General features: G+C 67.8%; 40 protein-coding genes, 1 tRNA gene and 1 pseudogene (1 of these 42 only partly in view). 26 read left to right on the top strand and 16 right to left on the bottom strand.

Going from position 1 to position 50,607, the window contains the following annotated elements; translation table 11 throughout:
- Nucleotides 1-249: hypothetical protein (locus tag E5S66_RS13745; RefSeq protein WP_246037163.1), on the top strand; the 249-nt coding region annotated here is incomplete at its 5' end.
- Between the two features lie 57 nt (nt 250-306).
- Here E5S66_RS13745 and E5S66_RS06765 read toward each other — a convergent pair.
- From E5S66_RS06765 to E5S66_RS06755, 3 genes are read right to left on the bottom strand one after another with little or no spacing between them, the layout of a single operon-like run.
- Complete coding sequence (locus tag E5S66_RS06765; protein ID WP_138348500.1) at nt 307-1,422, bottom strand: DUF262 domain-containing protein; 1,116 nt, start codon at nt 1,420-1,422, stop codon at nt 307-309.
- Complete coding sequence (locus E5S66_RS06760) at nt 1,419-2,186, bottom strand: FRG domain-containing protein (protein ID WP_171033496.1); 768 nt, start codon at nt 2,184-2,186, stop codon at nt 1,419-1,421. Before E5S66_RS06760 ends, E5S66_RS06765 begins: the two co-directional genes overlap by 4 nt.
- A gap of 37 nt (nt 2,187-2,223) precedes the next feature.
- Nucleotides 2,224-5,751 carry a methylmalonyl-CoA mutase family protein gene (locus E5S66_RS06755; RefSeq protein WP_138348498.1) on the bottom strand — a complete coding sequence of 1,176 codons (3,528 nt, stop codon included), beginning with the start codon at nt 5,749-5,751 and terminating at the stop codon, nt 2,224-2,226.
- A gap of 136 nt (nt 5,752-5,887) precedes the next feature.
- Between E5S66_RS06755 and E5S66_RS06750 the strand changes: the two genes are divergently transcribed.
- The 3 genes from E5S66_RS06750 to E5S66_RS06740 all read left to right on the top strand — a co-directional run bounded on the left by E5S66_RS06750 (nt 5,888) and on the right by E5S66_RS06740 (nt 9,396).
- Nucleotides 5,888-6,694 carry a ChaN family lipoprotein gene (locus tag E5S66_RS06750; protein ID WP_138348497.1) on the top strand — a complete coding sequence of 269 codons (807 nt, stop codon included), beginning with the start codon at nt 5,888-5,890 and terminating at the stop codon, nt 6,692-6,694.
- A 224-nt stretch (nt 6,695-6,918) separates the two neighbouring features.
- Nucleotides 6,919-8,019, top strand: coding sequence for a Glu/Leu/Phe/Val dehydrogenase dimerization domain-containing protein (locus tag E5S66_RS06745; RefSeq protein ID WP_138348496.1), 1,101 nt, complete (start codon nt 6,919-6,921; stop codon nt 8,017-8,019).
- A 219-nt stretch (nt 8,020-8,238) separates the two neighbouring features.
- Nucleotides 8,239-9,396, top strand: coding sequence for an isovaleryl-CoA dehydrogenase (locus tag E5S66_RS06740; protein WP_138348495.1), 1,158 nt, complete (start codon nt 8,239-8,241; stop codon nt 9,394-9,396).
- 45 nt (nt 9,397-9,441) lie between these two features.
- On the opposite strand, the gene E5S66_RS06735 is transcribed toward E5S66_RS06740, so the two are convergent.
- Nucleotides 9,442-10,878, bottom strand: a complete 1,437-nt coding sequence (locus tag E5S66_RS06735; protein ID WP_138348494.1) for a GGDEF domain-containing protein — start codon at nt 10,876-10,878, stop codon at nt 9,442-9,444.
- A 272-nt stretch (nt 10,879-11,150) separates the two neighbouring features.
- On the opposite strand from E5S66_RS06735, the gene E5S66_RS06730 reads away from it, so the two are divergent.
- The 4 genes from E5S66_RS06730 to E5S66_RS13825 all read left to right on the top strand — a co-directional run bounded on the left by E5S66_RS06730 (nt 11,151) and on the right by E5S66_RS13825 (nt 17,370).
- Nucleotides 11,151-11,666, top strand: coding sequence for a chemotaxis protein CheW (locus E5S66_RS06730; protein WP_138348493.1), 516 nt, complete (start codon nt 11,151-11,153; stop codon nt 11,664-11,666).
- An 88-nt stretch (nt 11,667-11,754) separates the two neighbouring features.
- Nucleotides 11,755-13,950 (top strand): methyl-accepting chemotaxis protein, encoded by a 2,196-nt coding sequence (locus E5S66_RS13830; protein ID WP_138348492.1) that lies wholly within the window; start codon nt 11,755-11,757, stop codon nt 13,948-13,950.
- A gap of 236 nt (nt 13,951-14,186) precedes the next feature.
- Nucleotides 14,187-15,281, top strand: a complete 1,095-nt coding sequence (locus tag E5S66_RS06720; RefSeq protein WP_171033495.1) for an OprO/OprP family phosphate-selective porin — start codon at nt 14,187-14,189, stop codon at nt 15,279-15,281.
- A 13-nt stretch (nt 15,282-15,294) separates the two neighbouring features.
- Nucleotides 15,295-17,370: a methyl-accepting chemotaxis protein gene (locus tag E5S66_RS13825; protein WP_138348490.1), complete on the top strand. Its 2,076-nt coding sequence runs from the start codon at nt 15,295-15,297 to the stop codon at nt 17,368-17,370.
- 134 nt (nt 17,371-17,504) lie between these two features.
- Here E5S66_RS13825 and E5S66_RS06710 read toward each other — a convergent pair whose 3' ends face one another.
- Complete coding sequence (locus E5S66_RS06710; RefSeq protein ID WP_171033494.1) at nt 17,505-17,819, bottom strand: energy transducer TonB; 315 nt, start codon at nt 17,817-17,819, stop codon at nt 17,505-17,507.
- A gap of 227 nt (nt 17,820-18,046) precedes the next feature.
- Between E5S66_RS06710 and E5S66_RS13560 the strand changes: the two genes are divergently transcribed.
- The 6 genes from E5S66_RS13560 to E5S66_RS06680 all read left to right on the top strand — a co-directional run bounded on the left by E5S66_RS13560 (nt 18,047) and on the right by E5S66_RS06680 (nt 26,707).
- A complete protein-coding gene (locus tag E5S66_RS13560; protein ID WP_171033493.1) occupies nt 18,047-20,752 on the top strand; it encodes a methyl-accepting chemotaxis protein in 2,706 nt (901 codons plus the stop codon).
- Nucleotides 20,753-20,831: 79 nt separating this feature from the next.
- On the top strand, nt 20,832-22,943 hold the full coding sequence (locus E5S66_RS06700; RefSeq protein ID WP_138348488.1) for a putative bifunctional diguanylate cyclase/phosphodiesterase: 2,112 nt from the start codon (nt 20,832-20,834) through the stop codon (nt 22,941-22,943).
- Complete coding sequence (locus E5S66_RS06695) at nt 22,936-23,790, top strand: CheR family methyltransferase (RefSeq protein WP_138348487.1); 855 nt, start codon at nt 22,936-22,938, stop codon at nt 23,788-23,790. Before E5S66_RS06700 ends, E5S66_RS06695 begins: the two co-directional genes overlap by 8 nt.
- Nucleotides 23,787-24,389, top strand: coding sequence for a chemoreceptor glutamine deamidase CheD (gene cheD, locus E5S66_RS06690; RefSeq protein ID WP_138348486.1), 603 nt, complete (start codon nt 23,787-23,789; stop codon nt 24,387-24,389). Before E5S66_RS06695 ends, cheD begins: the two co-directional genes overlap by 4 nt.
- Nucleotides 24,389-25,459, top strand: a complete 1,071-nt coding sequence (locus tag E5S66_RS06685) for a protein-glutamate methylesterase/protein-glutamine glutaminase (RefSeq protein WP_138348485.1) — start codon at nt 24,389-24,391, stop codon at nt 25,457-25,459. Before cheD ends, E5S66_RS06685 begins: the two co-directional genes overlap by 1 nt.
- A gap of 75 nt (nt 25,460-25,534) precedes the next feature.
- Nucleotides 25,535-26,707: a methyl-accepting chemotaxis protein gene (locus tag E5S66_RS06680; protein WP_028840047.1), complete on the top strand. Its 1,173-nt coding sequence runs from the start codon at nt 25,535-25,537 to the stop codon at nt 26,705-26,707.
- Between the two features lie 303 nt (nt 26,708-27,010).
- Here E5S66_RS06680 and E5S66_RS06675 read toward each other — a convergent pair whose 3' ends face one another.
- From E5S66_RS06675 to E5S66_RS06655, 5 genes are all read right to left on the bottom strand, one after another.
- On the bottom strand, nt 27,011-27,466 hold the full coding sequence (locus E5S66_RS06675) for a hypothetical protein (protein ID WP_138348484.1): 456 nt from the start codon (nt 27,464-27,466) through the stop codon (nt 27,011-27,013).
- A gap of 2 nt (nt 27,467-27,468) precedes the next feature.
- Complete coding sequence (locus E5S66_RS06670) at nt 27,469-28,539, bottom strand: class III poly(R)-hydroxyalkanoic acid synthase subunit PhaC (protein WP_138348483.1); 1,071 nt, start codon at nt 28,537-28,539, stop codon at nt 27,469-27,471.
- A gap of 1 nt (nt 28,540) precedes the next feature.
- Nucleotides 28,541-29,647: a poly(R)-hydroxyalkanoic acid synthase subunit PhaE gene (locus tag E5S66_RS06665; protein WP_171033492.1), complete on the bottom strand. Its 1,107-nt coding sequence runs from the start codon at nt 29,645-29,647 to the stop codon at nt 28,541-28,543.
- A 61-nt stretch (nt 29,648-29,708) separates the two neighbouring features.
- The gene (locus E5S66_RS06660) at nt 29,709-30,326 is read right to left on the bottom strand and encodes a CDP-alcohol phosphatidyltransferase family protein (protein ID WP_138348481.1); all 618 of its coding nucleotides are present in this window, start codon (nt 30,324-30,326) and stop codon (nt 29,709-29,711) included.
- Nucleotides 30,327-30,398: 72 nt separating this feature from the next.
- Nucleotides 30,399-32,186, bottom strand: coding sequence for a 3-hydroxybutyrate oligomer hydrolase family protein (locus E5S66_RS06655; protein ID WP_171033491.1), 1,788 nt, complete (start codon nt 32,184-32,186; stop codon nt 30,399-30,401).
- 108 nt (nt 32,187-32,294) lie between these two features.
- On the opposite strand from E5S66_RS06655, the gene E5S66_RS06650 reads away from it, so the two are divergent.
- Entirely contained in the window at nt 32,295-33,104 is an 810-nt protein-coding gene (locus E5S66_RS06650; protein ID WP_138348479.1) for a 3-hydroxybutyrate dehydrogenase, read from the top strand.
- 49 nt (nt 33,105-33,153) lie between these two features.
- Nucleotides 33,154-33,819 carry a response regulator transcription factor gene (locus E5S66_RS06645; RefSeq protein ID WP_028840041.1) on the top strand — a complete coding sequence of 222 codons (666 nt, stop codon included), beginning with the start codon at nt 33,154-33,156 and terminating at the stop codon, nt 33,817-33,819.
- Nucleotides 33,820-34,084: 265 nt separating this feature from the next.
- Here E5S66_RS06645 and E5S66_RS06640 read toward each other — a convergent pair whose 3' ends face one another.
- From E5S66_RS06640 to dmeF, 3 genes are all read right to left on the bottom strand, one after another.
- On the bottom strand, nt 34,085-35,131 hold the full coding sequence (locus E5S66_RS06640) for an NAD(P)-dependent alcohol dehydrogenase (protein ID WP_138348478.1): 1,047 nt from the start codon (nt 35,129-35,131) through the stop codon (nt 34,085-34,087).
- Nucleotides 35,132-35,204: 73 nt separating this feature from the next.
- Nucleotides 35,205-35,693 carry an NUDIX hydrolase gene (locus tag E5S66_RS06635; protein ID WP_138348477.1) on the bottom strand — a complete coding sequence of 163 codons (489 nt, stop codon included), beginning with the start codon at nt 35,691-35,693 and terminating at the stop codon, nt 35,205-35,207.
- 48 nt (nt 35,694-35,741) lie between these two features.
- Nucleotides 35,742-36,707: a CDF family Co(II)/Ni(II) efflux transporter DmeF gene (dmeF, locus tag E5S66_RS06630; protein WP_138348476.1), complete on the bottom strand. Its 966-nt coding sequence runs from the start codon at nt 36,705-36,707 to the stop codon at nt 35,742-35,744.
- A 51-nt stretch (nt 36,708-36,758) separates the two neighbouring features.
- Between dmeF and E5S66_RS06625 the strand changes: the two genes are divergently transcribed.
- Nucleotides 36,759-37,031: a metal-sensing transcriptional repressor gene (locus tag E5S66_RS06625; RefSeq protein WP_138348475.1), complete on the top strand. Its 273-nt coding sequence runs from the start codon at nt 36,759-36,761 to the stop codon at nt 37,029-37,031.
- Nucleotides 37,032-37,260: 229 nt separating this feature from the next.
- Nucleotides 37,261-37,350, top strand: a tRNA-Ser gene (locus E5S66_RS06620).
- Nucleotides 37,351-37,353: 3 nt separating this feature from the next.
- Here the strand turns inward: E5S66_RS06620 and E5S66_RS06615 are convergent.
- Nucleotides 37,354-38,337: a LysR family transcriptional regulator gene (locus tag E5S66_RS06615; RefSeq protein WP_138348474.1), complete on the bottom strand. Its 984-nt coding sequence runs from the start codon at nt 38,335-38,337 to the stop codon at nt 37,354-37,356.
- A gap of 114 nt (nt 38,338-38,451) precedes the next feature.
- Between E5S66_RS06615 and E5S66_RS06610 the strand changes: the two genes are divergently transcribed.
- Nucleotides 38,452-39,036, top strand: a complete 585-nt coding sequence (locus tag E5S66_RS06610) for an FMN-dependent NADH-azoreductase (RefSeq protein WP_138348473.1) — start codon at nt 38,452-38,454, stop codon at nt 39,034-39,036.
- A gap of 223 nt (nt 39,037-39,259) precedes the next feature.
- Here E5S66_RS06610 and serS read toward each other — a convergent pair whose 3' ends face one another.
- Nucleotides 39,260-40,540, bottom strand: a complete 1,281-nt coding sequence (gene serS, locus E5S66_RS06605) for a serine--tRNA ligase (RefSeq protein WP_138348472.1) — start codon at nt 40,538-40,540, stop codon at nt 39,260-39,262.
- 89 nt (nt 40,541-40,629) lie between these two features.
- Between serS and E5S66_RS06600 the strand changes: the two genes are divergently transcribed.
- Nucleotides 40,630-41,286 carry an energy transducer TonB gene (locus E5S66_RS06600; RefSeq protein WP_138348471.1) on the top strand — a complete coding sequence of 219 codons (657 nt, stop codon included), beginning with the start codon at nt 40,630-40,632 and terminating at the stop codon, nt 41,284-41,286.
- Between the two features lie 43 nt (nt 41,287-41,329).
- Here the strand turns inward: E5S66_RS06600 and E5S66_RS06595 are convergent, their stop codons facing one another.
- A complete protein-coding gene (locus E5S66_RS06595; RefSeq protein ID WP_138348470.1) occupies nt 41,330-42,724 on the bottom strand; it encodes a class II fumarate hydratase in 1,395 nt (464 codons plus the stop codon).
- 118 nt (nt 42,725-42,842) lie between these two features.
- On the opposite strand from E5S66_RS06595, the gene purB reads away from it, so the two are divergent.
- The 6 genes and pseudogenes from purB to lpdA form a co-directional block, all read left to right on the top strand.
- Nucleotides 42,843-44,207, top strand: coding sequence for an adenylosuccinate lyase (gene purB / locus E5S66_RS06590; protein ID WP_138348469.1), 1,365 nt, complete (start codon nt 42,843-42,845; stop codon nt 44,205-44,207).
- Nucleotide 44,208: 1 nt separating this feature from the next.
- Nucleotides 44,209-45,420, top strand: a pseudogene (locus tag E5S66_RS06585) (JmjC domain-containing protein); the annotation flags it as partial.
- Nucleotides 45,421-45,422: 2 nt separating this feature from the next.
- Nucleotides 45,423-45,920 carry a DUF7931 domain-containing protein gene (locus tag E5S66_RS06580; RefSeq protein WP_138348468.1) on the top strand — a complete coding sequence of 166 codons (498 nt, stop codon included), beginning with the start codon at nt 45,423-45,425 and terminating at the stop codon, nt 45,918-45,920.
- 160 nt (nt 45,921-46,080) lie between these two features.
- The gene (locus E5S66_RS06575; protein WP_138348467.1) at nt 46,081-48,915 is read left to right on the top strand and encodes a 2-oxoglutarate dehydrogenase E1 component; all 2,835 of its coding nucleotides are present in this window, start codon (nt 46,081-46,083) and stop codon (nt 48,913-48,915) included.
- 30 nt (nt 48,916-48,945) lie between these two features.
- Entirely contained in the window at nt 48,946-50,163 is a 1,218-nt protein-coding gene (gene sucB / locus E5S66_RS06570; protein ID WP_138348466.1) for a dihydrolipoyllysine-residue succinyltransferase, read from the top strand.
- A gap of 92 nt (nt 50,164-50,255) precedes the next feature.
- Nucleotides 50,256-50,607, top strand: partial view of a dihydrolipoyl dehydrogenase gene (gene lpdA / locus E5S66_RS06565; protein ID WP_138348465.1) — the 5' portion only. The gene runs 1,079 nt beyond the window's last position; the window shows 352 of its 1,431 coding nt (coding positions 1-352); its start codon is at nt 50,256-50,258; its stop codon lies off the right edge, out of view.

The following is a 50,607-nucleotide window of genomic DNA, read 5'->3' as shown; positions in this document are numbered from 1 at the left end:
GTCCATCAGCACGTAGGCATGCAACCGGCAATCGAAGCGGGCAAGCGCAACCAGCAGGCACTGCAGGTAGCGCTGGCGGTCATCGTCATCGAGGAAACAGGGCAACCGATTGTTACCCCGCTGCACTACGTGCTGGGGAATACCGGCGAGATCGGGGCGAGGCAGGCGGGCCATGACCACAGCCTCCCCGCCCGCGAGGCGTCAGTCGATCAGCCTCTTGCGCAAACGCACATCGGAAATTGTCCCTGACACCTTTTTTTCCCTCGCCCGCACACCCCAATTGGCGAGGAATTGTCCCTGACACCTTTATTGCCTGAAATCAGACGCCATAAACGCCATTCGGCCCGCATTCTTCAACACTTCTTCCTTCCATTTAAGCGGAAGGACCTGGTCAACTAATACCGCAACCCGAAATTCAATTGCGTAAGTATCATTGGGAGTCTGAGATAAGCGATTGAACTGCGAGATTGCGCTCATGTCGAAGTCGAGTTCTCCCGCCCACCCTTGTTTGGCTGAGTGCCTCTTTTCTTCAAACGCTTGAAACTTCCGACGAGTCAGCTCGCCTTCGGCCCCAATCTCCAAACACGCGCGGAAAAGCCAGTAATAGACAGGAATCAAGCCAACCTGCTTCAACAACGGGTCACTGGCTTCGAACACCGATGTCATGGTGTCCAGAACGACCCGAGCCCGATCGATTGCATCCTCGAGCTGTGCTCGCGCTTTCTCCTCATTTTTGGCACGACGCACGAATCCATCCAGAAATTCCCGCTTCGTGTCAGCAACGGCACCGACCGCTTCAAGATACGCAATCTTACTTGCCACATCGAAGTAGCGAGCCCGATGGTCACGAAAGCTGATGCTTCTGATAAAGAACTCGTGGCTCGCCAGTTCGGAAATCATACGAGAGGCCGCGCCACCGCCAGTCCTCCGCTTCTCTGCAGAACTCAATGGAACGGCTTCATTGAGCCTACTGAACATTTCCTCGATGAACTCAAGATCCGCTGCTTCCACGCGAAAGACAGATAAACTCGTTGCGTCAAGTCGAATCTTTAGACTAGGAAGCTTCTTTGATATCTCGGAATACTTGAGTCCAGCGATTGACACATCACTGTTACCATACAAAATGAAGTCATCCGAAAGCGGGAAATCATCATCCAAGAAGCCCCATATGGCTTGCAGCCGCTGCTTCCCGTCGATGACAGCATAACGTTTAGAACCCGCTGGACCGGTATCGTGAAAATATATCTTCGGAATATCAAACCCGTTCAGCAGAGAGTCGATCAAGAGCTGCTTTTTAAACAGCGACCAAATCTCTCCTTCTCGTTGATAAGCAGGATCTAGATCGATCTTATCCCTAATAGAGTACAAATAAAGCACACTCGACTGAGGCATCTGTGTAACTTCGAATGGCGCAGCCTTCATGCGACCCCTCCAGCAGAGACCATGCCGCCCAGCTTATCAAGTTCAGGAAAAAGAGCGAACTCATTCATTTGCAGCACTGCAAGTTCCTCTCTTATTCTCTGTTTTGATGCGGAGGGAATCACATAGCGCCATATATGACTTTCATCGCCGATCAATTCCAACGGCGAAAAATCCGCATGAAAAACCGTAAAAACACCTAGCTGCGCTGCGATTCGCGCGGAGGTTCGAGGAGCCACCGCCGCGATCGGGCCTGAACCGGATCCCGCCGGCGTATTAACTACATTAGAGGTCAAATACGCTTCCAGTTGTTTGTCCATCCCGAAGAACGGGATACCCGCCTTGGACTGAAGCTCTTCCCATCCCGTAAGTTTGTTTAGTGCGGCGGGCAATATTACCCACAAGGCAGCATCACTGTTGTCTTCAGCACCTTTTAAGACCGCAAAATAGAGTGCAACCAGCGGACTTTCCGTCCAGTCAAGCAGTCGCGTTTTCACGGCGTAGTGCTGCATCAGGAAGAGCCACTCCCACTCATCTCTCGGTTGCAGGTCGATGAAGCGAGGAGCCATCTGGCGGAACCTTTTTAGGTTCTCGTACTCACGCTTTAGCGGATCACCCTCATTGCGCGAAATGCTAGGCGTCAACTGCCACGTGGAGTTTTCCTGCCCGCGAAACCACCGAGCCTCGCCACTAGTTTCCGCCGCATGAGTCTTTAACGTGGTAATAAGCTCAGCAACAGAATTAATTTGGACATCATTGAACTTCACCCTTCCCCCTTGCAGCAGCAGTCAAAATGACTAACCTTTACATATTCCGCCGATATTCCCCACCCACGTCATACAACGCATGGCTTATCTGCCCAAGGCTATGCGTCTTCACCGCCTCCATCAGCGCGGCGAACACGTTCTGGCGGTCGCGGGCGGTTTTTTGGAGGTAGGCGAGGCCGGCGTCGCGATCGGTGTTCGCGATCGGGGCTGAAGCCCCTCCTACAAGGGCGTTGCGGAGCTGCTGGTAGTTGCGGACATTGTCGATCTGCTGCCCCTTCTCCTCTTCGGTGGAGCGGATCAGCTCGATCTCGGTGACGATGTCGCCGCCGTGTTCCTTGGGCAGGAAGGTGTTGACGCCCACCAGCGGCAGGCTGCCGTCATGCTTCTTGTGCTCGTAGTACAGGCTTTCTTCCTGGATCTTGCCGCGCTGGTACATGGTGTCCATGGCGCCCAGCACGCCGCCGCGCTCGCTGATGGCCTCGAACTCCTTGTAGACGGCCTCTTCCACGATGTCGGTGAGCTTGTCCACGATGAAGCTGCCCTGCCACGGGTTCTCGCAGAAGTTCAGCCCCAACTCCTTGTTGATGATCATCTGGATGGCCACGGCGCGGCGCACGCTTTCTTCCGTCGGCGTGGTGATGGCTTCGTCGTAGGCGTTGGTGTGCAGGCTGTTGCAGTTGTCGAACAGCGCGTACAGGGCCTGCAGCGTGGTGCGGATGTCGTTGAACTGGATTTCCTGCGCGTGCAGGGAGCGGCCGCTGGTCTGGATGTGGTACTTCATCATCTGGCTGCGCGGGCTGGCGCCGTAGCGCTCGCGCATGGCGCGGGCCCAGATGCGGCGGGCCACGCGGCCGATGACGGTGTATTCCGGGTCCATGCCGTTGCTGAAGAAGAACGACAGGTTGGGCGCGAAGTCGTCGATGCGCATTCCTCGCGCAAGGTAGTACTCCACGATGGTGAAGCCGTTGGACAGGGTGAAGGCCAGCTGGCTGATCGGGTTCGCCCCGGCTTCGGCGATGTGGTAGCCGGAGATGGACACCGAGTAGAAGTTGCGGACGGCGTTGTCCACGAAGTACTGCTGGATGTCGCCCATCATGCGCAGGGCGAACTCGGTGCTGAAGATGCAGGTGTTCTGCGCCTGGTCTTCCTTCAGGATGTCGGCCTGCACGGTGCCGCGCACGGTCTTGAGCGTTTCCGCCTTGATGCGCGCGTAGGTCTCGGCGTCCACCAGCTGATCGCCGGTGACGCCCAGCAGGGCCAGGCCCAGGCCGTCGTTGCCCTGCGGCAGTTCGCCGGAATACGCCGGGCGCTGGCGGCCTTCGAACAGCTGCGCGATCTTCTGCTGCGCCGCCTGCCAGCGGGCGTCGTCGGCCTTCAGGTATTTCTCCACCTGCTGGTCGATGGCGGTGTTCATGAACATCGCCAGGATGATCGGCGCCGGGCCGTTGATGGTCATCGACACGCTGGTGGTGGGCGCGCACAGGTCGAAGCCGGAATACAGCTTCTTCATGTCGTCCAGCGTGGGCACGTTGACGCCGGAGTTGCCGATCTTGCCGTAGATGTCCGGGCGCGGCGCCGGGTCTTCGCCGTACAGGGTGACGCTGTCGAAGGCGGTGGACAGGCGCGCGGCGGGTTGGCCGACGCTGAGGTAGTGGAAGCGGCGGTTGGTGCGCTCCGGCGTGCCCTCTCCCGCGAACATGCGGATGGGGTCCTCGCCGGTGCGGCGGTACGGGTACACGCCGCCGGTGTAGGGGTAGTAACCCGGCAGGTTTTCCTTCTGCAGGAACACCAGCAGCTCGCCCCAGGCCTTGTAGGTGGGCGCGGCGATCTTGGGGATCTGCTGGTGGCTGAGCGACTCGCGGTAGTTCTCCACCCGGATGGTCTTGTCGCGCACCTGGTATTCGTTCACCGGCTCGGTGATCGCCTTCAGGCGCGCCGGCCAGTCGCGCAGCAGGCGCAGGGCGTCGGAATCCAGCGACTGGATGGCGTCGTTGTAGCGCTGGCGCAGGGTCTTCAGGCTGCGGTCGTCGCCGTCGGTGAGGGCTTCGGCCGGGTACAGGTCCAGCGCCTTGGGCAGCGCGGCATCGCCCAGTTCCTTCAGCGCGTCCCACAGCGACTGCGCGCGGTCGGCGATCTCCGCCTGCGATTCGATGCGGGCGTTGATGCTGCGGCCCTGCTCGGCGATCTCGGCCAGGTAGCGCACGCGGTTGCCGGGGATGAGGACGGTGGCGCGGGGTTCGCGCAGCGAAATGGTGTCAGGGACAATTTTGGCGAAGAGGGTGCAGCCGGTGCGATCGGTGCCGGGAAATTGTCCCTGACACCATTTCGCGTCGAGCAGGCGGCACAGGTTGGCGAACATCCAGTTCAGGCCGGGGTCGTTGAACTGGCTGGCGATGGTGGGATAGACCGGGACGTCCTCGTCCTTGGTCTGGAACGCCACGCGGTTGCGCTTCCACTGCTTGCGCACGTCGCGCAGGGCGTCTTCGGCACCGCGCTTGTCGAACTTGTTGAGCACCACCAGTTCGGCGAAATCCAGCATGTCGATCTTCTCGAGCTGGCTGGGCGCGCCGAAGTCGCTGGTCATCACGTACATGGGGAAATCGACCAGGTCGACGATCTCCGAATCGCTCTGGCCGATGCCGGCGGTCTCGACGATGACCAGGTCATAGCCCAGCGACTTCAAAAACGCCACGCAGTCCTTCAGCACCACGTTGGTGGCAGCATGCTGGCGGCGGGTGGCCATGGAGCGCATGAACACGCGCGGGGAGCGCAGCGAGTTCATGCGGATGCGGTCGCCCAGCAGCGCGCCGCCGGTGCGGCGGCGGGTGGGGTCCACGCTGACCACGGCGATGTGCATGCCCGGGAAGTTGGCCAGGAAGCGGTTCAGCAGCTCGTCGGTGACCGACGACTTGCCGGCGCCGCCGGTGCCGGTGATGCCGACCACGGGGGTCTTGCCCCCGGCCAGCTGCCATTCCTTGCGCAGGTGGGCCAGTTCGGTTTCGTCCAGCGCCTGTTCCTCGATGGCGCTGAGCATGCGGCCGATCTCGATCTCGTTGTCGAACGCGACCTTGTGCGGCGTCTCCACCGGCATGCGACCGGCTTCGGCGCGCTTGACCACGTCCTCGATCATCGCCACCAGCCCCATGTGCATGCCGTCATTGGGGTGGTAGATGCGCTCGACGCCGTAGGCTTCCAGCTCGCGGATTTCCTCCGGGGTGATGGTGCCGCCGCCGCCGGCGAACACGCGGATGTGCGCGGCGTCGCGCTCTTTCAACATGTCCACCATGTACTTCAGGTATTCCACGTGGCCGCCCTGGTAGGACGACAGCGCGATGGCGTCGGCGTCTTCCTGCAGCGCCGCGCGCACCACGTCTTCCACGCTGCGGTTGTGGCCCAGGTGGATGACTTCCGCGCCCTGCGACTGGATCAGCCGGCGCATGATGTTGATGGCGGCGTCGTGGCCGTCGAACAGGCTGGCGGCGGTGACGAAACGTAGCGGCGTGCGGTGTTCGTCCAGTGCGGTGGGCTGCTGCGGTTCGGGAAGGTTGGCGGCGGGGGTGCTCATCGCTCGAATCCACGGGTGTTCGGGTAATCGCCGATTGTAACGCGGGGTCCCTGCCCCGCCCCCCGCCTTGCCACGCGGTGCCGGGCAAATCCGGCCAGCGCTGTGGCAAGCTGCGCTGGACTTCCGGGTGATTTCCATGCGCCACGCCGTCCTGTTTCCCGCCCTGCTGACCGCCCTTGCCGCCTGTACGCACGCCGCCCCGGCCAGCGCGCCGCGGATGCTGCTGCTGGGGGAGGTGCACGACAACGCCGACGGCCACGCCGCCCGCGCCGCGCTGCTGCGCAAGGAACTGGAAGCGGGCTGGCGGCCGGCCATCGCGATGGAACAGTTCGACACCAGCCAGCAGCCGGCGCTGGACACGGCGATGGCCGAATGCGGCGATGCCGCCTGCGTGGTGGCGCGCGTCGCCCCGGCGAAAGCAGGCTGGACCTGGACGCATTACCAGCCGGTGATCGCTTTGGCGCTGCAGTACAAGTTGCCGCTGCTGGCCGCGAACCTGTCGCGCGCCGATGCATCCAGGGTGGTGAAGGAAGGCTTCGCCGCGGCGCTGCCGGCCGAACTCATCGCCCGCTACAGGCTGGACGCCCTGCCCGCGGACGTGCTGGCCGCGCAGGAAGCCGAGGTCCGCGACAGCCACTGCGGCGCGCTGCCGGAGACGCTCGTGTCGCCGATGGCGAAGGCGCAGATCGCCCGCGACGTGGTGATGGCCGAGACCATGCGCACGCACGCGGCCAGCGGCGTCGTGCTGATTGCCGGCAACGGCCATGTGCGCGGCGATATCGCGGTGCCGTTCTGGCTGCGCCGCGACGGCATGGCGCCGCGCGCGGTGGGTTTCCTGGAGCCCACGTCCAGCCCGACCGCCTTCGATGAGGTCCACCGCATCCCCGCGGCCCAGCGCCCGGATCCCTGCGCCGGTTTCAAGGCACCGAAAGCCGCGGGCTGATTGCGGCGCGCGGCGCCACCGCCGCATCGCCACCCGCACTGCGCAACGCGCCCTGACGGCCCCGCCGGCGGCCGTACCCATCCGTATGCCGGCCCCGCTCCGGAGAATGGCCTAAAATGCGTGGCTGTGACGGGGGGTTCACCCGGCCACAGCCAACATATCCGCTTCCATTCCCATAGCCACCGGTTCCGTTGTTCGCGGCGGACCCGGCCGGAGTTTTTGCAATGATCTTCGAAACGCTCGACATCTACGGCCACGAGCAGGTCGTGTTCTGCCACAACAAGGACGCTGGCCTGAAGGCGATCATCGCCATCCACAACACCGTGCTGGGCCCCGCGCTGGGCGGCACCCGCATGTGGCCGTACAAGAGCGAGGCCGAGGCGCTGAACGACGTGCTGCGTCTGTCGCGCGGCATGACCTACAAGAACGCCGTGGCCGGCCTGAACATCGGCGGCGGCAAGGCGGTGATCATCGGCAACCCGGCCACCGACAAGTCCGAGGCGCTGTTCCGCGCGTTCGGCCAGTTCGTGGAATCGCTGGGCGGCCGCTACATCACCGCCGAGGACGTCGGCATCGACGTCAACGACATGGAATACGTGTACCGCGAGACCGAGTACGTGACCGGCGTGCACCAGGTCCACGGCGGCTCGGGCGACCCCTCGCCGTTCACCGCCTACGGTTCGCTGCAGGGCCTGATGGCCACGCTGAACCGCAAGTTCGGCGACGAGGACGTGGGCAAGTATTCCTACGCCGTGCAGGGCCTGGGCCACGTCGGCATGGAATACGTGAAGCTGCTGAAGGAACGCGGCGCCAAGATCTTCGTCACCGACATCAACCAGGCGCTGGTGGACAAGGCGGTGACCGAGTACGGCGCCGAGGCCGTGGGCCTGGACGAGATCTACGACGTGCCGGCCGACGTGTATTCGCCGTGCGCGCTGGGCGGCACCGTCAACGAGCAGACCCTGCCCCGCTTCAAGTTCAAGGTGATCTGCGGTTCGGCCAACAACCAGCTGGCCAACAACGAGATCGGCGACGAAGTGGTCAAGCGCGGCATCCTGTACGCGCCGGACTACGCGGTGAACGCGGGCGGCGTGATGAACGTGGCGCTGGAACTCGACGGCTACAACCGCGAGCGCGCCATGCGCATGATGCGCACGATCTACCACAACCTGTCGCGCATCTACGAGATCGCCGACCGCGACGGCATCCCGACCTATCGCGCCGCCGACCGCCTGGCCGAAGAGCGCATCGAGACCATCGGCAAGCTGAAGCTGCCGCTGGGCCGCGGCCGCACCCGCTTCCAGGGCCGCATCCGCGGGAATTGATCGGGCGCTGCCCGATCAATTCTTGAATTGGCTTCCACAACCCCGCCGCTGTCGCGGCGCCCCCTTGACTCAAGGGGGCTTGGCAAGCGGAGCTTCCTAGCTGAAACGCCCGGCTCGCCGGGCGTTTTTGTTGCGGCGCCGGGGCCATGTTGCCGCTCAATTACAATTGACCTATCCGGCCCGCCGCCAGCGGGCCTTCCGACACCTTCGAGGAATCCCATGCGCCCCTTCCCCCTTGGCGAAGACATCGATGCCCTGCGCGAGGCGGTCCGCCGTTTTGCCGAAACCGAGATCGCGCCGCGCGCGGCCAAGGCGGACGAGGACAACTGGTTCCCGCAGGAGCTGTGGCCGATGCTGGGCGAGATGGGCCTGCTGGGGATGACCGTTCCGGGCGAGTACGGCGGCAGCGGGCTGGGCTATCTGGCCCATCTGGTGGCGATGGAGGAAATCAGCCGCGCCTCGGGCGCGATCGGCCTGTCCTACGGCGCGCATTCCAATCTCTGCGTCAACAACCTGCATGCCAACGGCAACGAAGCGCAGCGGGCGAAGTATTTGCCCAAGCTGTGCAGCGGCGAGTTCAAGGGCGCGCTGGCGATGAGCGAACCGGGCGCCGGTTCCGACGTGGTGGGCTCGATGAGCTGCCGCGCCGAGCTCAAGGGCGACGTGTGGATCGCCAACGGCAACAAGATGTGGATCACCAACGGCCCCGAGGCCGACGTACTGATCGTTTACATGCGCACCGCCAGCCGCGAGCTGGGCAGCAAGTGCATGACCGCCTTCATCGTCGAGAAGGGCATGAAGGGGTTCTCCACCGCGCAGAAGCTGGACAAGCTGGGCATGCGCGGCAGCAACACCTGCGAGCTGGTGTTCGAGAACTGCGAGATCCCGGCCGAGAACGTGCTGGGCGAAGTCAACAACGGCGTCAAGGTGCTGATGAGCGGTCTGAACACCGAGCGCCTGGTGCTGTCCGGCGGCCCCATCGGCCTGATGCAGGCGGCGCTGGACATCGCCCTGCCCTACGTGCGCGAGCGCCGCCAGTTCGGCCAGGCCATCGGCACCTTCGAGCTGATGCAGGCCAAGATCGCCGACATGTACACGGCGCTGCAGTCCAGCCGCGCCTTCGCCTATCAGGTCGCACGCGATTACGATTCTGGCCACAAGAGCCGGATCGACGCCGCGTCCTGCCTGCTGCATGCCTCCGAAGCAGCCGTGCAGGTGGCGCTGGAAGGCATCCAGACGCTGGGCGGCAACGGCTACATCAACGAATTCGCCACCGGCCGCATCCTGCGCGATGCCAAGCTGTACGCCATCGGCGCCGGCACCAACGAAATCCGCCGCATGCTGATCGGCCGCGAGCTGTTCGCCGGCAACCACTGAGGCACGCCCGCGGTAGCCGGCGCCGGCAACCGGCGTCGGCGCAGGTCAGGCCTGGCTGGCCGCGCGGCATCCGGGCGGCGGCTGATCCCAGCTGCGCGCCCGCATCGATTCCGGCCCGCTGGCACCGGCCAGGCATTCCGCGCAGCCGGTCTTCTCGAAGCGGTCGCGCCCGTTGCGCTTGGCCCGGTACAACGCGGCATCGGCCCGCTGCAACAGGGACGCTGCCGACACATCGGCATCGCAGGCCTCGGCGCCGCCGATGCTGGTGGTGAGCGGCCGCAGCGGCCAGTCGTTGGCGCGGACAGCGTGCAGCACGCGCTCGGCAATCGCAGGCAGCTGGTGCAGGTGGATGCCGTGGATCACCAGCACGAATTCCTCGCCGCCGTAACGGAAGGCCGCGTCTTCCGGGCGCAGCGTGGCCCGGAGCAGCCGGCCGATCTCGCGCAGGGCATCGTCCCCGGCCTGATGGCCGAAGGCATCGTTGTAGGGCTTGAAATGATCCAGGTCCAGCATCAGCAGCGAGAACGGCAGCCGCTGCCGGCGATCCGCGTGCAGCAGGCCCTGGAGTACGGCGTCCAGCTTGCGGCGGTTGCCCAGGCCGGTGAGCGCATCGGTATCGGCGGTATCGCGCAGGCGTTCGCTGCGATCCAGCAGCGCAGCCACCAGCCAGATCATCCACGCCAGTGATCCACCGGTGAACACTGCGCCGAGCGTGGAGGCGACGATCTGCGACACGCCAAAACGGGTTTCCAGCAGCTTGAACGCGAAGGTATAAGCCAGCGGCAGCAGCAGCGCCGGCAGCAGCAGGCTGCGCGCCAGCACGCCACCCAGCGTCGCGGCGGTACTGACCCGGGTCAGGCCGGTGGTCGGCACCGACGACATCCACCCCAGCGTGCCAAGCAGCATCAGCACGCCGGTGAGTATAGGCAGGCGCTCCAGCAGGCTCTCGCCGTGCTGGGCCAACACGAACGCGAAACTGGCCAAGCTCGCCATCGCGATCGCCAGCACGCCGAGTCCGAACAGCTCACGCAGGACCAGCGCGCGCCCGTTGAGGATCAGCAGGCCCTGCCCGCCCAACAGCAGGAAACCGCAGGCAGCCAGTTCCGCCATCCGCGTTGATGGACGCAGCCCTTCGCCCAGTGCGCTGTCCAGCCACGCGGCGATGCCGCGATAGCCGATGCCGCTGTATTCCAGCAACGAGTTGGCCGCCAGCCCGATCACGATCGCGCACAACAGGCTGGCCAAACGTCGGATCCAGCGGCGCCCGGTACCGACGGCCGCCAACGCCAGCCCCGACAGCAGCACGCAGAACGCGGCGGTCAGGCGCATGTCGCGACCGCCCAGGTCCGGCACCAGGTTGATGCCTGCGGCCCATTCCACGCTGCTGCCCAGGCCCACGACGATCATCATCAGGCTGGCCAGACGCCAATACAGCCGGTAACCGCGCATGGCCCAGCGGCTCTGAACGAAGTCCAGGTTCATGCGGCCCGCCCCCCGCCGACGACCGTGTTCCCAGGCAATAGCGGGGCTTGCGCGGAAAAGCGCCTGCGGATACCGCGTGTGAATCGCGGACTGCTGCCCAAGTGCTTCCCCTGTAGAGGCCGCCGGATGCGCCACGGCGGCCAGTCTGAGGCTAGGCCGGCGGAGGCGCCAGATTCTTGATCGCAATCAAGATTTCCACCGCTGGCTCGGGCTCAAGAATTGCCGCGGCCAGCCGATGACATGACTGCCAAGACCATGACCCCGGATATTCCATGAATAGCCCCGCAGCGCCGCATTCCGCCACCAGCACCACCGCCAAGGCCGCCACCGCCGGCGAATTCCTCACCTTCACCCTCGGGCAGGAGGAATACGGGGTGGACATCCTGAAGGTGCAGGAGATCCGCGGCTACGACGCGGTCACCCGCCTGCCGGATGCGCCCGACTACATCAAGGGCGTGATCAACCTGCGCGGCACCATCGTCCCGGTCATCGACATGCGGGTGAAGTTCCGGCTCGAGGCCAAGGTCGACGCGCTGACCGTGATGATCGTGCTCAACGTGGCCGACCGCGTGGTGGGCATGGTGGTGGACAGCGTGTCCGACGTGGTGCAGCTGACCACCGAGCAGATCCGTGCGATGCCCGAGGTGGGCACCGGCATCGACCGCCGCTTCCTGACCGGGATCGGCGCGCTGGACGAACGCATGCTGATCCTGCTCGACATCGAAGGCCTGATGACCAGTACCGAAATGGGTCTGGTGGTCGAAAGCGCAGCCGCCCAGGCGGCCTGATCCGGAAGGGCTTACGCCCACCCCCGCTTTACCAGCGCCGGCAACGCGCCCATGCGCAGCTCCGGCCCCGTTCTTCTCCGGTATCCACATGAACATCCTCGCTGCGCTCTCGAACAAGCTCGCCAACCTGTCGGTCCAGCGCAAGCTGATCCTGCTCACGCTGATCAGCGCGATCGGGGTGATCGCCGTCGCGGTGACCGCGGCGCGTTTCCAGTACCTGGACGTCAACAATACCCGCAAGATCGCGTTGGACATCCGCGTGCAGCTGGCCAGCAGCGTGCTGACCCATTACCAGCAGCTGGCCGAGAGCGGCCAGCTTCCGCTGAAGGATGCGCAGCAGCAGGCGTTGGCCGCACTGGCCACGATGCACACGGACGACAACGACAACTACTTCTACGTCCTCGACACCGGCAACCGGATGCTGATGCACCCGCTGCGCAAGGACCTGATCGGGCAGGACCTTAAGGACTACCGGACCGACCACGGCGACCGCCTGTTCTACGACCAGCTGGCATCGGTCCGCAACGGCGACGGCTTCACCACCTACCACTGGGCCAAGCCCGGCCACGGTGACGAGCCGGTGCTGAAGATGGCCTACGCCCGGCTGTTCCAGCCGTGGAACTGGGTGGTGGCCACCGGCGTGTACATGGACGACGTGCAGGCGCAGGCCTGGCGCTTCACCGGCGTGATGACAGTGGCTGGCGGCATCCTGGTGGTGCTGGTGTTCGCGCTTGGATGGCTGATCGGCCAGCGCATCGTCGTTCCGCTGCGCAAGGCCACGTCTGTCGCGGACGCGATCGCCCACGGCAAGCTGGACAACGCGATCGTGCAGACTTCGCGTGACGAATGCGGGCAGCTGCTGGGCAGCATGCGCGGCATGCAGGACCGCATCCAGGCGGTGCTTGCCGCGCAGCACGAGATGGCCCGCCGGCACGAGGCGGGCGAGATCAGCTACCGGATGGATGCGGCCTCCTTCCCGGGCGACTACGGCGCCATGGTGGCGGGTACCAACCAGCTGGTCGGCGACCATATCGGCGTGAAGATGCAGGTCATCAGCCTGGCCCAGCGCTATGCCATCGGCGACCTCAGCCAGGACATGCCGCAGCTGCCTGGCGAAAAGGCCGAGATCACCGAGACGATGGCTGCCATCAAGCGCAATCTCGGCGCGATCAGCCAGGGCATCCGCCAGTTGAGCGATGCCGCCGCCCAGGGCGATTTCAGCCAGCGCGGCGATGCCGGCAGCTACCAGTACGACTTCCGCGAGATCATGCTCAGCCTCAACCGGCTGATGGAGACCACCGACGACAACCTCGGCGAGATCTCCGGCCTGCTGCAGGCCATCGCGCGTGGCGACCTCACCGCGCGCATGGATGGCGATTTCCAGGGCGTGTTCGCGCGCATGCGCGACGATGCCAATGCCACCGTGGCCCAGCTCACCGGAATCGTCTCTGGCATCCAGCAGGCCGCCGGCAACATCAACGCAGCCGCCAGCGAGATTGCCGCCGGCAACGAGGATCTGTCGCGCCGCACCGAGCAGCAGGCGGCCTCGCTTGAGGAAACCGCCGCCTCGATGGAAGAGCTCACCTCCACCGTCAAGCAGAACGCCGACAACGCCCGCCAGGCCAACCAGTTGGCGCAGGGCGCGGCCGGCGTGGCTGCGCAGGGCGGCCAGGTGGTCGAGCAGGTGGTGACCACGATGGGCGCGATCGAGGCCTCGTCGAAGAAGATCTCCGACATCATCAGCGTGATCGACGGCATCGCCTTCCAGACCAATATCCTGGCGCTGAACGCGGCGGTGGAAGCCGCCCGCGCCGGCGAACAGGGCCGCGGCTTCGCGGTGGTGGCCGGCGAAGTGCGCGCGCTTGCGCAGCGCTCGGCGGGTGCTGCGAAGGAGATCAAGCAGCTGATCGAGGAGTCGGTGGGCAAGGTGACCGACGGTTCGGTGCTGGTGCGCCAAGCCGGCAGCACCATGCACGAACTGGTGACCTCGGTGCAGCGCGTCACCGACATCATGGCCGACATCTCCGCCGCCTCGCAGGAGCAGAGCACGGGCATCGAGCAGGTCAACCGCACGGTGACCCAGATGGACGAGACCACCCAGCAGAACGCGGCGCTGGTGGAAGAAGCCACCGCGGCCGCCCGCTCGATGGAAGAGCAGGCGCGCCAGCTCAGCGCGGCGGTGGCGGTGTTCCGGCTGGAGCAGGGCGTCACGCGCAGCCACGTCCGTGCCGGGGCGGCCGAACTGGACTACGACGCTGTGTTGGGTGCATTCAACGCGGCGTGATCCCTGCACGGCCCCACGGGCAGCGCCCGGCCGTTCCTCTCCCCGGCTGACGCCGATTTCGGCAGCGGCATCCGCGTAGCGCGATGCGTGCGGCGCGTCGCATGCCGCTGCACGCGGCACGACGGCCCCCCCCTGCCCACTCAAGAATTGCCTGCCGCAGCCGTAGCAGGAAAAGCGCCCTGCCGTTTCGCACAGACGGGCGATCAGTTGTCCCTGCGATTTCGCCCGGAGTTCCAATGCGCCGTCCACTGCCGCCCATTCCCCTCATCACCCTCGTGGCGGCCGCCTGCGCCGCACCTGCCGCCGCGGCCGAGCTGCCGTTCGAGATCGCCCCGATCGCCAACGTGCAGTACGAGTGGGCGCGGGTGGACTCCGACCTTGGCCCGCTGCAGACCGAGGACGGCTTCCGCCGCGCGCGGCTGGGCTTCCGGCTCAAGGGCGACAACAAGCGCTGGCAGCTGGTGGTGGATCACGACTTCGCCGACCGCACCCCGCCGGACGCGTATCTTGAATTGACCCCGGGCGAGGGCCAGTCGTTCCGGCTTGGCCAGTTCAAGCAGCCGTTTGCGCTGGAGGACGCGATTGCCGACAAGCAGACTGCCTTCCTCGAAGCGTCGCCGGTCGGCGCCTTCGTCATCAGTCGCCGGATCGGCGCGGAATACGCGCGCTGGGGCAAGCGCGGCGCCTTCAACGCCGCGCTGTTCGGCCATCGCCTCGACGGCACCAGCGATTCGCCGGGCGCCAGCATGCGCGGCACCTGGCTGCTGCGCTCGGGCAAGCAGGAAAACCTGCATGTCGGCCTGAGCCTGGCCAGCGAATCGCCGCGCAGCCACAGCGCCAGCTACAGCCTCAATGCCGGCAGCGTACTCAGCGACCTGAGGGTGGCGTCCACCGGCGGTATCGCCGGGGTGGAGCGGATCGACCGCGCTGCGGTGGAAGGCCTGTGGGTGCGTGGCGCCTGGTCCTTGCAGGCCGAAACCGCGCGGGTGTTCCTGCGCCGCGACGCCGGAGACTTGGCCGGCGACGCCAGCAGCGTGCAGGTGACCTGGTCGCCCACCGGCGATGGCCGCAGCTACAAGCGCGGCGTGGCCACCGCCCCTTCGCCCAAGGGCCACGTGGGCTGGGAGCTGGCCCTGCGCTACGGCGTGATGGATCTCAACGACGGCCCGGCGATGCGCGGCGGCCGCGCCGAAGTCTGGGGCCTGGCCGCCACCTGCTATCCGCACCCGAACGTGCGGGTGATCGCCAACCTCCTGCAATACGACAGCAACCGCCGCGGGGTCGCCAACGATCCGCTGACCGCCGGCCTGCGCCTGCAGTTCACCTACTGACCGGGGATCGCCCATGCTCCAGAACCTCACTATCGGCAAACGCCTTGCCATCGGATTTTCCGCACTGGCGATCCTGATCTTCGCCACCGGCGCGTTCTCGGCGCTGCGCATGGGCAACACCCAGCGCATGGTGCAGAAGGTCACCGACGAGTCGGTGCCGGCGATCCGCGACCTGGGCCGGCTGGCGACGATGCTGGCCGAATACCGGGTCAGCGAACGCGGTCTGGTGGCCAGTGCCGACGACGCGGCCAAGCGCGAGGAATACGCCGGCGAGCTGGCGGAAGGCAGCAAGGCCTTCTTCGCTCTGGCCAAGACCTACGAATCCAAGATCAGCGACGCCCGCGACCGCACCCTGTACAAGGAAACCATGGCTCGCGCCAACCGCTACTTCGACAACAGCCGCAAGCTGGTCGAGGCATTGAAGGTCGGCGACATGACCCCGGCCAAGGGCGCCGCGGACCTGCGCCAGGCCACCGCCGACCAGCTGGGCAGCCTGCTGGACTACAACATGCAGCGGCTGGACCAGGCGGTGGATGCGCAGCAGCGCAGCTACCGGCTCAGCCTGCTGGCCATCGCGGTGCTGCTGGCAGTGGCGCTGGCGTTGGCGATCGCTGCGGCGATCGGCATCAGCCGCTCCATCGTACGGCCGCTGCGCGAGGTGGTAGGCGTGGCCAACGCGGTATCGCAGGGCAACCTCGACAGCCGCATCGCCTGCAACGACGGCAGCGAGATTGGCGACCTGGCCCGCGCCATGCGCGGCATGGTGACCACGCTGGGCCACTTCGCCACCGCCCAGTCGCAGCTCGAGCAGCAACACGAAGCCGGCAACATCGACTTCCAGATGGACGCCGCGCGTTTCCCCGGCGCATACGGGCGCATGGCAGAAGGCATCAATTCGGTGGTGGCGGCACACGTCCAGGTCAAGATGAACGCGATCCGGATCGTGGCCCAGTACGCCCGCGGCGACCTGGCCGAGGACATCGAACGCTACCCCGGCCAGAAGGCGCGCGTGACCGAAGCCGTGGACGCGGTGAAGGCCGGCATGCTGGCGATCAACGCCGAGATCAAGACGCTGGTGGAAGCCGCGGTGGCCGGCGATTTCGGCAAGCGCGGCAACGCCCGCCGCTTCGAGTTCGTCTATGCCGAGCTGGTCGAGGCCCTGAACAACCTCATGGCCACCGCCGACCATGGCCTCTCCGAAGTGGGCGAAGTGCTGTCCGCGGTGGCCGACGGCGACCTGACCCGGCGCATCGACACCCACCTGCCGGGCCGCTTCGGCGAGCTGGCCAACGACACCAACCGCACCGTCGAACACCTCACCGGCATCGTCGGCCAGATCCGCACCGGCAGCGAATCGATCAACGCCTCGGCGTCCGAGATCGCCCGCGGCAACGAGGACCTCTCGCGCCGCACCGAACAGCAGGCGGCGGCGCTGGAAGAAACCGCCTCGTCGATGGAAGAGCTCACCTCCACCGTCAAGCAGAACGCCGACAACGCCCGCCAGGCCAGCCAGCTGGCCCACGGTGCCGCCGGGGTGGCGGTGCGCGGCGGCGAGGTGGTCGGCCAGGTGGTCGAAACCATGAGCGGCATCACCGCGTCCTCGCACCGGATCGCCGACATCATCGGGGTGATCGACGGCATCGCCTTCCAGACCAATATCCTGGCGCTGAACGCGGCGGTGGAAGCCGCGCGTGCCGGTGAGCAGGGCCGCGGCTTCGCGGTGGTGGCTGCCGAAGTGCGCACGCTGGCCCAGCGCAGCGCCGGCGCGGCCAAGGAAATCAAGCAGCTGATCACCGACTCGGTATCGCAAGTGGAAACCGGCAGCGCGCTGGTGGACCAGGCCGGCCGCACCATGGGCGAGATCGTCGACAGCGTGAAGCGCGTCACCGACATCATGGCCGACATCTCCGCGGCCTCGCAGGAACAGAGCGCCGGCATCGAGCAGGTCAACCAGGCCATCACCCAGATGGACGAAGGCACCCAGCAGAACGCCGCGCTGGTCGAGGAGGCGTTCGCCGCGGCGCAGAGCATGGAACACCAGGCCAACGAGCTGGTGGGTCTGGTCGCCGCGTTCAACACCCGGCGTTGACCGGGCTGCCTTCTCCCCGCATGCGGGGAGAAGGCATCCGCCGGCGCCATCCGGACACAAAAAAAGAACGCGCCGGCAGCCGGCGCGTTCCGATTTCCGGACGTGGCCGCCGGCTCAACCGGCGGCGCAATGGCTCAGAGCTTGAACTCGAGCTTGACCTTGCCGCGGCTTTCGCCGGGGGCGAACTCCCACTGCTTGACCGCCTTCACCGCGGCGGCCACGAACACGCGGCCGGGCTTGGCGTCGACCACCGACACCTCGGTGACCTTGCCGTCCGGACCGATGCTGTACTCCACTTCGACGTAGCCGGTGGTGCCGGAGCGGGCGGCGTCGGCGGGGTACACGGGGTCGACGCGCTTGGTCGGGTTGCCCGCCAGCGCCGGCAGGGACAGAGCCATCGCGCCGGCGAACATCGCCGCTTTCAGGATCCGATGGAAGGGTCGGGACATGGCAGGAACTCCGTAGGGGTATGCAGGCGCGTATGCGCTCGACATCCACATCGGCTGCCACCGGCCGGACTTGAGCACGACGCCCGGCGCGATTCCCCGGACTGCGATGCCGGTCACGGTTGCAAGTCATCGGCATCGCCGTCGACAGGCAACCGTTAAAGATTCCACGGTGCGGGCCGATGCCGGCTTTGACCAAACCATTCGATTGCGTTCACAGGGGTCCCACAATGCCGCAAAGCCTTTCTCTTGCAGATCGCCTGCTCGCTCCCGCCACCAACCTGATGGGGCGGTTGCGCTTCAACCAGAAGGCGATGCTGATCGGTGCGGCATTCACCCTGACCTGCGGCGTGCTGGCAGGGCTGGTGGTGACCCGCTCGCTGGGCGAAATCTCCGATGCGCGCACCGCCCGTTCCGCCACCGTCGGCCTGGACATGCTCCACGACGCCCAGCTGGCGATGCAGGACCATCGCCAGCTGCGCGCGCGCAAGCTGGCCAACGACCCCACCGCCACCGACCAAGGCATCACCGATGCCGCGGCGCGCGCGGACAAGGCGCTGACCAACTTCGACGCATGGCGCAGCAACGCGGGTTTTGACAACCGCGACCTGGTCGAATCGATGAAAGCCACCGGCACTGCGTGGAAAAAAGCGGTTGCGACCGAGGGCGAAGCCGGCCCGGACGCCGATTCCGCCGCACTGGAAGCGCTGCGCGTGGAAATCGGCAAGATCGCCTTCACCGCGATCACCGCCGTCGCCAACGACACCGCCATGCTGCGCGGCGGCGAGATCGGCGGCATCCTGCTGCCCGAACTGGCATCCGCCAGCGCCAAGCAGGCCGTGGTCGGCATCCGCGTGCTCGGCGAAGGCGCGATCTGGGTGAGCGACCGCACTGAACTGGCGGTGCGCAAGAACATGCAGGGCTACCTGTCCGGCCAGATCGGCGACGGGCGCAAGTACATCGAAAAGGAACTGCCCGAAGGCGCCGCGCTGTTCGGCAAGCCGATGTCGGCAGCGCTGCAGGCGATGGAAGCGCAGAACAAGATGATCCAGGAGCAGATCCTGGACGCCGAAACGCCGGAATCCCCGGTGGCCGGGCTGGCGCGCCAGGACCAGGCCACCCGCATCGCCATGAACAAGGCGATGAAGGCCACCAGCGCGGCCATCAACGCCGCCGGCGACCGCAGCATCGCCAGCCTGCAGCTGAAGGCGTTCGCCACCCTCGGCTTCGTGGCGCTGGCGCTGCTGGCCGCGGCCTATCTGTTCATGGGCTTCACCCGCGGCACCCGCAAGGCACTGCAGACCATCGAAAGCGGCGCCCGTTCGCTGGCCGCCGGCCAGTTCTCCGAGCGCATCCACGTTGCCACCCGCGACGAACTGAACGACATCGGCCGCGGCATGGAAGACGCCGCCGCCGCGCTGCGCAAGTTCGCCCAGGCGCAGCAGGTCCTGTTCGATGAACAGAAGGCCGGCGACCTGGACAGCCGGATCGACGCCGAGAACTTCCCCGGCGCGTTCGGGGTGATGGCCGAACAGGTCAATGCGCTGGTGGCCTCGTTCATCGATGAAAACCTGCACATCATCGATGTGATCGGCGACTACGGCCGCGGCGACCTGTCGCGCGACGTCAACCGCATGCCCGGCAAGAAGGCCGAGGCGATCAAGTCGGTGGACGCGGTCAAGGCCAGCCTGCTGGCGGTCAATAGCGAGATCAAGACGCTGGTGGACGCAGCGGTAGCCGGCGACTTCAGCAAGCGCGGCGATGCCAGCCGCTTCGACTTCGTCTATCGCGAGCTGGTGGAGCGCCTGGACCAGCTGATGGCCACCTCGCAGAACGGCCTGACCGAAGTGGGCACCCTGCTATCGGCGGTGGCCGATGGCGACCTGACGCGTCGCATCGAGGTGCAGCTGCCCGGCCAGTTCGGCCAGCTCGCGGGCGATGCCAACCGCACCGTGGAGGGGCTGGCGCAGATCGTCGGCAACATCCGCCAGACCTCCGACGGGATCAGCGCCGCTTCCGGCGAAATCGCCGCCGGCAACAGCGACCTGTCGATGCGCACCGAGCAGCAGGCGGCGTCGCTGGAGGAAACCGCTTCGTCGATGGAAGAGCTCACCTCCACCGTCAAGCAGAACGCCGACAACGCCCGCCAGGCCAACCAGCTGGCGCAGGGCGCGGCCGGCGTGGCCGCGCAGGGCGGCGAGGTGGTGCAGCAGGTGGTCGCCACGATGAGCGCGATCGAAGCCTCGTCGAAGAAGATCGCCGACATCATCAGCGTGATCGACGGCATCGCCTTCCAGACCAACATCCTGGCGCTGAACGCGGCGGTGGAAGCCGCCCGCGCCGGCGAACAGGGTCGCGGCTTCGCGGTGGTGGCGGGCGAAGTGCGCGCACTGGCGCAGCGCAGCGCCGGTGCGGCCAAGGAGATCAAGCAGCTGATCGAGGAGTCGGTGGGCAAGGTGACCGACGGTTCGGCGCTGGTGCGCCAGGCCGGCAACACCATGGGCGAGATCGTCTCGTCGGTGCAGCGCGTGACCGACATCATCGCCGACATCTCCGCCGCCTCGCAGGAGCAGAGCAGCGGCATCGAGCAGGTCAACCAGGCCATCACCCAGATGGACGAAGGCACCCAGCAGAATGCGGCGCTGGTCGAGCAGGCTTCCGCCTCCGCGGAGAGCATGCGCCAGCAGGCCACCCAGCTGGTCGAGGCGGTGTCCGCGTTCCGCACCGCCGCGGCTGCCGCAGCGCCGGCCCGCGCCGTCGCCACGCCCGCAGCGCCGCGCGCCGCGGCGGCGCCACCGGCCGCAGCGCCAGTGCGTCGCCAGTCCACGACGGCGCGCAAGACCGGCGCCGCTGCAGCGCCCGCGCCCACGCCGTTGCGCTCGCGCGCCCCGGCGACCGCGGGCAGCGGCGGCGACCAGCACTGGCAGGAGTTCTGATGCCATCCGCGGGCGGGGTATTCCCCCGCCCTGCTTTCGTTTTTGCCGTCCCTTTCTTTCCCGGCCCCGCCTTGCGCAGATGACATTCGAGCTGCCCCCCGCCCGCGATCTGCACGACGCTGCTTCCGCCACCACGGCCGTGCCGTCCGGCGAAGCCTCGGCGCGGCTGGCGGACCTCGCCACGCTGGCCGCGACAACGCTGCAGGCGCGGGTCGCGGTGGTCGCCACCAGCGAGGACGAACGCGTGCTGATGCTGGCGAGCCACGGCGGCGACCACGGCCACGGCCAGCTGTCGCGCGACCACCTGATCGTGCGCACCTGGGAGCAGCACGCCCCGCTGCTGGTGCTGCCCGACATGCCGGCCGACCCGCGTTGCGGCGCGCGCTTCTATGCCGGCATCGCCCTGCGCGGGCGCGCGGGCCAGCGCCTCGGCACCCTGGCGGTGTTCGACCACGAGCCGCGCGATCCGCCGACGCAGGCGCAGCTGGACGCGCTGACGCGGCTGGCGCGGATCACCGCCACCCTGCTGGAACAGCGGCATCTGGAGCGCCGCGCGTTGATCGTTTCCCAAGCCGGCGAGCAGGCGCGCGAAGCGGTGCTGGTGGGCGACCGCCACGGCCGGGTGCGCTGGCAGAACCGTGCCGCCGAACAGCTGTTCGGCAACCAGCTGGCTGGGCAGCCGGTGTTCTCGCTGTTTCCGCTGCGCCTGCAATCCGACCAGGACATCGCCCAGGCGTGGCTGGCTGGCCGCATCGAAGGCAGCCAGCTGCTGCGCATGGTGGCGCCGGACGGCAGCCTGCGCCTGCTCGACGCCACCCGCTCCATCTGGCGCTACGGATCCGACCGCGGCGTCACCCTGATCCTGCATGACGTCACCGAGGCAGCCCACCAGCGCGCCCAGCTCGACCGGCTGGCGCACTTCGACCCGCTGACCGGGCTGCCCAACCGCAATGCCCTGCTGGACGCACTGGCCGCGCACCCGGACTGGGGCGTGGCGCTGTTCGCCATCGACCGCTTCAAATGGATCAACGACGGGCTTGGCCACGTGGTCGGCGACCGCGTGCTGCAGGCCGTGGCCGACCGCCTGCAGACGAAGGCCGATGCCCAGGTCTGCCTGGCACGGGTGGGCGGCGACGTGTTCGCGGTGGCCTGCAGCGACGAGCGCCTGGCTGCCGATGCCGATGCCACGGACGACGAGGCGGTGGTGCCGGCGCTGGTCGAGCATCTGGAGCAGACCCTGCGCGTGCGCGGGCACGAGATCAACATCGACGTCAGCGTCGGCATCGCCCTGCGCGGCGACGTTCGCGGACAGGGCGACCTGCTGGCCAGCGCCGACCTGGCGCTCAACCGCGCCAAGTCCGCGGGCGGCCACCAGGTCTGCCGCTACCAGGAGGCCATGCGCACCGATGCGCTGGCGCGCCGCGACCTCGACCGCGACCTGCGGCGTGCGTTCGCCAACGGCGAATTCGAACTCCACTACCAGCCGCAAGTCGAGCTGGGCACCGGCCGCATCTGTGGCGCCGAAGCGCTGCTGCGCTGGCGGCATCCGCAGCGCGGCATGGTGCCGGCCAGCGAATTCATCGACCTGCTGGCGCGCAGCCCGCTGGGCGCGGAAGTCGGCGCCTGGGTGCTGCGCCGGGCCTGCCTGGATGCCGCCCAGTGGCCCGACCCGGACACCTCGGTCAGCATCAACCTGTTCCCCGCCCAGCTGGTCGAATCGCTGGTGGCCGAGGTGCAGCTGGCACTGGCCGCCGCCGCACTGCCGGCCGAGCGGCTGGAGCTGGAGATCACCGAAACCATCGCCCTGACCCAGGACAGCGCCGGCGCCGAGGCGCTGGCGGTGCTGCGCTCGCGCGGGGTGAACCTGGCCTTCGACGACTTCGGCACCGGCTATGCCTCGCTGTCGATGCTGCGTCGCTTCCGCATCGACCGGGTCAAGATCGACCGCAGCTTCGTCAGCGGCATGCTGGAAAACGGCGAGGACGCCGCGATCGTGCGCTGGATCCTGATGCTGGCGCGCGCGCTCGGGCTGCGGGTGGTGGCGGAGGGCGTGGAAGCCATGCCGCAGGCGGACTGGCTGCACGACCACGGCTGCGAAGAGGCCCAGGGCTACCTGTATGCCCCGGCGCTGGACGCCGGCGCCCTGCAGGTGCGGCTGCGGGCGCAGCAGGTGGAGATGGCGCATGGCTGAGGGTTCCGCTGACCGCGACAACACCGGCGCCGGCTTCGAATTCAACGACCGCGACTTCCGCCGCGCCTGCCGGATGATCTACACGCGCGCCGGCATCCACCTGGCCGAACACAAGCGCGACATGGTCTACAGCCGGCTGTCGCGGCGCATCCGCGCGCGCGGGCTGTCCAGCTGCGCCGACTACCTGGACCTGGTGGAGGCCGACCCGGACAGCGAGGAACAGGCGTTCATCAACGCGCTGACCACCAACCTCACCTCGTTCTTCCGCGAAGCCCACCACTTCGATGCCCTGCGCGACCAGCTGCGCGCCTTGCCGCGCGGCGAACCGGCGGACATCTGGTGCTGCGCCGCCTCCACCGGCGAAGAGCCGTGGTCGCTGGCGATCACCGCCTGCGAGGCGTTCGGCTCGGACACCCCGCCGGTGCGCATCCTCGCCACCGACATCGACACCAACGCGCTGGCCAGCGCCGCAGCCGGCAGCTACGGCATCGAGCGCATCGCCGAGCTCTCGCCCGAGCGCAAGCGCCGCTTCTTCCTGCGCGGAACCGGCCCCAACGAAGGGATGGTGCGGATCAAGCCGCAGCTGCGGCAGCTGGTCGAATTCCGCCAGCACAACCTGCTGGCCCCCGACTACGGGTTGCGGCAGCGCTTCCTGGCGGTGTTCTGCCGCAACGTGATGATCTACTTCGACAAGCCCACCCAGTACGAGGTGCTGCGCAAGATCGCGCCCCTGCTGGCGCCCGGCGGCCGGTTCTATGCCGGGCATTCGGAAAGCTTCGCGCACGCACTCGACGTGGTGCAGCCCTGCGGCCGGACCATCTACCGCGCAGCCCAGGAAGGACGATGACCGGCCTGCCGGCCAGCGCCGCAAGCGTACGGACTGCGCCCGCGGGCACGTACTACGACCCGGCGCTGGACGCCGACGTGATCAAACTCCTGCCGGCGGAGTGGCGGGTGTCGTCCGACCCGCTCGCCCTGGCCACGGTGCTGGGTTCCTGCGTTGCCGCCTGCCTGTACGACGCCAGCGCCAAAGTGGGCGGAATGAACCACTTCATGCTCCCGGACGCCGCGCCGGGCGACGCCAGCGCCCGCTACGGCGCCCACGCGATGGAATTGCTGATCAACGGGCTGCTCAAGCATGGCGCCATCCGCTCGCGCCTGCAGGCCAAGGTCTTTGGGGGCGGCAACGTCCTGCCGGGAATGACGCTGGACCCGATCGGCACCCGCAACGGCAATTTCGTGCTCAACTACCTCGGCGCGGAACGCATCCCGATCATCGCCCAGGACCTGTTCGGGGTGCAGCCGCGCAAGGTTTGCTTCTTCGTCCGCACCGGCCGCACCCTGGTCAAGCGGCTGCCGGCGGCGGGCGAGATCGCGCGGGTCGAACGCGCTTACCGCAGCCAGCTGGCGCAGAAGCCGGTGGCCGGTTCCGTGGAGCTGTTCTGATGGCCATGCAAACCCCCCAGCGCCCCGGCAAGGTGCGCGTGCTGATCATCGACGACTCGGCGCTGGTGCGTCAGGTGCTGAGCGAAATCCTGTCGCAGGACCCGGGCATCGAGGTCGTCGGCACCGCCTCCGACCCGCTGATCGCGCGCGACAAGATCAAGCAGCTCGAACCCGACGTGCTCACCCTCGACGTCGAAATGCCGCGCATGGACGGGCTGACCTTCCTGCAGAACCTGATGCGGTTGCGGCCGATGCCGGTAGTGATGGTGTCCTCGCTCACCGAGGCCGGTGCGCAGGTCACCCTGGACGCGCTGGCGCTGGGCGCGGTGGATTTCGTCACCAAGCCCAGGCTGGACGTCGAGCGCGGCCTGAACAACTACGCCGGCGAACTGTGCGAACGCGTGCGCAACGCCGCGCGCGCGCGGGTTGCAAGGCTGCAGCCGGCCAGCGCCGCCGCGGCCGCGCAGGCCACGCCGATCAAATACCGCACCACCGACCGCCTGATCGCCATCGGCGCTTCCACCGGCGGCACCGAGGCGATCCGCGTCCTCCTCGAGCAGATGCCGGCCGACGCGCCGGCCACCGTCATCACCCAACACATCCCGGCGGCGTTCAGCAAACCCTTCGCCGAGCGCCTGGACCGGCACAGCAAGATGACCGTGGTGCAGGCCGAAGACGACATGCCGCTGCTGGCCGGCCACGCCTACGTCGCTCCCGGCGGGCTGCACCTGCGCGTGCAGCGCAGCGGCGCGCGCTGGCGCTGCCGGCTGGGCGAGGACGATCCGGTCCGCCGCCACCGCCCCAGCGTCGATGCGCTGTTCGAATCGGTGGCGCAGGCCGCCGGCGCCAATGCCAGTGCCGCGCTGCTCACCGGCATGGGCGACGACGGCGCGCGCGGCCTGCTGGCGCTGCGCAAGGCCGGCGCCGCCACCATGGTGCAGGACGAAGCCAGCAGCGTGGTCTGGGGCATGCCCGGCGCCGCCTATACCCTCGGCGCCGCGCAGCAGGTGTTGCCACTGGCGGAAATCGCCGGCGCGCTGCTGATCAGCACCAATGTCGGCGGAACCTGACCGCGACCGCCGGTTCGGCTAAAGCCGACGGCCCCCTCGGCCGTTATCTCCATCGAGTCCCCGACGAGATCGACGATGGAACCCCGTGCCCTGCTTCGCATCGCCGCACCGATGGTGCTGATGCTGCTGTTGTTAATCGCCGAGGCCCTCGCCTGGCCAATGGCCGTTCGCATGGCCCTCGTGGTCACCGCCGCTGCCGCCTGGTGCGTCGTGGCCTGGCGTTCGCTGCCCAACAAGGCCGAGGCGCAGGTGCTGCGCGACCACGCCAAGCTGCTGGGCGAACTGCGCGGCTTCGTCGGCAACGAGGTCAGCGGTTCCCACGCGGAAATCGAGCGCACCCGCTCCCTGATCCGTGAATCGGTGGCCAAGCTCGGCGGCAGCTTCGATGCGGTCAACCGCAAATCGCGCGAACAGAGCACGGTGGTGGCGCGGCTGGTCGAGCGCACCGGCGACGACAGCGGCTCGATCGACATCTCCCGCTTCGCCCAGCAGGCCACCCAGCAGATGGAGCAGCTGGTGGAAGCGCTGGAAGCAGCCAGCGGCCAGAGCGGCGTCACCGTCAGCCATATCGACGCGATGGCCGGCCACCTCGATGGGATCTTCGCGCTGCTGGAAGACGTCAAGTCGATCGCCGACCAGACCAACCTGCTGGCGCTGAACGCCGCCATCGAAGCGGCCCGCGCCGGCGAGGCCGGGCGAGGCTTCGCGGTGGTGGCCGACGAAGTGCGCAACCTGTCAGAGCGCAGCACCGCGTTCAACGAGCAGATCCGCAAGCTGGCCCACAACGCCAAGGAATCCATCGCCAAGGTCCGCGAAACGGTGTCGCAGACGGCCTCGCGCGACCTCGATCGCGCCCGCGTGGCGCGCAACGAATCGGCCTCGATGATGGACCGCGTCGAAGGCATCCACCGCAGCCTCGGCAACGGCATGCGCGACATCGCCGACTGCGGCCGCGCGATCGACGCTTCGGTGGCGGAAGCGGTGCGCTCGCTGCAGTTCGAGGACATCGCCACCCAGGCGCTTGGCGCCGCCGCCGTGCATCTGCAGCGGCTGGAGCAGATCAATACCGAAGCCACCACCCTGCATGACCTGCTGCGCGGCAGCCACGGCTTCCAGGACCCGGAAATGCGCAAGGCGCTGGCCAATATCGGCAACCGCATCGCGCAGATGCGCGGCGAATGGGAACGCCCCCCGCACAAGGCCGTCCTGCAGCAGTCGATGGACGCCGGCAGCGTCGAACTGTTCTGATCTTGCCCCCACTGGGCGCCCCTGGAATCCCGGCCACGGCCGGGATTTTTTTCGCGACGCCGCCCACACTCGGCGCTGCGACCGCCGCCCCGCGAAAAGCCCCGAATGCGGGGCAGGCGCGCACAAAAAACCCGGTCTCGCGGGCATTGCGCCTGGAGGGGACCGGGTCGGGTCCGGAGCGATTCTCCGTAGCGCTTTGCGCGCGGCGAAGTTTTTCTCCGGTGCAGGGAGGTTACTGCCGGTGGGGTTAGGAAAAAGCTAAGCGACGGCCATTCAGACGAGCCGTTGGTCGGGGTTCCGCATTCAGTCCCGCTGCCACGGCCACCAGCCGCGGCCGGTGCGCGCGTAGCGGTCCGCGGCGCGCTCGAACGGATTGCGCGCCGCCACCCCGCCGTGCAGCAGGTACAGCGGCAAAAACAGCACGCCCAGCGCCATGTACTGCAACACGTGCGCGTGCTCGTGGTCGCACAGCAGGATGCGCGGCTCGTGGCGGTGGCCGGCGTCGTGCGCATAGGTATTGCAGGAACGACCCAGGTCGTCGCCGGTGTCGAGGATCACGTTGCCCAGCGTCAGCGCGCCGCCAGGCCCCCACGGCACCCGGTGAAAGATGCAGGCCAGGTCGCGCCGGCTCAGCTGCAGCCGCGCCCCGCCCGCCAGCGCGGCGAGACCGGCCACCAGGCCGATCATGCTGACCGGCGACGCCCACAGGATGCCCAGGCACTGCGCCGCACGCAGCAGCCAGCGCGGCAGCACGCGCATCTTCAGCGCGACCGCTTCGCCAGCCAGTCGTGGATGGTCTGCGGCACTTCCTTCTGCGCGCGGCCGGACACGTAGATGCCGATATGACCGCCCTTGAACGACAGCTCGGTGTAGTCGTCGCTGCCGCATAGCCCGCGCAGCGCACGCGAGGCGTCCGGCGGCACCAGATGGTCCTGTTCGGCGTAGATGTTGAGGATTGGCATTTCCAGCATGCCCAGGTGCACCTCGCGCCCGCCCACCTTCGCACCGCCGGTGACGAAGCGGTTCTCCTGGAAGAACTGCTTGCTGAACTCGCGGAACGCCTCGCCGGCCTGGTCAGGCGAATCGAAGATCCACTTTTCCATGCGCAGGAAGTCTTCCATCGCCTGCCTGTCGTCGAGGATGTCGACCATGCCCACGTACTTCTGCGCGAACAGCCGCCAAGGCTTCAGCATCAGGTAGGTGAAATTCATCATGTCGGCCGGCACGTTGCCGAGCGTGTCCACCAGCAGGTCCACGTCGATCTCGCGGTTCCAGTTCGACAGCATGTTGTCGCTGGTGTGGAAGTCCACCGGCGTCACCATCGTGATCAGGTTTTTGACCTTGTCCGGGTGCAGCGAGGCGTAGCACAGCGAGAACGCGCCGCCCTGGCAGATGCCCAGCAGATTGATCGACGGCAGGCCGTGGGCATCGCACAGATACTCCACCGCGCCGCCGATGAAGCGCTCGATGTAGTCCTCCATCGCAAGGAAGCGGTCGGAGCGGTCCGGGTAGCCCCAGTCGATGATGTAGACGTCCTCGCCGCGCGCCAGCAGGCCCTTGACCAGCGAGCGGTCGGCCTGCAGGTCGACCATGTACGGACGGTTGACCAGCGCGTAGGCGATCAGGATCGGCACCCGCGCGGTGGGCGCATGCTCCCCTTTGAAGCGGTACAGCACCACCTTGCCGTCGCGCCAGACCTCCTCGCGCGGGGTGACGCCGAAATCCACGTCACCCATCTCGCGCAGGGTTTCGACGCTGGCAGAGAGTTTGCGCTGCAGCCGGCCGGTTTCCTCGGCCAGCGAATCCAGGGTGATGTTCAGCGGCCCGATCATCTCAACGCCTCCTGGCGGCGGGCTTGCCCGCGCGCACGTTCGCTCCGGCCGCGCTGCCCTTCGCAGCCGGCTTCACGACCTTTCTCGCAATTTTCTTCGCCACTTTTTTTGCCGCAGCCGCCGCCGGCGCTTTCTTCGCCGGCGCCTTGGCGGGAGCAACCTTGGCTGCGGGCGGTTGCTTGGCCGCGGGCGTCCGCTTCGGTGGCGGCTGGCGCAGCTCCACGTCGCCGGCAGCCGCCGGCGCAGGTGCGCGCTGCATGCGCCGCAGCTGCCGCTCCAGTTCGGCGATCTTGCGGTGGGCGCTGTCCAGCTCGCCGCGCTCCGGCCAGCCATAGGTGCTGGCGACCTGTTCGCCGATGGCCTGCGCCGCGGCGCGCTGGCGCATCTGTGCGTTCACCAGCGCACCGAAGGCGTGGCGATATTCCTGCGACAGCGCCAGCTCGGCCCAGCTTTCTTCCGCGGCCTCCACCCACAGGTCGAACAGCGCACGCACGCTGTTGATCTGCTGGCCCGGTTCCTCGTGGTTGGCCAGCTTGGATTCGAAGCGCGAGAACGCATCGCGCGACGCCTTGGCCATCAGCATCCCGTAATCCTGCTGCGCCTCCTGCCAGCGCAGCTGCGCCAGTGCCAGCGCCTGCAGTCGCTCCTGGTGTTCGCGACTGAAGCCGAACGCCGGCATCCGCATGGCGGCCGCGGTTTCCGCACGCAGGCCATGCAGCGACGGCATCCCCGCCTCGCCCCACTGGGCGATGCTCTCCAGTCCCGGCCCGCGCATGCCCTCCATCAGGCCGGCGAACGGGTTGCTGCCGGCGAACGCCTCGCGCCAGGCGGCGGCAACGTCGCCGGCGCTGTGGTCGCGGCCGCTGAAACGCGCCGCCACCTGCTGCATCTGCGCATACCAGTCACTGCTCTGCCGGCTGAAATGCCCAAGCGCGGCGCCGAAGCCGGGCTGCCCATCGCTCTGGCGCGTCCACGCTTCCAGCATGTCGTTCAGCCCCGGCACGCCCACAGCGGCGATGGGCTGTGGCGCGGAGCCACGCAGCGCCTGCCCCCACAGATCCAGGTATTGGCGTGTCAGCGCCGCGAAATCGTTGGTTGTGTCCGCCATGTCCCCTCCGTCCATGCACCGATGCTAGCAACGCCGCGATGACACCGCCATTGCAGGGGCTTCAAGGCTTGGGGATGCGCAGGGTCTTGCTGATCATCAGCGCGCCGGACAGTGCGAACACCAGCGCCAGCGGGTGCAGCTGCCACGGGCCCAGCTGGATCATGCCCAGCCAGATGTCTGGGCCGATGGCGCCGCGCCAGGCCGCCCACGCCAGCAGGCCGACGATGACCACGCTGGTCGGGATCGGCGTGCCCTCGAAATACTTCACCTTGTCGCCGCCGTCGGCCAGCGTTTCCGCGGTGACGTTGTAGCGCGCCAGCCGGCTCACGCCGCAGCCGACGAAGCCGCTCAGGATCAGCCAGTCCCAGCCGCCCTGCAGGCCGCAGGCATAGCCCAGCGCCGCCGGCGCGACGCCGAAGCTGATCACGTCGGCCAGCGAATCCAATTCGCGCCCCAACGTGGAAGACACCTTGCGCCAGCGGGCGATGCGCCCGTCCAGGGCGTCGAACACGAACGCCAGCGGAATCAGCGCCATGCCGATCAGCAGATCGCGCACCACGCCGTCCTGCAGGAAACGCATCGCCGCGAAGATCGCGCCGGTGCCGCAGAAGGCATTGGCCAGGGTGAACCAGTCGGCGAGGTGGAAGTCCCGCAACATCGAGAAATGGCGCTGCTTCATCGGCGGCTCCTGTTTGCCTGTGCGCAGAGCCTAACCCACGGCGCGAATAGCCTGCGTGGAGTGGCGATGCCGTCAGCGTGGCATCGCCAGATGTTCCGCCGCCAGCGGCTTGCCCATCCGCGGCACGGTGGCCACCACCGCATCGGCAGGCAACGCGCCCTTGCCGTCCAGATGCGCATCGACACGGTCCAGCGCTTCATACACGTAGGGCAGTAGCGGCAGGTAGGCCGCGGCCATGTGCGGCAGCACCAGGAAGCCGTCGAAGTGCTGGGCGTTGCGCACCTGCCAGTAACGCACGTCGCGGCCGGCAGCCCTGGCCATCGCCACGTACGGCGCACTGGAGAACGCCTGCGGCACCAGCCCGTCGTCGGTGCCGTGGACCACCACCACCGGCAGGCCATCGCGCGGCGCGCTGGCGCGTGTTGCCGCGATGCCCTTGCGCACCCGCTGCGCGTCCGCGCCGTCGCCTGTCCACAGCGCACGCAGGCACTGCAGGCCGCTCAGGCCAAGATCAGCGGGCGACTGCGGATCGATGATGCCCACGCCGGCGCCGGGCGGAATGCCGCTGCCGTCGGCCAACCAAGCCGCGCGCTCCGCATCGGTTACCGCGCGCGGCTGCAGGTCCGCACCCAGTGCCGCGTAGCGATACCCACAGGGATGGGCGTCATGCGGGTAGCGGCCGTAGGCAGAGGCGTAGCCCACTGCCACCGCGCGCCACAGGTCGAAGCCCACGCTGATCGCGCCGGCGCGCAGTGCGGCATCGCTCCAACCGGCGGCATGCAGCTTCGCCAGTGCGTCCTTCTGCAACGCGTCCGCGGTCGCGCCGGACAGCACACCGCGCGCCGCCAGCGCCGCGCATTTCGCGTCCAGTCCCGGGATCGCCGGGATGCCCAGCTGCGGCAGCGCGCAGGGCATCAGCAGCGCGGCTTCGGTCGTGTAGTCGTACAGGCTGCGCGCGCCGGCGCCTTCGGCCAGCACGTTGGGTTCGCCGGCCACGACCGCGTCCAGCCACGGCGCGCCGTCTTCCGCCGCGCGCAGCACCGCGCCGCCGCCGTTGGAGATGCCCACCGCGATGACGCGGGTGTTTTCGAAAGTGAACGGCGCCTGCTGCGGCAGCTGCGCATCCAGCGTGGCCAGCGCGAACTGCGCCGCCTGCTTGACGTGGCGGCCCCAGTCGGCCTCCGGGTTGTCCTGCGAATGCGCGTGCTTGAACGCCACGCCGCTGCCGCTGGCCGGTTGCGGAACAAATGCCAACGCCGCATCCGCAGATGCCAGCGTGCCGTCGGCGGCAACGCCCTGCCCGGCATCGAGATCGAAGTAGTCGGTGCCCGCGCCCTTGTCGGTATAGGCCACCGCACAACCGCGCGGCAGCCCCCAGGCACCGGCGACCGCGATCGCGCCGTAGATGCCGCGCGAACCCGACGATGCGGCCACCACCACGCAGCGCTTGCCGGCATCGAAGGCGTCCGGCAGCTGCACCAGCACGCGATGCGGCTGCGCTGCGCCCGCGAGTCTGGCGAACGCGCTGAATTCGCGGCCCGGCACGGCGGCGACGCTGCCGTAAACGCTGCCGTAGCCGCCGCCCGGCGAAAGATCCGCGATCCCGCGCCAATTGCCCCACAGCGCGCGTTTGCGCAGCTCGGCCGGGGTTGGATGCGCAGCGTCGGCGAAGCCCGGCGGCAGCATCGACTGCAGGCCGGCAAGCCCCAGCCCGCCGGTGAGCAGGTCATCCTGCCCGCGATGTTCGGTGGCGCGCGGCTGGCTGAACATGGCGGCGGTTTCCTTCGCGGCGGGCAGGCCAGCGCAGCCGGTCACAAGGGCGACGATCGCGGCGAGGGCACAATGGCGGAGTGTGTTCATGCCGCGACCATAACTGCTGCCGCGGCGCGTCGCATCGTACTTTCGTACCAGCAGGCGCCACCGCGTTCCTGCTAGCGTATGTGCCTCCCATCGTTGCAGAGCCGCACCATGAGCGACACATTCCTGCATGGCCGCACCGCGCTGGTGACCGGCAGCACGTCCGGAATCGGTTTGGCCATCGCCAAGGGGTTTGCAGCCGCCGGCGCGAGGGTGGCGATCAACGGCCTGGGCTCGCCCGAACAGATCGCCTCCGCGATCGTCGAGGTGGATGCCGCGGGCAGCGGCGGCACGGTGCACTTCGGCGCCGACCTGCGCGACCCCGCCGCGATCGAGGCGATGATGGGCCAGCTTGCCGGCTGGTCGAACGGCGGCATCGACATCCTGGTCAACAACGCCGGCATCCAGCACGCGGTGCCCCTGCACGAGATGCCGGTTGCGAAATGGAACGACATCATCGCCATCAACCTGTCCTCGGCCTTCCACACCATGCGCCTGGCGATGCCGGCGATGGCCGGCCGCGGCTACGGTCGCGTGGTGAACATCGCCTCGGTGCACGGGCTGGTGGCCTCGAAGGACAAGGCCCCGTACGTGGCCAGCAAGTTCGGCATCGTGGGCCTGAGCAAGGTCGCGGCGCTGGAATACGCCGCGCAGGGCGACCGCGACTCCGGTGGCGTCACCGTCAACTGCATCTGCCCGGGCTGGGTGGAAACCCCGCTGATCGAGCCGCAGATCGAGGCGCGCATGCAGGGTGGCAGCCGCGACGACGGCGTGCGCGCGCTGCTGGCGGAAAAGCAGCCCAGCCTGCGCATGACCCTGCCCGCCGAGATCGCCGCCTTGGCGGTGTTCCTGTGCCGGCGCGAAGCCCACAACATCACCGGCACGGCGATGCCGGTGGACGGGGGCTGGACGGCGCAATGACCCTTCCAACGTCATGCCCACGAAAGCGGGAATGACGAGTAGAGCACCCATGCCTTCCCTGCTGATCGCCGACGACCACCCGCTGTTCCGCGCCGCGCTGCGGCAGGCCGCGCGCGACGCGCTGGGCGACGTGCAACTGTTCGAGGCCGGCGCGCTGGAGCAGGTGCTGGCGTTGCTGGACGCGCAGCCGCAGGTCGACCTGGTGCTGCTGGACCTGCACATGCCGGGCAACCACGGCCTGGCCGGGCTGGCGGCGATCCGCGCGCAGTTCCCGGGCGTGGCGGTGATCGTGGTGTCGGCGAACGACGACCCGCGGGTGGTGCGGCGCGCGCTGGACCACGGCGCGGCCGGCTACCTGCCCAAGAGCGCCGGCCTCGACGAGCTGCGTGACGCCATCCGCAGCGTGCTGGCCTGCGAGACCTGGTTGCCACCGGCGCTGCGCGCCAGCGTGTCGCGGGCGCAGAGCGCGCCGCAGGACGCGGATCTCGCCGCGCGCCTGGCCAGCTTGTCGCCGCAGCAGTTCCGGGTGCTGGCGCTGGTCGCCGAAGGCCTGCTCAACAAGCAGATCGCCGACCGCCTGGACGTGCAGGAACGCACGGTGAAGGCGCACCTGACCGCCATCTTCGAGCGCCTCGGCGTGCGCAACCGCACCCAGGCCAGCGTGGTGCTGCGCGAGCTGGAACTGACGGATCCCGCACGCCACATCGAAACCTGAGCGCCCGCCGCACGCGCGGCACATCTGGCGAATTTTTCACCACGCCTATTGACAGCCGCATCACGCCTGCCGCTGCTGCGGTTATCCACACCGTTATACGATTTCCATCCACAGCCGCTGTGGACAACCACTGCGTGCGCCCGGAAAACCGGCTGGACAATTTTTCGCCACACCTGTTGACAGCCGCGCCAAATCTCAGGATCAGGCGGTTATCCACACCGTTATACGACTTCCATCCACAGCGGTTGTGGACAACCGCCGCGACTCACATCGTCGCGGCGTCGATCACGAAGCGGTACTTGACGTCGCTCCTGAGCATCCGCTCGTAGGCCGCGTCGATGTCCTGCGCGCGCACCATCTCGATGTCGGCGACGATGCCGTGCTCGGCGCAGAAGTCCAGCATCTCCTGGGTCTCTTTGATCCCGCCGATCAGCGAGCCGGCGATCGCCCGGCGCTTGAAGATCAGGTTGCCGATGTTGGGCGAGGGGTGCGCATGCTCCGGCACGCCCACCAGGCACAGGGTGCCGTCACGCTTGAGCAGCGAGGAGAACGCATCGAGATCGTGGCTGGCCGCCACGGTATCCAGGATGAAATCGAAGCTGTTGCGCTGCGCCTTCATCTGCGCGGCATCGCGCGAGATCACCACTTCGTCGGCACCGAGCCCGTGTGCTTCGGCGCGCTTGGATTCGCTGGTGGTGAACGCCACCACCCGCGCGCCCATCGCGTGCGCGATCTTGATGCCCATGTGGCCCAGCCCGCCGATGCCGACGATGCCGACCTTCTTGCCGGGCCCGACGTTCCAGTGCCGCAGCGGGGAATAGGTGGTGATGCCGGCGCACAGCAGCGGCGCCACTGCCGCCAGCTGTTCCTTCGGGTGGTGCACGCGCAGCACGAAATCCTGGTCCACCACGATGCGCTGCGAATAACCGCCCAGCGTATGGCCCGGCGCGTCCGCGGTGGGGCCGTTGTAGGTGCCGACCATGCCCTGCTCGCAGTACTGCTCCAGCCCCTCGCCGCAGGCGGCGCAATGCCGGCAGCTGCCGACCATGCAGCCCACGCCGACGGTATCGCCCACCTTGAAGCCCGAGACTTCGACGCCGACCGCGCTGACATGGCCGACGATCTCGTGCCCCGGCACGCAGGGATACAGCGTGCCCGCCCATTCGGCGCGCACGGTATGCAGGTCGGAATGGCAAATGCCGCAGTAGGCGATTTCGATCTGCACGTCGCGCGGCCCCGGCGCGCGACGCTCGATGTCGAGCGCGACGATGGGCTTGTCGGCGGCGTGGGCGCCCCAGGCTTTGATGGTCATGGCGATGTCCTTGGCGGAAAGCGCCGATTCTGCGCCAGCGCGACCGCCTGCGCGAGCCCCACCCGGCGTGGCCTCAAACGCGTGAATAGGCCCACGACAGCATGCGCCCGTCGCGGTACGGCATCACCCCGTGGAAGGCGCGCGGATCGTCGTCGAACACCAGCGGCAGGAAGTGGCGGTCGCCCTCCCACAGCGGCAGTTCCGGGATGCGCTCGCGCGCCACCCATTCAAGCGTGCCTTCCGGATTGCACTCCAGCGGCGTGCCTTCGAACGCATCCACCACGAACACGAAACCCAACCAGTCCTCGCCGTGCTTGCCGAAGCCCGGCCAGCTGATCGTGCCGCGCAGGCGCAGCGCCGTGCATTCGATCCCGGCCTCTTCGCGGATCTCGCGGCGCATGCCGGCCAGCACGTCCTCGTCCGGTTCTATCTTTCCGCCCAGGCCGTTGTACTTGCCCAGGTGATGATCTCCCGGACGCGCGTTGCGATGAATCATCAGCACGCTGCCGCCGTCAGGCGAGAGCACGTAGCCGAGGGTGGCGACGATGGGGGTGTAGGGCATGGATGGCCGGCATCGCAGGGGATGCGGGATTCTAGCGACCGCAGTCGATCAGGCCGCCGTCGCGGGCACCATTTCCACGGTGACATGGGCCAGCTCGTCATGCACCGACAGCGCGCGGCGGACATCCTCGGCAGCTACCCCCGGAACGGCCACCACCTCCACCACGCAGGCGAACTTGCCGCGCGCCACCTGCCAGACATGCAGGTCGCTGATTCTTGCCGAAAGCGGACCAGCCTCGATGGCTTCGCGCACTTCCTCCACCACCGGCAGGTCCATCTGCGCGTCCAGCAGGATGCGCCCGCTGGACCGCACCAGGCCCCAGGCCCAGGCCGATACCAGCGCCGCACCCACCAGTCCCATCACCGGATCCAGCCACGCCGCGCCGAAATACATCCCGCCCAGCAGCGCGATGATCGCCAGCACCGAGGTCACCGCATCGGCCATGACGTGCAGGTAGGCCGAGCGCAGGTTCAGGTCATGCGCGTGGTCATGGGCGGGGTCGTCGTCACCGTCATGGTGATGATGGTCGTGGCCGTGGTCGTGATGGTGTTGCGCATGATGGTCGCGCAGCCACCATGCGCAGATCAGGTTCACCAGCAGCCCCACCAGCGCGATCGCGATCGCCTGCCGGTACTGGATCGCGCCCGGGTTCAGCAGGCGCTCCACCGACTGCACCACCATCAGTACCGCGACGCCCAGCAGCAGGATGGCGCTGGTATAGCCGCCCAGGATTTCGATCTTCCAGGTGCCGAACGCAAACCGCCTGTCGCGGGCGTAGCGGCGTGCGCAGGCGTAGGCGAACGCCGACAGCCCCAGCGCGATCGCGTGCGAACTCATGTGCCAGCCATCGGCCAGCACCGCCATCGAGTTGAACCACCAGCCGCCGGTGATTTCCACCACCATCATCGCCAGGGTCAACCACATCGCCCGGCGGGTATTGCGTTCGGCCAGCGGGTTGCCCTGGTCGAAGGCATGGCTGTGGCGCCTGGCGGCGGCAAGGGCATCGAGATTCATGGCGGCTCGCAGGCTGGAGAAATACCCCCATAGGGTATATCGTCAACCGCCATGGCGCACGTCATCCACGAACGGAAAAAACTGCTGGCCCGCGTGCGCCGTATCGGCGGCCAGGTCGCTGCGCTGGAGAAAGCACTGGAGGCCGACGCGGACTGCACCGACGTGCTGGTGCAGGCGGCCGCGGCCAAGGGCGCGATGCATGCGCTGATGATGGAGATCCTGTCCGGCCACCTGGCCGAACACGTGGCCGCCGAACCCGACGAGGCCCGGCGCACGGACCAGGCGCGGGTACTGCTGGACCTGCTGCGCCATTACGCGCGCTGAGCGATCCACTGAAGACCACCCCGCATGCGCAGCGGCCGCGCCCCGATTCCAGCGCGCGGGGCGCCATGCGACAATCGCCCCGCAACGGAAGCGTGGCCGAATGGTTCAAGGCAGCGGTCTTGCTCGCGCAGGCAGGATGCCGAAGCGAACAGCGGAGCAGCCGCTGGCCCGCAGGGCGAGGCACCGGATGTGCCGAGTAAAACCGCCGTGAGACAATCGGCGAAGCAACGGAAGCGTGGCCGAGTGGTTTAAGGCAGCGGTCTTGAAAACCGCCGATGGGTCAAACCATCCGTGAGTTCGAATCTCACCGCTTCCGCCACCCCTACACCGCCTTGGCCTTCCCGCCCGCACGCGCTTTCGCCTTCGCCTTCAGGCATTCCGGGTCGCTGCATTCCAGCCGTGCTTCCTCCAGCATCTTCGGCAATTTCTGGGCGAGGAAATCGATGAACACCCGCACCGCCGGCAGCATGCCGCGACGCGAGGCGAACACCGCGTGCGCGATGCCTTGCGGCAGTCGCCAGTCCGGCAGCACCACTTCCAGCGCGCCGCTGCGCACCGCCTCTGCGCAGATGGTTTCCGGCAGCAGCGTGATGCCCACGCCACCTTCCGCCATCGCCTGCATCATCGGGAAATCGAAGCCGGTGACGCGCGGCTGCAGCTCGATGCGACGCACCTCGCCATTGGGGCCGTGCAGCTCCCAGCGCTGCCGCGCCTCGTCCTCGCTCACGCTCAGGGTAACGTGGTCGGCCAGTTCCTCCGGCGTGCGCGGGCGACCGGCGCGGTCCAGGTATTTCGGGCTGGCGACCAGCAGCTCCTGGATCTGGCCGAAGCTGCGCATGACCAGGCTGCCGTCCTCGTCCAGCTTGCTGCGCACGCGGATGGCCACGTCCACGCCTTCGTTGATGACGTCGATGCGGCGGTTGCTGACGGTCAGCAGCACCCGCACCTTCGGATGCAGGGCCATGAACTCCGGCAGCAGCTTGGGCATCTGCTGCTGCGCCATCGACACCGGCACGCTGACCCGCACGCTGCCGCGCGGCTCGGCGCTGAGCCGGTCCACCGCCTCGCGCGCGGCCTGCGCTTCGGCCAGCATCGACTGCGCGTGGCGATGCACGCTGGTGCCGACATCGGTGACCGCGAAACGACGGGTGGAACGTTGCAGCAGGCGCACGCCGAGTTCGGCCTCCAGCGCGCTGATGCGCCGGCTCAGGCGCGACTTGGGGATGCCCAGCGCGCGTTCGGCAGCGGCGAATCCGCCGTGGTCGACCACCGCGGCGAAGTAGTAGAGATCGTTGAGATCCTGCATCGGGGTAATTCCAAATATGGAACGTAAAGTAGCATTTGACTGACTTTATCCCAAAAAAGCAACAATCTACATTGATCCCATCGCGGCTCGCCGCACCCACAGGGATCGCACACCATGAAACTGCTGCATCTTGATTCCAGCATCCTCGCTGAAAACTCCGCCAGCCGCGAGCTGTCCGCCGCCATCGTGGCCCGCTGGCAGCGCGACGTGGCCGGCATCGAGGTGATCCACCGCGACCTGGCCGGCGGCCACGCCCTGCCCCACCTCGACGGCGCCGGCCTCGCCAAGGCGGACGCCGTGCAGGCCGCCCGCGCCCAGCGCGCGCTGGACGAGTTCCTTGCCGCCGACGTGGTGGTCATCGGCGTGCCGATGTACAACTTCGGCATCCCCAGCCAGCTCAAGGCGTGGATCGACCGGGTGGCGGTTGCCGGGCAGACCTTCCGCTATACCGAAACCGGCCCGGTCGGGCTTGCCGGCGGCAAGAAAGTCATCGTGGCCGGCACCTACGGCGGGCTGTATCCGCTGGAGGAAGGGCGCAATTTCATCGAGCCCTACCTGCGCCAGGTGTTCGGTTTCTTCGGCATCGAAGATGTCAACTTCGTCACCGCGGAAGGGCTTGCCATTTCCCCTGAATCCCGCAGCGCGGCCATGACCGAGGCGCACTCCCGGATCGGCGAGTCATTGGCACTGGCCGCCTGAGCTTTCCAGCATACCCACGGAGCACGGGCTGCGGGGTGGAGCGCTGCGCGACTCTCGGCGGCAGGGATGCCGCCGAGAAGCCTCCATGGACGGATTCACGGCATGTCGCGCAGTGCTCTGCCCCGCAACCCGTGCGGCCCCGCAGCCCGCGCCTCCGATTTCAGCTGCTTTTCATGACAACGGGCCCCTGCAGGCCCGTTTTCGTTGACACATGTCGGCGCGCTCAGCCGATCCGTTCGGCCCCGCCCATGTACGGGCGCAGCACTTCCGGCACGTCGATGCTGCCGTCGGCGTTCTGGTAGTTCTCCATCACCGCGATCAGCGCGCGCCCCACCGCCACGCCGGAACCATTGAGCGTGTGCACCAGCTCGGGCTTGCCGGTGGCCGGGTTGCGCCAGCGCGCCTGCATGCGGCGCGCCTGGAAGTCGCCACAGTTGGAGCAGGAGGAGATCTCGCGGTAGGTGTCCTGCGAGGGCAGCCAGACTTCAAGGTCGAACGTCTTGGTGGCGCCGAAGCCCATGTCGCCGGTGCACAGCAGCACCTTGCGGTACGGCAGGCCCAGCTTTTCCAGCACGGTTTCGGCACAGCGGGTCATGCGCAGGTGCTCGGCGTCGGACCCCTCCGGTTTCGCGACGCTGACCAGTTCGACCTTCTCGAACTGGTGCTGGCGGATCATCCCGCGCACGTCCCGGCCACCGCTGCCGGCTTCGGAGCGGAAGCACATCGAATGCGCGGTCATCCGCAGCGGCAGGCGCTCGGCATCCAGGATTTCATCGCGCACGATGTTGGTCAGCGGCACCTCGCTGGTCGGGATCAGGTAGCGCTTGTGTTCGCCCAGCTGGGTTGCGAACAGGTCTTCCTCGAACTTGGGCAATTGCCCGGTGCCGCGCATCGACTCGGCGTTGACGATCACCGGGACGTTGGTTTCCTCGTAGCCGTGCTCGCCGGTGTGCAGGTCCAGCATGAACTGCGCCAGCGCGCGGTGCAGGCGGGCCAGATGGCCGCGCAGCACGGTGAAGCGCGAGCCGGACAGCTTGGCCGCGGTCTCGCCGTCCAGCCAGCCATGGCGCGCGCCCAGCTCGACGTGATCCTTGACCGCGAAATCGAAGCTGCGCGGCGTGCCCCAGCGGTGCTGCTCGACGTTGTCGGCCTCGCTACCACCCAGCGGCACGCTGGCGTCGGGCAGGTTGGGAATGCCGGAGGCGATGGCTTCGATCTCGCCGCGGATACGCTCCAACTCCACTTCGGAAGCCTTCAGCTCCTCGCCGAAGCCAGCCACTTCCGCCATCACCGGCGCTACGTCCTCGCCCTTGGCCTTGAGCATGCCGATCTGCTTGCTGCGGGTATTGCGCAGGTTCTGCAGCTCCTGGGTGCGGATCTGGATCTGCTTGCGGCTGGCTTCCAGCGCTTCGATGCGGGCGACGTCGAGTTCGAAGCCGCGGCTGGTGCGCAGGCGTTCGGCAAGGTCGGCAGGATTGGAGCGCAGCAGGGCGGGATCGAGCATGGGAGGTTCGCGGTGCAAGGTGAACGCGCATTATCGCCGAGCGCGCCCGCGATGAAAGCGCGGTGCGGCGGCTGTGCAAGAATGCGGCCATGTCCGCGTCCGACCCGCAGCTCCCGCAGCGCAAGCCGCTGCTGCCGCCCCAGCTGGCGATCCGCCTGGCCATCGCCTTCGGCGTCGGCCTGCTGCTGTTCCTGCTGGTCTGGCTGAATTCACGCCGCAACTACGACTTCTACAAGGCCGATGGCACCGAGGCGGCCGCCGGCCAGTCCGACGCCCTGCCGGTTCCACTGCCGCCGGATCTGGCCGGCAGCGACGGCGGCGATGGCAACGCCAGCGGCCTGCGCACGGTTGGCCGCGACGGCGTCACCGACCCGGCCGCAGTCCCGGCCAGCGACCAGCCGCGGATCATCGATGCACCCGTACGCCCGGCACCGCCGCCCGTGGCGCAGGCCGCCCCGGCGCCCGGCGACCGCGCCCAGCCACAGCCGCTGTCCACCCCTGCCCCGCGCTACCCGCGCGAAGCGCTGCGCATGGGCGCGGGCGGCACCGTGCGGATCACCGTGACGGTGGCGGCCGATGGCAGCGTGGAACGGCAGGAGCTGACCGATAGCAGCGGCAACCGCCATCTGGACCGCGCGGCACTGGAGACGGTGCGCCGCTGGCGCTTCCAGCCGGCCACCCGCAACGGCAAGCCCGTGGCGGCCGAGGTGTCGGTGCCGATCGTGTTCAATCCCGACCCCAACTAGCGATCGCTTCGATTCCGCGGCTCCGCGCGCCAGTGGCGCGCGCTCAGCCCTTGATCCCGCCCTTGGTCAGTGCCGCCGGGTCCAGCAGCTTGCGCAGCTGCTTTTCGGTCAGGCCGCTGTCTTCGAGCGCCACTTCCAGCACCGGGCGGTTTTCCGCGTAGGCGCGCTTGGCGATCTTCGCGGCCATTTCATAGCCGATCACCGGGTTGAGCGCCGTCACCAGGATGGGGTTGCGCTCCAGCGTCTGCGCCACCACGTCGCGGCGGATCTTCAGGGTGGCGATGGCATCGTCGGCCAGCGCACGCATGGCGCAGGCCAAAAGACCAATCGCCTCATCCAGATTGCAGGCCAGCAGCGGCAGCATCACGTTGAGCTGGAAATTGCCGCTCTGCCCGGCAACGGTATTGGCCTGATGCAGCCCCATGACCTGCGCGCAGACCATGCACAGCGCCTCGGGAATGACCGGATTGACCTTGCCCGGCATGATCGAGCTGCCCGGTTGCAGCGCCTGCAATTCGATCTCGCCCAGGCCCGCCAGCGGGCCGGAATTCATCCACCGCAGGTCGTTGCCGATCTTCATCAGCGCCACCGCCAGCACGCTCAGCTGGCCGGACAGTTCCACCAGGTCATCTTGCGCCGCCAGCCCCTCGAAGGTATTGGAATTCTGGCTGAAACCGAGGCCGGTGGCGGCGTTCAGTGCCTTCGCCACCGCCTTGCCGAACTTCGGGTGCGCGTTGATGCCGGTGCCGATGGCGGTGCCGCCGATCGGCAGCCGCGCCACCCGCTTCAGGCTGTCCTCGATCCGCGCCTGCGCCGACGCCAGCTGCGCTTCCCAGGCGCCGAACTCCTGCGCGAAGGTCAGCGGCATCGCATCCATCAGGTGGGTGCGTCCGGTCTTCACCACCGCACCGATCGCCTCGGCCTGGGCGTCGATGGTGTTGCGCAGATGCTCCAGCTGCGGCAGCAGCGCGGCTTCGGTTTCGCGCACCGCCATCACCCGCAGGGCGGTGGGAATGGTGTCGTTGCTGCTCTGGCCAAGATTCACATGATCGTTGGGATGGATGGCCAGCCGGCTGGCCTTGCCGGCCACGTGCGCGATCACCTCGTTGGCATTCATGTTGGACGACGTGCCCGAACCGGTCTGGTAGCGGTCGATCGGGAACTGTTCGGCATGCGCGCCGCCGGCCACGGCGGTGGCGGCTTCGACGATGGCGTCGGCGCGCTTGCCATCCAGCAGTCCCAGATGCCCGTTGACCAGCGCCGCCGAGGCTTTCACCAGCGCCAGCGCGCGGATGAACGCCGCCGGCATCGGCCGTCCGGAGATGTGGAAATTGTCCACCGCGCGCTGGGTCTGTGCCCCCCACAACGCATCGGCGGGCACCTGCAGCTTGCCCATGCTGTCGTGTTCGCTGCGGAAACCGCTGGATTTGCTGGCCATGTCGCCCTGCCGTTCAATGGAGTCCAGGCAGGAGCTTGCGCCGCGCGGGCGCTCTTCCACAAGGCAGCGGCGCTGCCGCCGCTCTACAATATCGGCCCCGTTGCCAGCCGCTGACCCCATGTCCGACGCCCTGACCGCCCTGTCCCCGCTCGATGGCCGCTACGCCGGCAAGGTCGATGCGCTGCGCCCGATCTTTTCCGAATACGGGCTGATCCGCGCCCGGGTGAAGGTGGAAGTCGAATGGCTGCTGGCGCTGGCGGAGGCGCCGGGGATCCCCGAACTGGCCCCGTTCTCCGCGGCCGCCGCCGGCCGCCTGCGTGCGCTGGCCGATGGCTTCAGCGTCGAGCACGCGGCGCGGGTCAAGGCCATCGAAGCCACCACCAACCACGACGTCAAGGCGGTGGAATACTTCATCAAGGAGCAGCTGAAGGACGACGCCGAGCTCGGCCCGGCGCTGGAATTCGTGCACTTCGCCTGCACCAGCGAGGACATCAACAACCTGTCCTACGCACTGATGCTGAGCCAGGCGCGGCAGGACGTGCTGCTGCCGAAGCTGGACGCACTGATCCAGAAACTGCGCGCGATGGCGCACGAGCACGCGGCGCTGCCGATGCTCTCGCGCACCCACGGCCAGACCGCTTCCCCCACCACCGTCGGCAAGGAGCTGGCGAACGTGGTGGCGCGCCTGCAGCGCCAGGGCGAAGTGCTGGCCGGCCTGCCGATGCCGGGCAAGATCAATGGCGCGGTGGGCAACTACAACGCCCACGTGGCCGCCTACCCGGACGTGGACTGGGCGGCGTTCTCGCGCCGCTTCGTCGAGTCGCTGGATCTCGACTGGCAGCCCTACACCACCCAGATCGAACCGCACGACGGCGTGGCCGAACTGTGCGACGCGGCCAAGCGCATCGACACCATCGCCATCGATCTCTGCCGCGACATCTGGGGCTACATCTCGCAGGGCTATTTCAAGCAGGCGGTGAAAGCCGGCGAAGTGGGCAGCAGCACCATGCCGCACAAGGTCAACCCGATCGACTTCGAGAACGCCGAAGGCAACTTCGGCATCGCCAGCGCGCTGTTCGAGCACTTCTCGATCAAGCTGCCGATCAGCCGCTGGCAGCGCGACCTCACCGACTCCACCGTGCTGCGCGCACTGGGCACCGCCTTCGGCCACATGCTGATCGGCTTCGACGCCCTGCAGCGCGGCCTCAACAAGCTCAGCGTCAACCCGGAGCGGCTGGCCGCCGACCTCGATGCCAGCTGGGAAGTGCTGGCCGAAGCCGTGCAGACGGTGATGCGCCGCCACGGCCTGCCGAACCCCTACGAACAGCTCAAGGCACTGACCCGCGGCCATGGCATCACCGCCGACTCCATGCGCGCCTTCGTCGAGTCGCTGGACCTGCCCGCGGCCGACAAGCAGCGCCTGCTGGACATGACCCCGGGCAGCTACACCGGCCTGGCGGAGCGGCTGGCGCGGGAGGTCTGAGGTGACCCCGCACGCGGCGTCGCCCATCGAGATCGACGCCGCCCGCGGTCCGTCTCCGCTGGGCATGCCGCCGGCGGCCTTCCTGCGCGACTGCTGGCAGAAGCGCCCGCTGCTGGTCCGCAACGCCTTTCCCGGCTTCGTTTCCCCGATCGAGCCGGAAGACCTGGCCGGCCTTGCCTGCGAGGACGGCGTCCTGGCGCGGCTGATCGAACACGACCGGGCCAGCGATGGCTGGAAGGTGCGCCACGGGCCGTTCGCCGAGGACGACTTCCCCGGCCTGCCCGACCACGACTGGACCCTGCTGGTGCAGGACGTGGACAAGTGGGACGCCGACATCCGCGCGCTGCTGGCCCATTTCGGTTTCCTGCCGCGCTGGCGGATCGACGACGTGATGGTCAGCTTCGCCGCCACCGGCGGTTCGGTGGGCGCGCACGTGGACCAGTACGACGTGTTCCTGCTGCAGGCGCACGGCCAGCGGCGCTGGCAGATCGATGCCTCGCCCGCGCCGCCGCTGGATTTCCGCAACGACGTGGACATCCGGCTGCTGCGCGAATTCCACCCGACCCACGATTGGGTACTGAACCCCGGCGACATGCTCTACCTGCCGCCCGGCGTGCCGCATCACGGCGTGGCGGAAAATCCCTGCCTGACCTTTTCGGTGGGCATGCGCGCGCCGGCCGCCGCGGAGCTGCTGGGCGACTACGCCGACACCCTGGCCGCCGACGCGCCGGACGAACTGCGCTATGCCGATCCGGACCTGGCCCTGCCGGGCGACGCAACCGAAATCGACGAGGCCGCGATCCAGCGGGTGGAAGCCGCCCTGCACCAGCTGCGGATGGACGACCCGGACCGGTTCGGCGACTGGTTCGGCGGCTTCATCACCACCTACCGCAGCGCGGTGCTGCCGGCCGCCGACGACCACCCGCTGCCGCGCGCCGCGATGGAGCAGGCGCTGACCGACGGCGCGCTGCTGTGGCGGCATCCGTGGTCGCGCATGGCCTGGCGGCGTGCCCGCCAAGGCAGCGGCGCGGACGCGGCCCGGCTGTACGCGGGCGGCATCGCCTATCCTCTGGCCACCGACGACGCCGGCCGGCTGGCCGCCGCGGACAGCATCGACGCCGCGCTGTACGCTGGGCTGGGCGAGGCGGGACGGGCGGCGGTCGCTGCCCTGCTGGCCGCCGGCCATTACCGGCTGGAACAGGAGGAGGACGAGGCATGAACGGCGACCCCGGCAGCGAACCGATCCGCATCACCGACCACCCGGCGGCCGTCGAAGCCGCCACCCGCATCGCCGCGGACGCGCGCCGCGGCCTGTGGATCCGCAGCCTCGACCTGGAGGGCTGGCTGTTCGACCACACCGATTTCCTGGCCGCCCTGCGCGGCTTCGCCACCTCCGGCCGCGACGTGCAGGTGCAAGTGCTGCTGCACGACGCCGCCGCCCCGCAGGCCGCCCACGCCAAGCTGCTGACGCTGGCCCAGCGCCTGCCCAGCGTGTTCCAGTTCCGCGAGGTGGACGACCCGGTCTACCGCGAGGAACGGGTGGCGCTGATCGCCAACGACACCGGCGGCTATTACTTCCGCACCCAGGGCGACCGCGTCGAGGGCATCGCCGCATTCGACTCGCGCGCGCGGGTGCGCCAGCTGCAGCAACGCTTCGAGGAAATCTGGGAGCGTTCCCGTCCGGTAACTGAATATCGCGCCCTCGGGATATGAAATCGCCGCGTTCTTGACTTTGGTCGCATGCGCCCGCGACCCCCCTGCGGCTATAATTCCGGCTCTTTGCTTGCGCGCATTCAGAATTTGTTCCGCCCCGGTCTGACGCCAGTACCGGCGGGCACACCCCCCACCCCACCGATAGGTTGCTAGCCACACCGTGGACAGTCTCCTCAAGCAGTTCGCTCAAACCTCCCAGCTCGGCGCCAACGGCGCGTTCATCGAAGACCTCTATGAGCAGTACCTGGTCGCGCCCGACAGCGTCGATCCCAAATGGAAGCAGTACTTCGATGGCCTGAAGGGCCGCGAAGCCGGCGATATCCCGCATTCCGCGGTGATCGACCAGATCGCCGAGGCCGGCCGACAGGCCGCGCGCGGCGTGGTTGCCGCCAACAGCGGCAGCGGCGACGAGCGCGAACGCCACGTCGGCCGCCTGATCACCGCCTACCGTTCGCGCGGCCACCTCGGCGCGCACACCGACCCGCTGGGCCTGACCCCGCCGATCAATCCGCCGGATCTCGACCTCGCCTTCCACAAGCTGTCCGGCAGCGACCTCGACACCGAATTCAGCACCGGCGGCGTCGGCGGCCAGGCGCGGATGAAGCTGCGCGACCTGTACGCGCGCCTGCGCGCCACCTATGCCGGCAGCATCGGCGCTGAATTCATGCACATCACCGACGCCGACCAGCGTCGCTGGCTGTACGAGCGGCTGGAAACGGCGGCCGGCAACTACGGCCGCAGCAAGGAAGACAAGCAGCGCATCCTGGAGCGGCTGACCGCCGCCGAAGGCCTGGAACGCTACCTGCACACCAAGTACGTCGGCCAGAAGCGCTTCTCGCTGGAAGGCGGCGATTCGCTGATCCCGCTGCTGGACGTGGCGATCCGCCGCGCCGGCCAGGCCGGGGTCAAGGACGTGGTGCTGGGCATGGCCCATCGCGGCCGCCTGAACGTGCTGGTCAACACCCTCGGCAAGCCGCCGCGCAAGCTGTTCGACGAGTTCGAAGGCAAGTTCGAGCACAGCCGCCAGGGCGACCACGCCCACACCGGCGACGTGAAGTACCACATGGGCTACAGCGCCGACGTCGCCACCCCCGGCGGCCCGGTCCACCTGGCGCTGGCGTTCAATCCCTCGCACCTGGAGATCGTCGATCCGGTGGTGGTTGGCAGCGTGCGTTCGCGCCAGCACCGCCGCGGCGATGGCGAGCGCAAGCAGGTGATGCCGGTGCTGATCCACGGCGACGCCGCGTTCGCCGGCCAGGGCGTGGTGATGGAGCTGCTGCAGATGTCGCAGGCCCGCGGCTTCCGCGTGGGCGGCACCCTGCACGTGGTGGTCAACAACCAGGTCGGCTTCACCACCAGCGCCGCCGAAGACGCGCGCTCGACGTTCTATTGCACCGACGTGGCCAAGATGGTCGGCGCGCCGATCCTGCACGTGAACGGCGACGACCCGGAAGCGGTGGCATTCGTGGCCGAAATGGCATTCGATTTCCGCCAGGCGTTCGGCAAGGACGTGGTCATCGACCTGGTCTGCTACCGCCGCCACGGCCACAACGAGGCCGACGAGCCGGCCGCCACCCAGCCGGTGATGTACAAGAAGATCCGCGCGATGAAGACCACGCGCGAGCTGTACGCGGAGAAGCTGGCGGCGGAAGGCACCGTGGCCGCCGCCGACGCGCAGGCGCTGGTCGATGCCTGCCGCGACCGCCTCGACGCCGGCGAAGTCACCACCGACGTGGTCAAGGCCCAGGCCGACGCGCTGACCGTGGACTGGTCGCCGTACCTGGCCGGCAAGCTGTCCGACCCGGTCGACACCAAGGTGCCGCGCAAGGCACTGGATCAGCTGGCCACGCAGATCAACACCATCCCGGACGCGGTCAAGCTGCATCCGCGCGTGGCCAAGATCTATGACGACCGCCGCAAGATGGCCGCCGGCGAACAGCCGGGCGACTGGGGCTTCGCCGAGAACCTGGCCTACGCCACCCTGCTGCAGGACGGCTACCGCCTGCGCCTGGTCGGCCAGGACTGCGGCCGCGGCACCTTCTTCCATCGCCACGCGATCCTGCACGACCAGAACACCGACCACTACCACCTGCCGCTGCGCGAACTGGTGCAGAACCCGGAAGACGTCACCATCATCGATTCGCTGCTCAGCGAGGAAGCGGTGATGGCGTTCGAATACGGCTACGCCACCGCCGATCCGATGACCCTGGATATCTGGGAAGCGCAGTTCGGCGACTTCGCCAACGGCGCGCAGGTGGTGATCGACCAGTTCCTGGCCGCCGGCGAAGCCAAGTGGGATCGCCTGTGCGGCCTGGCCCTGTACCTGCCCCACGGCTACGAAGGCCAGGGCCCCGAGCACAGCTCGGCGCGCCTGGAGCGCTTCCTGCAGCTGTGCGCGCTCGACAACATGGTGGTCTGCACGCCCACCACCCCGGCGCAGGATTTCCACATGATCCGCCGGCAGATGCGCCAGAGCACCCGCAAGCCGCTGGTGGTGATGACGCCGAAGTCGCTGCTGCGTCACAAGCTGGCGGTATCGAGCCTGGACGAACTGGCCAACGGCGAGTTCCAGCGCCTGATCCCGGACACCACCGCCACCGCGAAGAAGATCAAGCGGGTGGTGGTCTGCGCCGGCAAGGTCTATTACGACCTGCTGGAAGAAGCGCACAAGAAGGAGATCAAGGACGTGGCGCTGGTCCGCGTGGAGCAGCTGTACCCGTTCCCGCGCCCGGAGCTGGTGGCCGAACTGAAGCGCTTCGGCTCCGCCACCGACGTGGTCTGGTGCCAGGAAGAGCCGCAGAACCAGGGTGCGTGGTACCAGATCCAGCACCATCTGCGCGCCTGCCTGCAGCCCAAGCAGGTGCTTGGCTACGCCGGCCGCCTGCGCTCGCCCTCGCCCGCCGCCGGCCACATGGCCGAGCACGTGGCCGAACTCAACAAGCTGCTTGCCGACGCACTGGTGAACCCGGTCGGCAACGACAGCGACGCCGACTAATCCCCCTCCGAATTCCGACAGGACGCCCTCATGGCCATTGAAGTCAAAGTCCCGGTTCTCCCCGAATCCGTTTCCGACGCCACCATCGCCAGCTGGCACAAGAAGGCCGGCGACGCGGTCAAGCGCGATGAAAACCTGCTCGATCTCGAAACCGACAAGGTGGTGCTGGAAGTGCCCTCGCCGGTCGATGGCGTGCTCAAGGAGATCAAGTTCGAAGCCGGCGCCACCGTCAACAGCCAGCAGGTGATCGCGGTGATCGAGGAAGGTGCAGTGGCCGCTGCCGCGCCCGCCGCCGAAGCGCCCAAGCCGGCCGCCGGCGCCGAAGAGGTGATGCCGAAGGCCAAGGCTGCAGCCCTGCACGCGGCGGCGCCCGCCAGCACCACGCCGAACCCGGTCGGCGGCGACCTGCCGCCGGGCGCGCGCTTCACCGCCACCACCTCTGGCGTGAACCCGGCCGACGTGGCCGGCACCGGCCGCCGCGGCATGGTCACCAAGGAAGACATCGTCAACTACGCCAGCGGCAAGACCGCCGGCGTGACCGGCGGCGCGCGTCCAGAGGAACGCGTGCCGATGACCCGCATGCGCGCCCGCATCGCCGAGCGCCTGATGCAGTCGAAGAACTCCATCGCCATGCTGACCTCGTTCAACGAGGTGAACCTGGCGAAGGTCATGGAGATGCGCAAGGAGCTGCAGGACGACTTCGTCAAGGCCAACGGCATCAAGCTCGGCTTCATGAGCTTCTTCGCCAAGGCGGCGGCGAATGCGCTGCAGCGTCATCCGGCGGTCAACGCCTCGGTCGATGGCAACGACGTCATCTACCACGGCTATGCCGACATCAGCATCGCGGTGTCCACCGACAAGGGCCTGGTCACGCCGGTGCTGCGCAACGTCGAGCGGATGGGCTTCGCCGAGATCGAGCAGGGCATCGCCGACTACGCCAAGAAGGCGCGCGACGGCAAGCTGGGCCTGGACGACCTGCAGGGCGGCACCTTCACCATCACCAATGGCGGCACCTTCGGTTCGCTGATGTCCACCCCGATCGTGAACCCGCCGCAGAGCGCCATTCTCGGCATGCACGCGATCAAGGAACGCGCCATCGTCGAGAACGGCCAGGTCATCGCCGCGCCGATGATGTACATCGCGCTGAGCTACGACCACCGCATCATCGACGGCAAGGACGCGGTGCTGTTCCTGGTCGACATCAAGAACCAGCTCGAGAACCCGCACCGCATGCTGCTGGGGATGTGATTCCGGCGACGGGAACCGGCAACGGTTCCCGTCCTGTTTCGGGGCACCGCAGGTTCGGATCCTGCCCCGCTACCAAGTTCAGGAATGAAGCAATGAGCGAACAACAGCAATTCGACGTCGTCGTCATCGGTGCCGGTCCGGCCGGCTACCACGCCGCCATCCGCGCCGCGCAGCTGGGCCTGAAGACCGCCTGCATCGACGCCGCGCTGGGCAAGGACGGCAAGCCGGCGCTGGGCGGCACCTGCCTGCGCGTGGGCTGCATCCCGTCCAAGGCGCTGCTGGATTCCAGCCGCCAGTTCTGGAACATGGGCCACATCTTCGACCAGCACGGGATCAGCTTCGACAAGCCCGCGATCGACGTGAAGAAGATGGTCGCCCGCAAGGACGGCATCGTGAAGCAGTTCACCGGCGGCATCGCCGCGCTGTTCAAGGCGAACAAGATCA

Origin of the sequence: Thermomonas fusca, from assembly GCF_005862345.1 — a bacterium.
GTDB lineage: Bacteria > Pseudomonadota > Gammaproteobacteria > Xanthomonadales > Xanthomonadaceae > Thermomonas > Thermomonas fusca.
This window is presented reverse-complemented; position numbering and strand designations above follow the sequence as displayed.

What these genes read in the sequence shown, in the direction of transcription:
- E5S66_RS06675 (WP_138348484.1), bottom strand. Translation starts at nt 27,466, where the DNA reads ATGCGCGTGCTGCCGCGCTGGCTGCTGCGTGCGGCGCAGTGCCTGGGC.
- E5S66_RS06640 (WP_138348478.1), bottom strand. Translation starts at nt 35,131, where the DNA reads ATGACCATCAAAGCCTGGGGCGCCCACGCCGCCGACAAGCCCATCGTC.
- E5S66_RS06740 (WP_138348495.1), top strand. Translation starts at nt 8,239, where the DNA reads ATGCGCCCCTTCCCCCTTGGCGAAGACATCGATGCCCTGCGCGAGGCG.
- E5S66_RS13830 (WP_138348492.1), top strand. Translation starts at nt 11,755, where the DNA reads ATGAACATCCTCGCTGCGCTCTCGAACAAGCTCGCCAACCTGTCGGTC.
- E5S66_RS06700 (WP_138348488.1), top strand. Translation starts at nt 20,832, where the DNA reads ATGACATTCGAGCTGCCCCCCGCCCGCGATCTGCACGACGCTGCTTCC.
- E5S66_RS06730 (WP_138348493.1), top strand. Translation starts at nt 11,151, where the DNA reads ATGAATAGCCCCGCAGCGCCGCATTCCGCCACCAGCACCACCGCCAAG.
- E5S66_RS06615 (WP_138348474.1), bottom strand. Translation starts at nt 38,337, where the DNA reads ATGCAGGATCTCAACGATCTCTACTACTTCGCCGCGGTGGTCGACCAC.
- E5S66_RS06660 (WP_138348481.1), bottom strand. Translation starts at nt 30,326, where the DNA reads ATGAAGCAGCGCCATTTCTCGATGTTGCGGGACTTCCACCTCGCCGAC.
- purB (WP_138348469.1), top strand. Translation starts at nt 42,843, where the DNA reads ATGTCCGACGCCCTGACCGCCCTGTCCCCGCTCGATGGCCGCTACGCC.
- sucB (WP_138348466.1), top strand. Translation starts at nt 48,946, where the DNA reads ATGGCCATTGAAGTCAAAGTCCCGGTTCTCCCCGAATCCGTTTCCGAC.
- E5S66_RS13560 (WP_171033493.1), top strand. Translation starts at nt 18,047, where the DNA reads ATGCCGCAAAGCCTTTCTCTTGCAGATCGCCTGCTCGCTCCCGCCACC.
- E5S66_RS06625 (WP_138348475.1), top strand. Translation starts at nt 36,759, where the DNA reads ATGGCGCACGTCATCCACGAACGGAAAAAACTGCTGGCCCGCGTGCGC.
- E5S66_RS06765 (WP_138348500.1), bottom strand. Translation starts at nt 1,422, where the DNA reads ATGAAGGCTGCGCCATTCGAAGTTACACAGATGCCTCAGTCGAGTGTG.
- E5S66_RS13825 (WP_138348490.1), top strand. Translation starts at nt 15,295, where the DNA reads ATGCTCCAGAACCTCACTATCGGCAAACGCCTTGCCATCGGATTTTCC.
- E5S66_RS06735 (WP_138348494.1), bottom strand. Translation starts at nt 10,878, where the DNA reads ATGAACCTGGACTTCGTTCAGAGCCGCTGGGCCATGCGCGGTTACCGG.
- E5S66_RS06665 (WP_171033492.1), bottom strand. Translation starts at nt 29,647, where the DNA reads ATGGCGGACACAACCAACGATTTCGCGGCGCTGACACGCCAATACCTG.
- E5S66_RS06635 (WP_138348477.1), bottom strand. Translation starts at nt 35,693, where the DNA reads ATGCCCTACACCCCCATCGTCGCCACCCTCGGCTACGTGCTCTCGCCT.
- E5S66_RS06685 (WP_138348485.1), top strand. Translation starts at nt 24,389, where the DNA reads ATGGCCATGCAAACCCCCCAGCGCCCCGGCAAGGTGCGCGTGCTGATC.
- E5S66_RS06600 (WP_138348471.1), top strand. Translation starts at nt 40,630, where the DNA reads ATGTCCGCGTCCGACCCGCAGCTCCCGCAGCGCAAGCCGCTGCTGCCG.
- E5S66_RS06695 (WP_138348487.1), top strand. Translation starts at nt 22,936, where the DNA reads ATGGCTGAGGGTTCCGCTGACCGCGACAACACCGGCGCCGGCTTCGAA.
- E5S66_RS06645 (WP_028840041.1), top strand. Translation starts at nt 33,154, where the DNA reads ATGCCTTCCCTGCTGATCGCCGACGACCACCCGCTGTTCCGCGCCGCG.
- E5S66_RS06680 (WP_028840047.1), top strand. Translation starts at nt 25,535, where the DNA reads ATGGAACCCCGTGCCCTGCTTCGCATCGCCGCACCGATGGTGCTGATG.
- E5S66_RS06750 (WP_138348497.1), top strand. Translation starts at nt 5,888, where the DNA reads ATGCGCCACGCCGTCCTGTTTCCCGCCCTGCTGACCGCCCTTGCCGCC.
- cheD (WP_138348486.1), top strand. Translation starts at nt 23,787, where the DNA reads ATGACCGGCCTGCCGGCCAGCGCCGCAAGCGTACGGACTGCGCCCGCG.
- E5S66_RS06755 (WP_138348498.1), bottom strand. Translation starts at nt 5,751, where the DNA reads ATGAGCACCCCCGCCGCCAACCTTCCCGAACCGCAGCAGCCCACCGCA.
- E5S66_RS06610 (WP_138348473.1), top strand. Translation starts at nt 38,452, where the DNA reads ATGAAACTGCTGCATCTTGATTCCAGCATCCTCGCTGAAAACTCCGCC.
- E5S66_RS06595 (WP_138348470.1), bottom strand. Translation starts at nt 42,724, where the DNA reads ATGGCCAGCAAATCCAGCGGTTTCCGCAGCGAACACGACAGCATGGGC.
- dmeF (WP_138348476.1), bottom strand. Translation starts at nt 36,707, where the DNA reads ATGAATCTCGATGCCCTTGCCGCCGCCAGGCGCCACAGCCATGCCTTC.
- E5S66_RS06650 (WP_138348479.1), top strand. Translation starts at nt 32,295, where the DNA reads ATGAGCGACACATTCCTGCATGGCCGCACCGCGCTGGTGACCGGCAGC.
- E5S66_RS06745 (WP_138348496.1), top strand. Translation starts at nt 6,919, where the DNA reads ATGATCTTCGAAACGCTCGACATCTACGGCCACGAGCAGGTCGTGTTC.
- E5S66_RS06720 (WP_171033495.1), top strand. Translation starts at nt 14,187, where the DNA reads ATGCGCCGTCCACTGCCGCCCATTCCCCTCATCACCCTCGTGGCGGCC.
- serS (WP_138348472.1), bottom strand. Translation starts at nt 40,540, where the DNA reads ATGCTCGATCCCGCCCTGCTGCGCTCCAATCCTGCCGACCTTGCCGAA.
- E5S66_RS06655 (WP_171033491.1), bottom strand. Translation starts at nt 32,186, where the DNA reads ATGAACACACTCCGCCATTGTGCCCTCGCCGCGATCGTCGCCCTTGTG.
- E5S66_RS06580 (WP_138348468.1), top strand. Translation starts at nt 45,423, where the DNA reads ATGAACGGCGACCCCGGCAGCGAACCGATCCGCATCACCGACCACCCG.
- E5S66_RS06670 (WP_138348483.1), bottom strand. Translation starts at nt 28,539, where the DNA reads ATGATCGGGCCGCTGAACATCACCCTGGATTCGCTGGCCGAGGAAACC.
- E5S66_RS06710 (WP_171033494.1), bottom strand. Translation starts at nt 17,819, where the DNA reads ATGTCCCGACCCTTCCATCGGATCCTGAAAGCGGCGATGTTCGCCGGC.